This window comes from Achromobacter sp., assembly GCF_050285585.1.
Lineage (GTDB): Bacteria > Pseudomonadota > Gammaproteobacteria > Burkholderiales > Burkholderiaceae_B > Achromobacter.
Map to the genome: position 1 here is coordinate 554993 of NZ_JBLZXF010000001.1, position 56816 is coordinate 611808.

The following is a 56816-nucleotide window of genomic DNA, read 5'->3' on the forward strand; positions in this document are numbered from 1 at the left end:
CCCCCGTCAGGGCTTGCCAGAACGCGCGCAGCGGGACCTCGGCGGACGGCGCGTGCAGCAGCGCGCCGGCCTGGTCCATGAAGTCGTAGCCGGTCGTGCCGTCCATCGGCCAGCGCGGGTCCGGCGCCTCGCCCGGCGCCAGGATCTTTTCCACCACCAGGTAGGCGCGGTCCTGTGCGCAGGCCGCGGGCCGGGCCGGGCCCGCCCTGGCGAGGCCCTGGCGCAGGCGGCGCAGATACGCGCCCGGCGAGGCCAGCCCATCGACGTGGTCGATCCGCAGGCCGTCCAGGATGCCCTGCGCATACAGCCGCAAGACCAGCGCATGGACAGCGTCGAAGACGGCTTCGTCCTCGACCCGCACGCCTACCAGTTCGCTGATTTCGAAGAAGCGCCGCCAATTGATCTGATCCGGCGCGGTGCGCCACCATGCCAGCCGGTAATGCTGGCGCTCCAGCATGCCGTGCAGGCGTTCGCGTCCGTCGCGCCCGCGCGGGTCGTGCAGCCGCAGCAGCGCCTGGCCGCCGAATCCGCGGGGTATCGACGAGGCGGCAACGGGGTAGCGCCCGCCGGGCGTTTCGATTTCGAACAAGCCTTCAGCGGGCCCCTGGCGCAGGCGGATATCGCCGCGCGCCAGCGCATCGCCATAGGGATCCGCCAGGACGGGCAGCAGGATCCTGCCGCGCAATGCGGGGTCGGGCGCATGCCAATCGATGTCGAAATGCCGGGAATAGGCGCTGGCCTGTCCCAGGGCCAGCACGTCGCGCCACCAGGCGTTGGCCGGATCGGCGGCCATGTGATTGGGCACAATGTCCGCGATCAGTCCCAGCCCGCGCCGGCGGGCCGCCTGCGCAAGGCGTTCCAGGGCCGGCTCGCCGCCCAGCTCGGGATTGACGGCGGCGTGGTCGATTACGTCGTACCCATGCGTGGATCCGGCGCGGGCGCGGGTAATGGGCGACAGATACAGATGGCTGATTCCCATATCCGCGTAGTAGCCCACGCGGGCGCGGGCGTCGTCCAGCGTGAACCCGGCATGCAGTTGCAGCCGTGCCGTGGCGCGCGGCGCATTCATGGCCGGCCCCTGCCGGCCCGCGCGGCGTCCAGCCGCAGGCGCGGCGCGGGGTCGGCGAAGCAGGCGCGGTTGTCCAGCGGCAGGCGCTGGCGCCAGTTCGGGTGCGTGTCTATCGTGCCGGGCAGGTTCGGCTGGTCCAGCGCGCCCGTCAGGTCCTCCATGGGTACCAGCAGCAGCGGGCAGGGGGTGGAAGACACAAAGCGCAGCATGTCCGCCAGCGGCGCTTCGGAATCGCGCGCGCCGGTTCCGCTGCCGATCGCTTGCGACAGCAGCTTGCGGTCGGCGGCGCGATCGCGCCGCAGCGCGTCCTCGCTGTCTTCCGGTCCCAGCAGGCCGAGCTTGACGCGCCATTCGATGTCGCGCTCCGTCCACCAGCCGCGCGCGGTGGGCAGATCGTGGGTGGTGGTCATCGCGGCCGAATCGGCGGGCCATGCGGCTGCGGCGGCGAAGGGCGCGGGGGCCTCGGGCGGCGCGTCCGCGGTCTCGCCGGGCGCCATGTTCCGCGCCTGGCGCATGAACCACAGCACATTCATGCCCAGGACGCCGTGCCCGGAGAGCGCCTGGTTGAATCCTTCGGGCACCGTGCCCAGGTTTTCGCCGATGACGAGCGCCCGATGACGCCAGGCTTCCAGGACCGTCAGCGCGAGCAGCGTTTCCATCGGATAGCGCAGATAGGCGCCGCCGCTGGGAGGCGCGCCATCGGGCACCAGCCACAGGCGCGCCATCCCCAGGATGTGATCGATGCGCACGCCGCCCGCGTTCGCCAGGGTGGCGCGCAGCATGTCGATGAAGGCCGCGTAACCGGAGGCCGCGAGCGCCCGGGGCGAAAACGCGGTCAGGCCCCAGTTCTGGCCCAGCGGATTGTGGAGGTCGGGCGGAGCCCCGATAGACATGCGCGGCATCAGATCGGCCTGCCGGCTCCATGCGTGGCTGCCGTCCGGGCTGTCGCCGACGGCCAGGTCGGCGATCAGGCCCAGGCGCATCCCGGCCTCCCGGCCCGCGGCATGCGCGATGGCGAGGCTTTCAGCGGCAAGCCACTGGGCGAACTGATGGAAATCCACTTCGAAGGCGTGCATCCGGGCGAAGCGCCGCACCGCAGCCGACGCCGGATTCCGCCATTGCACCGGCCACTGCGTCCAGGGCGACGCATCGCCGCCGCGCACCGCATGCAGCGATTCGAACACGGCGTGATCCCGCAAGGCCTGGCCCTGTTCATTGCAGAAGCGCGCATAGCGTTCCCGCAAGTCCGCGGCGGCCACCGTCCGGAACTGGCGGTGCAGGACCCGCAGCAGGCGTTGGCGGCGCAGGCCGGCGCGCGGCCAGTCGATCCAGGCGGAGGCGTCCGGTCCGCCCGGTTCCTCGACCTGGGCGCGCCGTAGCGCCGCGACGCCGAGGACGGCGGCCGGGTTGGCATATAGCGTATTCAGGAACAGCCGGCTCGACGGGGCGTAAGGGCTGCAGCGGCCGGGCTGGGCGGCGTACATGGCATGCACGGGGCTGATGGCCAGGGCGTCCGCGCCTTGCCCGGCCGCCAGGACGGCCAGTTCGCGCAGCGCGCCGAAATCCCCGAAAGCGTCTTCCGGGCCCAGGGTTCCGGCAGCGGGCGAGCGCCTCAGGCTGTAGACCTGCGCGCACAAGCCCCAGCATCTGGCCCCGTCCTGTCCCGTCAGTTCGGCCAGGCTGGGCGCCTGCCGGGGCGCGACCGCCAGCACCGAAGTCTGGCCTGACGAGAGGGAGAGCGCGTGGTAGCCGGGTTCCTCGGGCACGGCCAGCAGCGGACTGCCGCCCGCAGCCGCGGGCGCGATGGCGCCCTCGATGAGCCGGCCGGACTCGCAACTGATTTGATACGCGCCTTGCGCATCGGCCGGCAGCGCCAGCATGGCGCCGCCGCGCGCGGCCAGCAGCGGCGGAAGCCGGGCGGCGTCCTCGGACAGGCGCCGGGCGCTTTCGCGTATGTCGCGCTCGCTGCTTGCGGGCAGCCCCAAGCCGCCCAGCAGCGCCCGCAGGGTGTCGGCGGACACGCGCTGCGGACGCAGCCGGGCATCCGTCCAGCGTTCCGCAATGCCCGCGCGGGCCGCCAGCTCGGACAGACCGGGACTCTGCTGGCCGGCCGCGCTCATGCCGCTTCCTCCAGCAACCACACCGTGGTGTCGCCGCCGAGCCCGCCGCGGGCCAGGGCATCGCAGCCGCCGGGCCGCGATTCGAACAGCAGGGCGGCGCGCGGGTCCGCGCCCGGCAGCAAGGGGGCAGGCACAGGCTGGCGCCGCGGCCCCAGGTTCGCATAGACGGACAACCGCGCGCCGTCGGCCAGTTCCCAGCGGGCAAACACCGCATGCCCGCCCATTGCGCAGGCGCCCAGGCTGGCCGCGCCCGCGAGCCTGGGCGCGATCAGGCGGGCGCGCAGCCGCAGCAGCGCGGCGTAATCGCGCATCCAGGCCTGGGCGTCCTCGCCCGGGCTCGGCCGGCTTGCGTCATAGGTCGCGGGATCATTGGGATCCGGCAGGCGGGAAGCCGCGTCCGAGAATGCGGCGAAACGCGAGAACTCGCGCTGCCGGCCCTCGCGCACCGCCTGGGCCAGGGCAGGGTCGGCGTGGCTGGTGAAGTAGAGAAAAGGGGTGCGCGATCCGCGCTCTTCGCCCATGAATATCAGCGGAATCTGCGGCGCGAGCAGTTGGAGCGCGACCGCCGCCCGCAGGCGATCGGGGCCGTCCACCAGGCCGGCGAGACGTTCCCCCAGCGCCCGGTTGCCGGTCTGGTCGTGGTTCTGCAGGAAAAGCACGAATGCGGTGGGCGGCAGCCCTGCGCTGGGCTCGCCGCGCGGCTGCCCGCCGCGGTAGCGCGAAACCTGGCCTTGGTACAGCCAACCTTCCGCGAGGCAACGCGCCAGCGCCTGCGCGGGCCGATCGGCGTAATCGGCGTAATAGCCCTGGGTTTCGCCGGTCAGCAGGCGATGCAGCACGTGATGGGCATCGTCGTTCCATTGCGCGTCATAATCGCCCCGCAGCAGGCTCGCGCGATTGTCGTCGTTCTCCACGACGAGGTGCGCACGGCGCGCGGCGGGGACGCGCCGGCGCACGTCGGCGGCCAGTTCAAGCAGCCATTCGGGCCCGGCGATCGCATGGACGGCGTCCAGCCGAAGCCCGTCGAAACGGTACTCGGTCAGCCAGTACACCGCGTTGTCCTTGAAGAACTGGCTCACGGCCGGCTGGCGGAAATCGATGGCGTCGCCCCACGGCGTGCGGATGTCCCGCCTGAAGAAGGGCGCGGCATAGCTCGACAGGTAGTTGCCATCCGGGCCGAAATGGTTGTAGACCACGTCCAGCATCACCCCCATGCCCAGCCCGTGCGCGGCGTCGATCAGGCGCTTCAGTTCATCGGGCGTGCCGTAGGCCGTGTCCGGCGCATAGGGCAGCACGCCGTCATAGCCCCAGTTGCGCGGCCCGGGAAAATCGGCGATGGGCATCAGTTCGAGCAGCGTGATCCCCAGCGCCGCGAGTTCGGGCAGCCGCGCCTCCAATCCCGCAAAGCCGCCTTCCAGGCCGACATGCGTTTCGTAGAGCACGCTTTCTTCCCACGGACGGCCGGCCCAGTCCGGATGGCGCCACGGATAGGCGTCCGGCGCGACGACGATGCTGTCGCCATGCACGTCGCCATCCTGGAGCCGGGAAGCCGGATCCGGCACGGCGATTCCGGTATCGAGCCGGTAACGGTAGCGGGCGCCCGGCGGGCAATCGACGTCCGCCTGGACATAGCCGTCGGCATCGGGACGCAGCCGGATGGGCGGGTGGCCTTCGACCTCCAGCGCCAGACCCGCGAGCGCGGACGGCGCCCACAGGCGGAACCGCGTGACGCCGCTCGCCAGGGGCAGGGCACCGACCGGGCAAGGCTGGTGGGTCATGGCGCCTCCCCGTTCACTTGCGCCGCGGCCAGCAGCACCACGCTGTGCGCGGCCACGGTCACGGCGTCCCCGGACAGGGGAATCGCCGGCGCCAGGGTCGCGGAATCCAGTTCGCGGATCCAGGCCAGGGCAGGCCCCGGCAGATGGAACGCCACCGCTTCCTGCCCGGGATTCAGCATCAACAGGGTGATATCGACGCTGCCGTCCTCCCTCGGCGCGGCCCGGCGCAGCGCCAGCACGCGTTCCTGTTCGGAGGCCCACGCCGCTTCGTCGAGCGCGGCGCCGTCGGCGTCGAACCAGGCAATGGCCGCGATGCCAGGACTCGGTTCGCGGCTTGCGTCGCCATAGCGGGCGGCGCGCACGCTGGGGTGCGCGCGGCGCAGCGCAAGCAGTCGAGCCGCGTAACGGCTCAGTTCGCGGCCGGCATCGCCCTGGGCCTGCGTCCAGTCCAGCCAGGACACCTCATTGTCCTGGCAATAGGCATTGTTGTTGCCCGACTGGCTGTTGCCGAATTCATCTCCCGCCAGCAGCATGGGCGTGCCGTCCGACAGCAACACGCAGGCGAGCAGGGCGCGCTGCACCAGCGTCCGCGTCTCCTGGATGGACGGATCCTGCGTGGGGCCTTCCTCGCCCCAGTTGCGGCTGTAGTTTTCGGCGTGGCCGTCGTTGCCGTCCTCGCCGTTGGGCTCGTTGTGGCTGCGGTCGTAGCTGACGAGGTCGGCCAGCGTGAAGCCATCGTGCGACGCGACGTAGTTGACCGTCGCCCAGGGGCGCCGGTGGCGGCGGTCGAACAGGTCCCGCGAACCGCAAAGGCGGGCCGCCATGTCGCCCCGCGTGCCGTCGTCGCCGCGCCAGTAGCGGCGCACGGTGTCGCGGAACTTGTCGTTCCATTCCGCGAAGCCGGGCGGATGATTGCTCAGCTGGTAGCCGTCCGGGCCGACGTCCCAGGGTTCGGAAATCAGCTTCAGGCGCGACAGGACCGGGTCCTGCAGGATGGCGTCGAAGAAGCCCGAGCCGGGATCGTAGCCAGTGCCTTCGCGGCCCAGGGTCACGCCCAGGTCGAAGCGGAAGCCGTCCACGCCGTAGGAGGCCGCCCAGTACCGCAGCGAGTCCGTGACCATCTGCAGCACGCGCGGATGCGAGAGGTTGACCGTGTTGCCGCAGCCGGTGTCGTTGATGTAGTGGCGCTCGTCGCCGGGCACCAGCCGGTAGTAGCTGGCGTTATCGAACCCGCGCCAGGACAGTGTCGGCCCCAGTTCATTGCCTTCGCAGGTATGGTTGTAGACGACGTCGAGGATCACCTCGATGCCGGCGGCATGCAGCCGGCGGATCGCCTGGCGCAGCTCGTTGGGATGGTGCTGCAGGTAGGAGGGCTCTGGCGCGAAGTAGGACAGCGTGCTGTAGCCCCAGTAGTTGCGCAGTCCGCGTTCGGTGAGGAAGCGGTCTTGCAGGAAGGCATGGACGGGCAGCAGTTCCACGGCGGTGACGCCAAGGCGCTGGAGGTGTTCGATGAAGCGCGGGTCGGCCAGGGCCGAGCAGGTGCCGCGCAGCGGCGGCCGCAGGTCCTCCCGCAGCATCGAGGCGCCGCGCACGTGGACCTCGTAGACGGTGGTGTCGCTCCAGTGCGTGGCCGGCGGGCGGCTGTTGCCCCAGATGAATGGCGCTTCCTCGGCCACGATCGCCTTGGGCATGGCCGGCGCGCTGTCGCGCCGGTCGAAGGTGAGATCGGCGCGCGCATTGTTCATGCGATAGCCGAAGAGCGCGTCGCTCCAGCGCAACGGCCCCGTCAGCTGGCGCGCGTAGGGATCCAGGAGCAGCTTGTGGGGATTGAAGCGGTGGCCATTGCGCGGGTCGTAGGGGCCGTGGACGCGGTAGCCGTAGACCAGCCCCGGATGCGCGTCCGGCAGGTAGCCGTGCCAGATTTCGTCGGTGCATTCCGGCAGGTCGAAGCGGCGCAACTCCTTGCGGGCCCTGGTATCGAACAGGCAGAGCTCGATGCGGGTGGCGTTCGCGGAGAAGACGGCGAAATTCACGCCCAGCCCGTCGCTGACCGCGCCCAGGGGATAGGGCAGGCCGCTATGGATGCGCGTCAATTGAGTGGGGTCCATGCGTTCAACCCTCGTGCAATAGGAAAAGGGTGGCCAGGGGCGGCAGGGTCAGGGACAAGGCCTGGGGCTGCCCATGCGCGGACACCTCGGCCGTGCGGGCGCGTCCGCCGTTGCCCTGGCCGCTGCCGCCGTAGTCCGCGGCGTCGGTATTCAGTTTCTCGGCCCAGGAGCCCGCGCGCGGAACGCCGATGCAATAGTCGTGGCGGGCGACGGGCGTGAAATTCGAGACCGCCAGCAGGTGGCTCTGCCCGTCGCTGCGGACGAATGCGACGACGCTGTTGTCGCGGTCGTCGAGAATCGACCAGGCGAATCCCGCCGGATCGGCGTCCAGCGCGTGCAGGGCGGGCAGGGCGCGATACAGGCCGTTCAGGTCGGCGACCAGGCGTTGCATGCCGCGATGGCCCGGGTGGTCGAGCAGGTTCCAGTCCAGGGCGGCGTCGTGGTTCCATTCCGTCGGCTGGGCCAGCTCCCCGCCCATGAAGAGCAGCTTCTTGCCGGGATGCGCCCACATGAACGCGAGATAGGCGCGCAGGTTGGCCTGCCGGGCAGCCGTGTATCCAGGCATCTTGCCCAGCAACGAACCCTTGCCGTGCACCACTTCGTCGTGCGAGAGCGGCAGGATGAAGCGCTCGCTGTACGCGTACACCATGCCGAACGTGACGTCGTGATGATGGTGCTTGCGGTGCACAGGATCGTGCGCCAGGTAGCGCAGCGTGTCGTGCATCCAGCCCATGTTCCATTTGTAGTGGAACCCCAGGCCGCCATCGGCCACGGGCGCCGTCACCCCGGGCCAGGCCGTGGACTCCTCGGCCACCATGATCGCGTCGGGGACCGCCTCGCGCACGGCGCTGTTCAGGTCCTGCAGGAAGCGCACGGCCTCCAGGTTCTCGCGCCCGCCGTAGCGGTTGGGGATCCATTGGCCGGGCTGCCGGCTGTAATCGCGGTACAGCATCGAGGCCACGGCATCCACGCGCAAGCCGTCGACGTGGAAGTGTCTCAGCCAGTGCAGCGCGCTGGCGATCATGAAGGCCTTTACTTCGGTCCGGCCCAGGTTGTAGACCAGGGTGTGCCAGTCGGGGTGGTAGCCTTCGCGCGGATCTTCGTACTCGTACAACGCGGTGCCGTCGAAGCGGGCCAGTCCGTGCGCGTCATCGGGGAAGTGCGCGGGCACCCAGTCCAGGATGACGCCGATACCGGCGCCGTGGCAACGGTCGACGAAGCGGGCGAAGGCGGCGGGCGGCCCATATCGGGCGGTCGGCGCGAACATGCCCAAAGGCTGGTAGCCCCAGGATCCGCCGAACGGGTGTTCCATGATCGGCATGAGTTCCACATGGCTGAATCCCATGGCGCGCGCGTAGGCGGGCAGCTTGTCGGCCAACTGGTCCCAGAGGCAGGCGCCGTCGCCGGGCGCGGCCCAGGAGCCGGCGTGCACTTCGTAGATCGAGATCGGGGCGGAGGGAGCGTGGCGTTCGAGTCGTTCTTGCATCCATGCCTTGTCCTTCCAGGAATAGGGGGTGGGGTCGTCCACGACGGATGCCGTGGCCGGAGGCGCTTCACTGCGGCGGGCCATGGGATCGGCCTTCAGCTGCTGGCGGCCGGCCCCATCGGTGATCGCGAATTTGTAGCGTTCGCCCGGCTGGATGCCGGGGATGAAGATTTCCCAGACTCCCGCGCGGTGCCGCAGGCGCATACCGTGGCGACGGGCGTCCCAGCCATTGAAGTCCCCCACGACCGCGACGCGCTTGGCGTTGGGCGCCCACACCGCGCAACGCAGGCCCGATACGCCGTCCACGTCCGCCAGGCGCGCGCCCAGCGCCTCGGCGGCGCGGCGCCAGGATCCGTCGGCGAGTTCGCGCAGCGTGTCTTCGTCCAGCAGCGCCCCGAACGCGTAGGGGTCCTCGGTCAGCTGTTGCGCGCCGGGCCAGCGGATGGCGAGCCGGTACGACGCGCCGTCGCCCGGGCGGGCGTAGGGCACCTGGCCGGCATACAGGCCTTGCCCCTGCTCGCGCAGCGGCGTGCGCGCGCCTTGCGGATCCAGCGCGTCGACACCCAGCGCGCCCGGCGCATACACACGCAACCACCCGTGATGCGGTCCCAGCACCGCAAAGGGATCCGGGTGCAGGCCGGCCGCCAGCGCGGCCAGCTCGGCCGCATCGACCAAGCCCATCGCATCGCCCGAATCGGTCCGCGCATCCTGGCTCATGACGATTTTCCTTCCGCTTCGATCGCGGCCGACAGCAAGAGATGGCGGGCCAGCTCCGTCAGCGCGCACAAGGGAATCGAGATCCAGTCCGGCCGGTGAGCCGCTTCGTAGCTCACCTCGTAGGCGGCCTTTTCCAGCTGGGCCAAGGCGAGCAGCGAGGCCTCCTGGTCCTCGGACGGGATCAGGATCGAAGGGCGGGCGTCGCGGTAACCCTGCAGAAAGGCTTCGGCCGCGCGCAGCCGGAAGCGCGCCAGCAGCGCATCGCGCCGTTCCGCCGTGGCCGCCGCGGCGGGCGCGCCCGGCGTCTCGGCCGCCCCGGCATTGGCGTCCGCCGGGCCGCCGCCGATGGCATCGGCGCGGGCCATGGAAGCCGCCGCATAGTCGAAGGACCGCAACATGCCCGCGACGTCCCGGTAGGCCGACGCCAGGGCGCGGCGCGCGCGCAGGCCGCTGGCGGGTTCTCCTTCGAAATCGATGATATAGGCATCGGCCTGGGCCACCAGCACCTGTCCCAGGTGGAAGTCGCCGTGCGTGCGCAGGCACAGGACGCCCGTTTCGGCCTGCGCCATGGCGGCCACGCGGGCCGCCAGCCGGGCATGGTGCTCGAAATACCATTCCGCGCAGGCGCGCGAGGGCGCTTCCAGTTGATCGAAGCGCGCGCGCAGGTCGCGTTCGGCCCGTTCCAGCAGACGCTGCACGTGCCGGGCTCGCGCGTCGGCGTCCGCCTGGCTTGCCCGGCGCGGGCGGAAGGCCGGATCTTCCGTGGGTTGCGCCAGCGCGGCATGCATCTCCGCCAGGCGCGCGCCGATGGTGGTTGCCATCGCCGCGTAGCCCTGCAGCCCCTGTTCGAATTCCTCGGGATCCTGTCCGACGAGCAGCGCATTGGCCAGCGTGCGCTTCAGGGTGTCCAGCGTCCAGTTCCAGGCGTCGCCTTCGTTGGCGACGTAGCGGTGCGCGATCGCCAGGGTGTGGACGACGCCGTCCGCGTCGACGCGCTGCACTTCGCCCAGCAGCGCCGGAACGTTGGCGTAGCCCGCATGCGTGAGATAGCGGGTCATCTCCGCTTCGGGCGAGCCGCCGGCCCGCACGGCGCGGATCAGTTTCAGGATGACCTGGCCGCCGACGATGACCGAACTGTTCGATTGCTCGGCGGTGAGCCATTGCAGTTCGGCATCGTCGGCAATCTCCAGCGCGGCCAGCCCCTGTTCCGGCAGAAATCGGATGACGCCCGGCTTGTCACCGGGCTTGCCGCCGCTGCGTCCGTCCAGCTCGGTGCCGGCCTGCAGCGCCTTGAGGACGCCGTGGACGAAGCCGGGCTGCAGGAAGGCGTCGGCCAGCATGCCGACCTCGGCGCCGCGGCGGACCCGGGCGATGGCGTACTGGATGGGCGCGCTTTCGTCCCAGACCAGCACGAAGGGCGCCTGGGCGCGCAGGCCGGTGACGCCATCCTGGGGCTCGACCTCGGCCCAGTAGTATTCCCCACTGGCGGTGGTGAATGGCGTGGCGTAGGCCAGGCGCGCGCGCGCCGGCGGTTCGCTTGCCGGGTACCAGCGCTGACGCGCCAGGTACTGCGGCAGGATTTCGCGTTCCAGCGTCTCGCGCGAGGCGTCCGTCAGCGCGGCCCCGCCCCGCGCGCGCAGCACCAGGGTGACCAATTCGGGCATCTGGGCCGGCGCGGTGGCATGCCAGTCGGGCGGGGCGGCGTCCACGCTCAGGTCCATCCAATAGAACGCGTAGGGCGGCAGCGTCAACAGATAGGGCAGTTCGCCGATCGCCGGGAACGGTGTGCCACCCAGCATCTCGACGGGCACGCGGCCTGCGAACTCCTGCAGGGGCAGCTCCACCGGCTGGGCCGCGTTGGAAAGATTCGCCACGCACAGAATGGTCGTGTCCTGCCATTGGCGCAGGTAGGCGAGGATCTTGCGGTTGCCGGCGAAGATGAAGCGCAGCGCGCCCCGCCCGAAGGCCCGGCTCTGGCCGCGCTGGGCCAGCAGGCGGCGGGTCCAGTTAAGCAGGGAGTGGGGGTCGCGCTGCTGCGCCTCGACGTTGACGGCTTCGTAGCCGTACAGCGGCCCCATCAGCACGGGCAGCGGCAGCCGCTCCGGATCCGCGCGCGAAAACCCGCCATTGCGGTCCGGAGACCATTGCATCGGCGTGCGCACGCCGTCGCGGTCGCCCAGATGCACGTTGTCGCCCATGCCCAACTCGTCGCCGTAATAGAGCACCGGCGTGCCGGGCATGGACAGCAACAGGCTGTTCATCAGTTCCACGCGGCGGCGGTCGCGCTCCAGCAATGGGGCCAGCCGCCGGCGGATGCCCAGGTTGATGCGGGCGCGTGGATCGGCCGCATACACGTTCCAGAGATAGTCGCGCTCGCGGCTGGTCACCATTTCCAGCGTCAGTTCGTCGTGGTTGCGCAGGAAGATCGCCCACTGGCACGAAGCGGGAATATCGGGGGTCTGCCGGATGATGTCGGTGATGGGAAAACGGTCTTCCTGGGCGATCGCCATGTACATCCGGGGCATCAGCGGGAAATGGAACGACATATGGCATTCGTCGCCCTCGCCGAAGTACTCCTGCGCGTCCTCGGGCCATTGGTTGGCCTCTGCCAGCAACAGGCAATGCGGGTACTCGGCGTCGATCACGGCCCGTATCTGCCTGAGCACTTCGTGCGTTTCCGGGAGGTTCTCGTTGTTGGTGCCTTCCCGCTCCACCAGGTAGGGCACGGCATCCAGGCGCAATCCGTCCACGCCCATGTCCAGCCAGTACCGCATGACCGACAGCACTTCTTTCAGCACCTGCGGATTGTCGTAGTTCAGGTCCGGCTGGTGGGAATAGAAACGGTGCCAGAAGTACGCGTTCGCGACCGGGTCCCAGGTCCAGTTGGATTTCTCCGTGTCGCAGAAGATGATGCGGGTGTCGGCGTAGGCCTTATCGTTGTCCGACCAGACATAGAAGTTGCGGGCCGCCGAGCCGGGCTTGGCGGCCCGGGCCCGCTGGAACCATGGGTGCTGGTCCGAGGTGTGGTTCACCACCAGCTCGGTAATGACGCGCAGGCCGCGCGCATGCGCCGCCCGGATCAGCTTGCGCACGTCGGCCACAGTGCCATAGTCGGCGTGCACGCCGCGGTAGTCGGCGATGTCGTACCCGTCGTCGCGGCGCGGCGAAGGGTAGAAGGGCAGCAGCCAGATCGTATTGACGCCCAGGTTCGCGATGTAGTCCAGCTTGGAGACGAGGCCGGGCAGGTCGCCGACGCCGTCGCCGTTCGAATCGAAGAAGGACTTGACGTGCAACTGGTAGATGACCGCATCCTTGTACCAGAGGTCGTCGTCCTGGATAGGCTGGGTTTCGCTGATCATGTCAAAGAGTGCAATGTCATCCGTGCAGCGACAGGCGCCACACACGATAGGGTTGATCGGGATGCAGCGTCAGGCTGCGCGTCTTGCCCTGCCAGGACTCGCGGCTTTCCCCCAGCAGGTCCTCGGCGGCGAGCAGGCCCTCGTCGGGCTCGCCGAACAGCCAGAACGGCGCCTCGATGCGCGCCGCCTGCGGCTGGAACGGGTCCAGGCTGATCGCGGCCAACACCACGTTGCCGTGGCCTGGCGTGCTCTTGTAGAACGCCAGCACGCGCTCGTTGCCGCTGTCCGCGAGCGTCAGGCCCCGATGGCTTTGCAGGGCCGGATTCGCGCGGCGGATCTGGTTCAGCCGGGCGATCTCGGCGCGGATGTTCCCCGGGCCGTGCCAGTCGCGCTGGCGCAGTTCGTACTTCTCCGAGTCCAGGTATTCCTCCCGGCCCGGCAACGCGGCCGCCTCGCAGAGCTCGAACCCGCTGTATACGCCCCACAGGCCGGCGCCCAGCGCCGCCAGGGCGGCGCGGATCAGAAAGCCCGGTCGCCCGGACGTCTGCAGGAAGTACGGATTGATGTCGGGCGTGTTGACGAAGAAATGCGGGCGGAAGAAGTCCGCGACGGGCGGCGACGAGACTTCCCGCAGGTACGCCGCGAGCTCGGCCTTGTCGTTGCGCCAGGTGAAGTAGGTATACGACTGGCTGAAGCCGACCTTGGCCAGCCGGTACATCATCTTCGGCCGGGTGAAGGCCTCGGACAGGAAGATCACGTCCGGGTACTCGGCATGGACGTCGGCGATCAGCCATTGCCAGAAGGGCAGCGGCTTGGTGTGGGGATTGTCTACCCTGAAGATGCGCACGCCGTGCCGGGCCCAGAACAGCACCACGTCGCGCAGCGCCCGCCACAGGGCAAGCTTGCGCGCGCGCCGGGGCGGCGGGCCGTAGAACCCGACGTTGACGATGTCCTCGTACTTCTTGGGCGGATTCTCGGCATAGCGCAGCGAGCCGTCCGGGCGCCAGGAGAACCAGTCGGGGTGCTGCGACAGCCAGGGATGGTCGGGCGAGCACTGGATCGCGAAATCCAGCGCGATTTCCATGCCATGCTCCCGGGCCGCGCCCACCAGTCTCAGGAAATCCTCCAGGCTGCCCAACTGCGGCTCGATCGCGTCGTGCCCGCCTTCCGCGGCGCCGATGGCGTAGGGACTGCCGACATCGCCCGGCCCGGCGCGCAGGCTGTTGTTGCGGCCCTTGCGGTTGCGCTGCCCGATGGGATGGATGGGCGGCAGGTAGAGCACATCGAAACCCATCGCGCGCACGTCGGGCAGACGCGCGATGACATCGTCGAACGTCCCGTGGCGGCCCGGCTCGGACGCTTGGGAGCGCGGGAACAATTCGTACCAGCTGGAGAAACAGGCCTGGGCGCGGTCCACCCAGAGCGGATAGGGTTGGGGGCTGACGGTTTCGAACGGCCGGTCGTCCAGGGCGCGCATGGATCGCGCGAGGTCCGCATCCAGCAGGACGGACACCTGTTCCGCGGCCGGGGGCTCGGCCTGGCCGGAAGCAGGAGGGGCCAGCCTGTCCAGCGCATCGCGCACGGGCGCGGTATCGGCCGGCGGCGCGGCGTCCCCCCGGGCCAGGGCGTCGCGCAGCAGCGCCAGGCCCTCCTGTATCTCCAGGCGCAGGTCCAGGCCGGCCCGGTGTTTCAGTTCAAGATCGTGGCGGAAGGTCTGCCAGGCATCGAGCCAGGCGCTGATGACGAACTCGTGGGAGCCGATGCGGCGCGGCCGGAACGCGGCCTCCCAGCGATCGTTCTCGCCGCGCGTGAGCGGCACGGTCCGCCAGCGCATTTCGTCCACCGCGCGCCAACGCAGCTCGGCCGCCAGCTGCTCATGGCCATCCATGTAGATGTCCGCCTGGACCACGATGCGCTCATGGGGAATGCACTTGACGGCGAAAGCGCCGCCGTCCACCGCGGGGCCCGCCTGTTCGACGGCAATGCGCGGATTCGCGCTGCCATCCCCGCGGGCCCGATGGCGGCGCGACGGCTCGCGCACCGGCTGCGTGGGTTCGAGCAGGAACAGGGCGCAATCACCCGGCGCCAGCGTATGGCCGGCCGTCGTTTCGCCGACGGGCGGGGCAAGGGGGACGATGTCCGCGGCCGGCAGCATCGGCGCCAGCGCGTCCCAGTCCAGCTCGGCGGCGGCGCTGGCGGACGGATTCACCGCCAGCGCCGCCGTAGCGCCTTCGGCGGTGCCGCGCAGCAACACCGTGCAGCGGCCGTCTCGCCCGCCCGACATGCGCAGCGGGCCCCTCAGGCCCGCGTCGGCGAACCAGCGGTTGACGGCCTCGACGTCCGGTAGCACGCGTTCGTCGCCATCGTCCAGCATGAGGCCGTCCGCGCAGAGCGCCGCCGCCCAGAGGGCGCGCCTGCCGCGGCCCGCCGTTGCGGGCGATGCCTTGTCCGCTTGGGGAGGCGAGGCGATGACGGGGCCCAGCGCTCTCAGCCGCGCATCTTCCTCGGCCAGCCACTCGGCCTTGAAATTCCACCACGGCAACGATGAGAACAGGCCGTCGAAACTGGCGCCGCGCAGCCCGGCAAGCGCGGCCGGAGCCAGGCCGGGAGCCCAGGCCAACAGCCTCAGGCCGGGATGGTGCCGCCTCAGCCTGGTCGCCAGCGCCGCCCAATCGTCACCCGCCAGGCTTTGCGGCGCGTGGAAGGCAAAACCCGTCACGCCATGGCTGGCCCAGCGTTCCAGGCGGTCGATCCAGGACGCCAGGAATCCCGCCGGCAGCGGGCCCGGGCGCAGGTACCGCACGCGACGGGCCTCGGCGGGCTGCCGAGGATCGCGCGCGGGATCCTCGGGCGGAGACGAGTACCAGTCCGGGCCGCAGGTGCCCGCGACCGCGTTATGCGCACAGCGGTCCAGCAGGACGTCCACGTATAGCGCCAGCCCATGCTCTGCCAGTTGCCCCGCGACGCGGTCGAACCATTGCGTGATCGGAACGGCAACGCCGTCCAGCATGGCGCTGTCGGCGTCCAGGGGCGCCTGCGTGGCGCTGTCCGGAGCCAGCAACCAGGGCGCCGGCAACAGCAGCGCGTTGAACCCGCGCCGCCGCAGGCGCGCGTAGAGGGCGGGACCCAGCGCGGCGGCCGGGTCCGATGGCGGCGGGCCTTGCGCGCCGCCGCGGGCATGGTACAGGCGCAGGGGCGCCTGGACAGGGACGGCGGCGGTCGTGGTCGGCACCGGCTTGCTCCCTACACCGGCGCGGGCATCGCGCTGCCGGAACGTCGCCGCGCGCGGAGCGCCGCGGCGCCCAGGGCGCGATCGGCGCGCGCCGGCGCCGCGCTCCGGAAATCTGCGCCGGCCAGCGAGCGGTACAGGCTGGCGTACAAGCCTATGGCGGAGCGCCAGCCGAAGTCGGCGCTCATTGCATTGCGCTGCATGATCCGCCACAGCATGGCGTGTTCGCGCAAACCCACCGCGCGCGCGATCGCTTCGCCCATGGCGGCCGGGCTGTCGCCGTCGAACAGCAAGCCGTTGGCGGACGCCATGGCGGACAGCGGCGCGCGCGGCCCGGGGTCCTCGATGGTGTCGGCCATGCCGCCGACGCGCGAACCGATGGGCAGCGCGCCGTAGCGCATGGCATACAGCGGCGTGAGGCCGAAGGGTTCGAAGCGGCTCGCGTGCAGCAGGATGTCGGAGCCGGCGTGCAGGCGATGGGCCGCCGGCTCGTCGTAGCCGATGTGGGCGGCGCAACGTCCCGGATAGCGTTGCGCCAGCTCTTGCAGCGCGCCTTCCAGCCGGTGGTCGCCCTGGCCGAGGATGGCGATCTGCAGGTTCGGATGCCGTTCCAGCGCCTCCGGCAGCGCCTGCACGGCCACGTCGGCCATCTTCTGTTCGGTCAGGCGGCTGCCCATGGACATCAGCGTCGCGCCCGCATCCACGGCCAGCCCGTACTCATGCTGCAGCGCGGCCTTGCAGCGCGCCTTGTTGGACAGGTCGCCGACCGAGAAGCGCAGCGCGCCCAGGTGCGGGTCCCTGGCCGGGTTCCACAGGACGTTGTCGATGCCGTTGGGGATGGGCAGCAAGTCGCCGGCACGGCGCCGCAACAGTTCGTCCAGGCCGCAGCCGAATGCGGGCGTCATGATTTCGCGCGCATAGGTATGGCTTACCGTCGTGACCCGGTCCGCGTAGCGGATGCCGGCCTTGAGGAAGTTCAGCTGCCCCCAGGCCGCGGCGCCGTCGCCGCCGCGATAGGCTTCCGGTATGCCCAGGCTTGCCGCGCATTCCATCGGGAAACAGCCCTGGAACGCCAGGTTATGGATGGTCATGACGCTGCGGGTCTCGCGCAGGCCGCAGGCCCGCAGCAGCAAGGGCACCAGCCCCGCATGCCAGTCGTGCGCATGCACGAGTTTCGGCGTGACGATGCCCGGCAGGCCGCCCGCCACGCGCACGGCGGCATGCGCCAGCGCCGCGTACCGCAGGGCGCTGTCGGCGTACTCGCGTCCCGCTTCGTCCAGGTAGATGCCGGGGCGGTCGTACAGCGCGTCGTTCTCGATCAGCAGGAAATCCAGGCCGGATTGGGGACACCGGCCCGCGATCAGCCGCGCGTCGCCGCCGGGAAGATTGTGCAACGGCGCCACGACGCGGGTCTCCTCCAGCCGCGCCTGCACGCCGCGGTAGGCGGGCAGCAGAATGGTCACAGGCATGTCCGCCTGCGCCAGCGCCCGGGCCATTCCCGTGATGGCGTCTCCAAGGCCGCCCGTTTTTGCCAGGGGAAATGCCTCGGCCGCCACTATCAGGGTTCTAGTCGTCGCCATGCCTGCTCCCATTGCGCTGCGAAGCGCCGAGAAAAAAGCGACGCGTCCGCCGAAGCCCTTCCAGGCGCAAGTAGCGTGCCCAAACGCGGCCGGCCTTGTTTTCTTTTGTATCGATGGCCATCGGCAGGCATGGCGTTTGCTGCGTTCATGGCTTTGCGTCATTCACCCCGGGGAGCAGCCTATGAAAACCGTGTCGGACTTCGTTCTGGAGAGACTCTCGCAATGGGGCGTCAGAAGGGTATTCGGGTATCCCGGCGACGGGATCAATGGGCTGATCGGCGCATTCGGACGGACGGAGGAACCGCTGGAATTCGTACAGACCCGCCACGAGGAGAGCGCGGCCTTCATGGCTTGCGCCCACGCGAAATTCACGGGGCAGGTGGGCGTGTGCATGGCGACATCCGGGCCGGGCGCGATCCATCTGCTCAATGGCCTCTATGACGCCAAGCTGGATCACCAGCCCGTGGTCGCGCTGGTCGGCCAGCAAGCGCGCAGCGCCCTGGGCGGCGACTATCAGCAGGAAGTAGACCTGATCAGCCTGTTCAAGGACGTGGCGCACGATTTCGTGCACATGGCCGCGAGCGCCGAGCAGGCGCGCCACATGATCGACCGGGCGCTGCGGATCGCCATCGAGCGGCGCAGCGTCGCCTGCGTCATTTTTCCAAACGACGTGCAGGATTTGCCGGCGGTTGAAACGCCGCCGCGCGAACACGGAACCGTCCGCACCGGCATAGGCCTGACGTCTCACGCCGGCGTGCCCGGCGAAGCCGCCTTGCGCAACGCGGCCGACATCCTGAACCGGGGCGAACGGGTCGCCATACTCGTGGGAGCGGGGGCGCTCGAGGCGGGCGCCGAGGTCCGCCAGGCGGCGGAACGGCTCGGCGCGGGAGTGGCCAAGGCCCTGCTGGGCAAGGCCGTGGTGCCCGATGCACTGCCATACGTGACCGGCTGCATCGGCCTGCTCGGCACGCAGCCCAGCTGGGACCTGATGAACGAATGCGATACGCTGCTCATGGTAGGAACCTCGTTTCCCTACGCGGAATTCCTGCCGCCGGAAGGACAGGCGAGGGCGGTTCAGATCGACCGCGACGGGCGCAAGCTCAGCCTGCGCTACCCCGTCGAGCTGGGCCTGGTGGGCGACAGCCGCCTCACGCTGCAGGCCCTGATCCCGATGCTGGAACAGAAGGCGGCGCGGCGCTGGCGCGAGCGCATCGAAAAGCAGGTCTCCCGGTGGCGCGAGACCGTGCGCGAGCGCGCGCTGGTGCAGGCCCGGCCGCTGAATCCGCAGCGCCCCTTCTTCGAACTGTCCGGGCGGCTTCCGCCCGAGTGCATCCTGACCTGCGATTCCGGTTCGGCCGCGAACTGGTATGCGCGCGACGTGGACTTGCGGGACGGCATGATGGCGTCGCTCTCGGGCGGCCTGGCCACGATGGGCTGCGGCGTGCCTTACGCGCTGGCCGCCAAGCTCGCCTACCCCGAACGGCCCGTGATCGCGCTGGTGGGCGACGGCGCCATGCAGATGCTGGGCATCAACGAACTGATCACCATCGCGCACCGGTGGAAGGCATGGACCGATCCCAGGCTGGTCGTCATGGTGCTGAACAATGGCGACCTGAATCTGGTGACCTGGGAGCAGCGCGTCATGGGCGGCGCCCCCCGCTTCGCGGATTCGCAATGGCTGCCCGAGTTCTCCTATGCGGACTATGGACGCCTGCTGGGCCTGGAAGGCATCCGGGTGGACAGCCCCGAGGAGGTGGGGCCCGCCTGGGACCGCGCCCTGGCGGCCGCGAAACCCGTGGTGCTGGAGATGGTGACCGACCCCGAAATGCCTCCCTTGCCGCCGCACATACCCGCCAAGCAGGTGGGCGCCTACGTGCGCGCGCTGCGCAAGGAAGAAGCGGCGGCGGGCGGCGCGGCGCTGCGCGCCACGATCAAGCAATGGTGGGCGGGCTGAATCCGCGTCCGCCGCCGTGCCCAAGCTTTGCGTACTGTTCAGGAGCCCATCATGGCAAAGCCCACAACGCCACAATCGCCCGATTCCGGACGGGGAGGCCGGCCCGCGCCGGACCAGAGTCCGGCCGAGCATCCGGCGCCCGACCCGTCCGGCCGCAAGCCCGACAAGCATGGGCATTGGCCGCCCGACAGTCTGCCCAACCCCATGCCCGGACTGGACCCGCAGCAGACGCCCGGCATCGACCGGCTGTCGGGCACGCCGCTTGCGGATCCCGCCCGCATCCGCGCCGGACAGGCCTGGAGGCGGACTTTTTCAAGGAGACCCTATGAGCAAGCATGAAAGATTGCGCGACATGTTCCATCCGGCGGACGGTTCCGCGCGGACGATCCGGGAGTTGATCTCCGGGACGGAGGCGCTACTGCGCAGCACGGCCAGCTATGGCGGATCCGAGATCGAATCCGCCCGCGACCGGCTCAAGCAGCAGTTGGAGGCCGCGCGCGAACAGGCCAAAGGCTGGGAGCGCATCGCCTGGGACCGCGCCAGGAACGCCTCGCACGCCGCCGACGACTATGTGCATGAGAATGCCTGGAAGAGCGTGGCCGGCGCGGTCCTGATCGGCGTGCTGGCCGGCGCCTGCCTGATGTCGGACCATAGGCGCCGCTGAAGCATCTCATCCTTTTTGCCCATTGATGATCCGCGCAGGATCCAGGACGATGCACAGGTTGCGCCCGGCGCAAGGCTACGCGGGGGCGGGGCCGGGAAGGCCGGTCCCCCCTTTCAATTCGGGAGCCCACGATGAGCATGAACGCAGTCGCGCCGCGCGGCCGCTCGCCCTGGGGCAATGCCCTGGCGGTGGTCGTCCTGCTCGCGGCGGTGGCTGGCGTCCTGGCCTTCGCCGCCGTCCGCATTGCGGAGCAGCGCATCGCCAACATGCTGGGGCCTCGCAGCCAGGTGGCCGACGTCCGGGTAGGGTTCACCGAGGTAGTGCTGACGGACGTGGTCGTCAGCGGCGGGCAGGGGCAGGCCGGCGCGCGGGCGCGCCGCATCGTCCTGCGGCCCGAATGGTCGGCGCTGCTGCAACATGAGGCCGTGTTCACCAGCGTGCTGGTCGAAGGCTTCGACTTCGCGGTCGTGCGCGAGGCGGATGGCGACATGGCCATCGCCCCGGCCCTGCAGGCCGCCCTGCGCACGAGCGAGCGCGGGGAAGGGCGGGCGCGCCGGGGCCCGGCCATACGCATCGCGAACCTGGTGCTGCGCGACGGCCGGCTGGCGTTCGAGGACAAGGTCGTGTCCAAGCCAGCGCACCGGATTCCCTTCACCCACGTCCAGGCCAGACTGAGCCCGGTGTCCGTGCCGGGCGACGGCACGCGCAGCAATATGGAATTCAGCGCCAATATCGACGACCCGCGAGGCGGGACGGTGCGCGCCCAAGGCTCGCTGGTCGTGGGCGGCACGGACGCGGACATCAAAGTCACCGTGCGCGGCATGGGCATCCGCCACGCGGCGCCGTACCTCGCCGAGAATGGCGCAGGATCGCTGGCCGCGGGCACGATGGACCTGGACATGGACACCGCCATCGCCAACCGCGAACTGCGGGCATCGGGCGCCGTGGCCTTGAGCGGCCTGAAGTTCGGCGGCGACGGCTCTCTGTTCTCACTGCCACGCAAGGCGGTGCTGGCCGCGCTGAAGGACAACACTGGCGTCCTGCGCTTCGATTTCGCGCTGGCGGGCAATCTCGACAACCCCAGGTTCTCCGTCACCCGCGGGTTTTCCGCCCAGGTGGCGCAAGGGTTCGCGCACGCAATCGGCGTCGGCGCGGAGGGCGCGGCCGAGGGCGTGACGGGCGCGGTGAAGGAATTGGGGAACGCCCTGTCCGACCTGCTCAGTCCACAGCCTTGAACGACGAGCCGCCCCGTTCTCGCGGATTGCCCGGCTTGGCCGCCGCGCCGGCTTGCGTCCTGCGGCGCGCGTGACGCAGGCGTAGCTCGATCAGCAGGAAGGCCGCAAGCGCCAGGCATAGCGGAGCGAATGCGTAGAGCGCGCGGTAGACCAGCGCGGCCCCCAGCACTTCGGGGGCGGGGATCTGCGGGGCCAGCGCCGCCACGAAAATCGCTTCGGTGGTGCCCAGGCCGCCCGGCACACGGATGACGACGGCGGCGAAGCTGGTGCACAGCAGGACCCCGAGCACTGCCGGATAGCCCGCCTTCCCCTGCAACAGCACGTAAACGATGGCCCCCATCAAGGCCCAGGACAATGCCGCCACCGCGCTTTGCGCCAGCGCCATGCCGGCGCCGGGCAAGACCGCGTGCTGGCCCATCCACGTCCAGGTCCTGCGGCGCGCCAGCGCGCAGAAGGCCAGATAGGCGGCGGCCAGCGCCAGCAACGCCACGCCGGGCAGGCGCAGCACGTTCGGGCCGCCCCAGCCCTGGGGCACCGGAACCGCGCCCCAGGCGAACAGCGCCCCGGCCAGCCAGCCGTAGCCGATCCAGTTCGACGCGGCCGAAAACAGCGCGACCCGGGTGGCGACCGATTTGCGGCAGCCCAGGCGGGCGTACAGACGCAGCCGCGCCCCCAGCCCGCCGATCAGCACGCCGAGGTTCAGGTTCAGGGCGTAGCTCGTCATGGCCACGCCCAGCACCTTGGGCCAGGGCAGGGTATGGCGCGTGTAGCGCTTGCCCAGCAGGTCCATGGCTCCGTAGGCCAGGTATCCGGCAACGACCAGCCCCGACGCCAGCGCAATGGTGCCGGCCGGAATTTTGCGCATCGAGATCCAGACCTGCGCCCAATCCACCGCGCGGCCGAAGTGGATCAGCAGCCCGGCCACGACCGCCAGCACCAGCACCGGCAAGACGCGCTTGAGCCGGGGCCAGCGGTGCCGCAGGGCGCGCGTCAGCGTGGAACGGAACACTCTCATGCCGTCTCTCTTTCCGTCGTCATGGGCAGCGAACGCAAGCGCGGCTTGTGCGCGGGCAGGCTGCCGGCCCAGGCGGGGAAGCGGCGCAGAAAGTGGAAGACCACGACGCCGATCCACAGGCGCCGCAGGCGTCTCGTGGAGTTCGGCGGCAATTCGATCTGGCGGCAATCCTGTTCGATGAGCCGCTCCAGGCTCCGGCGCAAGGCGGCATTGAGCCCGGCGTCGCGCGCCACGATGTTGGCCTCCAGGTTCAGCGCCAGGCTCAAGGGATCCAGGTTGCTGGAGCCTATCGTCGCCCAGTCGTCGTCCGCGCAGGCGACCTTGCCGTGCAGCGGCCGCTTGCAGTATTCGTATATCTCCACGCCTGCGTCGATGAGGTAGTCATACAGCATGGAGGCCGCCAGCCGGGCGACGAGCACGTCGGGTTCGCCCTGCAGCAGCAGCCGGACCCGCACGCCGCGCCGCGCCGCATTGGCGAGGTCGTGCAGCAATTGATAACCCGGAAAGAAATAGGCATTGGCGATCAGCACGTCGTGGCGGGCCGCCCGGACCCCGGCCCGGTAGTAGCGTTCGATATCGGTCCGGTGCGCGTGGTTGTCGCGCACGACCAGGCGGCCGCCGCCGTCCCCCGCGGGCATGGGATCCCAGCACGCGGGCCTGCGGCCGAGCCGCCGCGGCCGGCCTTCGACCAGCGCGGCGCGGGCATAGTCCGCGATATCCGCGGCCAGCGGCCCCTCGATCCGGACGGCGTAGTCCTGCTTGGCCTCGGGGCCGTAGTCGGGTAGGTGGTCCGCCGAGAAATTGATGCCGCCCACGAAGGCGCAGCGCCGGTCCACGGCAACGATCTTGCGGTGCATGCGCCGAAAAACGTTGGTCCGCACGCCCAGGAAACGAGGGCGCGGATCGAACATGTGGACCCGGATGCCGCTTTCCGTCATGGCGCCCACGAAGGCCTCGCTCAATTCGTCGGAACCATAACCGTCCACCGTCAGGTCCACGCTCACGCCGCGCCGGGCCGCGGCGATCAAGGCACGCTGGATCTCCTGGCCCACGGCATCCTCGAAGAGGATGAAGGTCTCGACCAGCACCTCGCTGCGCGCGTCCGCGATGGCTTCCAGCACGGCCGGGAAGTAGCCTGTGCCGTTTTCCAGCAGCGTATACCGGTTGTTTTCGCGCCAGCGCAGGTTCATAGGGCGATCTCCGCGCAGATCGGCACATGGTCGGACAGGCGCGACCAGACGCGCGAGGCCAGGGGCACCGGCTGCCAGTCGCGCACGCTGCGCACATAGATGCGGTCCAGGCGCAACAGCGGCCAGCGCGCGGGGAAGGTGCGCGCCGGCCGGCCCAGCCGGGAAGTGAACACCTCGCAGGCGCCGCAATCGCGCATCGGCCCATCGGCGCGCAACCGCCAATCGTTGAAATCGCCTGCGATGAGCAGCGGCTCGCCGGCGGGCACCCCCTCGGCCACGAGCTCGCACAATCGGGCCAGCTGCCGGCCGCGGTGCCGCTCCAGCAGCCCCAGGTGCACGCAGATCGCATGCACGGGGGCGCGTATCGAAGGCAGCCGCAACACGCAATGCAGCAGGCCGCGGCGTTCGTGCCCGTCCATGCTGACGTCGTGGTTCTCATAGCGCTCGATGGGGTAGCGCGACAAAACGGCGTTGCCATGATGGCCCGCCGGATAGACGGCATTGCGGCCATAGGCAAAGTCGGTCCATAGCGTGTCCGCCAGGAATTCATACTGGGACAGGGGGGGCCACGATCGGTGCCGCTCGGCATGACCCTGGTGTTCGCCCAGGACTTCCTGCAGAAAGACGATGTCGGGACCCGCCGCGCGCAGGGCGTCCCGCAGTTCGTGCAGCATGAAGCGGCGATTGAAGCTGGTGAAACCCTTGTGGGTGTTGACGGTCAGCACGGTCAGCGTGGTGGCATCGATGTAGTGCGAGACGGGCATGGACGCTCCGGTGGACGCTATCCGGCGAAAGCGGAGCAAGCCGCGTGCCCGGCAGGTAAAAGGACGTAACGCGGGCGGCCCTCGACAGTTCCCCGGGGCCGGCGGCGCGCATGAGCTAATGAGAAATGGACATTTCCCCCGCCGCGCGCGCGGTCCTATCATCCGCAGCTTCCTTCCTGCGGAACGCTCATGGCCGATTTGCTGCGTATCGACAACCTCACCGTGGACCTGCCGCCGGGCGCGGACCGTCCCCACGCCCTCAAGGATCTGTCGCTGTCGGTGCGCGCCGGCGAGATCCTGTGCGTGGTCGGCGAAAGCGGCTCGGGAAAATCGCTGACCGCCGGCGCCATCCTGGGGCTGCTGCCCGAGGGCGTGCGCGCCAGCGCCGGACAGGTGCTCTGGGAAGGGCAGGATCTGCTGCGGCTCGCGCCGGAGGCGCTGCGGCGCCTGCGCGGCAAGCGCATCGGCATGATCTTCCAGGAGCCGATGACGGCGCTCAATCCCTTGCGCACGATCGGCGATCAGATCGGCGAAGTGTTCCGCACCCACACGCGCCTGCCGCGCGCGGAAATCCGGCGACGCTCGCTCGACCTGCTTGAATCGGTGCGCCTGCCGCAGCCCGGACAGGCGCTGGGCGCGTATCCCCACGAGCTTTCCGGAGGACAGCGCCAGCGCGCCATGATCGCCATGGCGCTCGCGCTGGAGCCCGCGCTGCTGATCGCCGACGAGCCGACCACCGCGCTGGACGTCACGACGCAGGCCCAGATCCTGCGCCTGATCCACGACCTCCAGCGCCGCAAGGGCACGGCCGTGCTGTTCATCACGCACGATTTCGGCGTGGTGGCCGAAATCGCCGATCGCGTGGCGGTGATGCAGCGCGGCGCGCTGGTCGAGAGCGGGACGGCGCGGCAAGTGCTGGAACACCCGCGGCATCCGTACACGCGCGCGCTGATCGCGGCCGTGCCGCCGCTTGCCGCCGGCGCGGCCAGGCCGGCCGGCCAGCTCGACGCCCCGGCCATCCTGGCCACGCAGGACCTGGCCAAGGTCTACCGCAAGCGCGGCTGGCTGGGCCGTCCGGGCCGCGAGACCCGCGCGCTGGACGGCGTGACGCTGGCGTTGCGCCAGGGCGCCACGCTGGGCATCGTAGGAGAAAGCGGGTCAGGAAAATCCACGCTTGCGCGCACCTTGCTCGGGCTGACGCCGCCCGACGCGGGCGGCATCACGCTGGCCGGCGCGCCCCTGGAATTCAAGGGAACCGCGGCGCGGCGCGCCCATGCGCGGCGCGTGCAGATGGTGTTCCAGGATCCCTATGGTTCATTGAACCCCCGCCAGCGCGTGGGCGAGATCGTCGCGCGCGGCCCCATGGTGCACGGGGCGACGCGTGCCGAGGCGCTGGCGCGCGCGCGGGAACTGTTCGCCCTCGTCGGCCTGTCGCCCGATGCTGCGCGGCGCTATCCGCACGAATTCTCGGGCGGGCAGCGCCAGCGGATCGGCCTGGCGCGGGCGCTGGCCATGCGACCGCAAGTGCTGATCGCGGATGAACCCGTGTCCGCGCTTGACGTGTCGGTCCAGGCCCAGGTGCTCGCCCTGCTGGCGCGCCTGCGCGAACAGCTCGGCCTGTCGATCCTGTTCATTACCCACGATCTGCGGGTGGCCGCGCAGGTCTGCGATGACGTCGCCGTCATGAAAGACGGCCGGGTGGTGGAGGAGGGGCCGTGCGCCGAGGTGTTCGGCCGGCCCTCCCATCCCTATACCCAGGCTTTGCTGGCCGCCGTGCCGGGCCGCCGCTGGAATCCGGCCGCCGTCGCGTTGCGCGTGGCGGCGTGACGTCAGAAGCGGTAGTTCGCGCTCAGCTCCACCCGGCGACCCTCGCCCAGCAGCCACTGCGTCTGGTTGTAGTACGCCGTTTCCGCATACTGGCGGTCGAACACGTTGAACGCGCGCAGCGCCAGGCTCAGGTCCCGGCGCGGTTCCCATAGGAGCGCCAGATTGGTGGTCGTATAGCCCGCCATCTCCAGCCGGTTGGCCGCGTCCGCGTAGCGCTTGCCCACATAACGCAAGCCCGCGCTGGCCGTCCACTGCGGAGCGAACTTCCAGCTGATCCAGGCATTCGCAACGCGTTGCGGCACGTCCGTGGGCACCTTGCCGTTGCGCGACACATTGACGCCGTTGACCGACTCGCTGAAATCGTCGTAGCGCGCCCGCAGCGCCACCGCGTTCAGGTCCAGCCGCCACGCGGGCGAGAGCTCCACGCCCAGCGTGGCCTCCAGGCCGCGCGAGGATTGCTCGCCCACCTGGACGCGCAGCGACGGGTCGTTCGGATCCCGCGTCACCAGGTTGTTCTTGCGGATATGGTAGGCCGCCAGCGTCCATTGGCCCTTGCCGTCCCAGAAGGTCTGCTTGACGCCGACCTCCACCTGCCTGCCCTGCGACAGATCGAAATCCTTGTTCGCGGGAGAGAGCAGCAGAAGACTCCCGACGGGGTCCGCCGCCTGCGCGTACTGGCCATAGACCGACAGGGTGGGCAGCACGTCGTACACGGTTCCGAGACGCCAGCCCACATTGTTGAAGGTGGTGCGGAACGCGGTCTGGTCCGCGACCAGGTCGCGCCGCTTCAGGTCGATGTGGTCGTAGCGCACGCCGCCCAGCACGGACCAGGCCGGCGTCAGCATCAGCCTGTCCTCCGCGAACAGGGCGTACTGGGTGGCCGTATTGCGATAGCGCGGCGTGGTGCCCGCGACGTTGATGAAGCGTCCATGATCCACGTCGTACGGATCCACCAGCGAGACGCCCGAGTAGGGAGAGTTGTTGGTGTGCTTGAGCGATGCGCGGTTCAGTTCGAAGCCCACGGCGATCTTGTTCGCCAGGCCCAGCAAATGGCCGTCGAAGGTGGCGTCGGTGATGGTTCCGGCCTGTTCCTGGTCATGGGCGATCTCGGTATAGGCCGTGCGCCGGATCATATCGCCCGGCACCCAGGCGTAGTTCTCGACGTCGCGGTAGTCGCGATCGCTGCCGAGGTAGTACACGCGGCTGCGCACCTGGGTCGCCGGATTGGGCGACCACTCCGCCTTCAGCTCGCTGCGGCTGTCGCGGTAGACGATCTTGCTGTCGGCCACGTTGTAGTTCTGTTTGCGCAGCGAGTAGTCCATCGTGCCGTCCATCAGCGGCGTGCCGAAGTAGCGCGTGGGCTCCTGCCAGGCATAGGCCTGGGTCAGGGTGAAATTCAGTTCGGGCGACACGTCCAGCCTCAGCGCGGCGGTAACCGCGGCGTCGCGCGAGTCGCCCAGGCTGATGCCGGAGTCGCTGTGGTTGCCGCTGATGTCCAGCCGGTACGACCACTTTTCGTCCAGCGCGCCGCCGCTCCCGAAGCCGAAGCGCTGGGTATCGTGCGTGCCCACGGTCGTCTGGATCTCGTTTTCGATCGGACCGCGCGTGGGCTTCTTCGGAATGACGTTGACCACGCCGCCGATGGCTCCTTCGCCATACAGCACCGAAGCCGGGCCCCGCAGCACCTCGATACGGTCCACGGCCCAGGGGTCGTAGATGAAGGTCTGCCCGACTCCGCCATATTGGCGCACGCCGTCGTACAGCTGGGCGACCGAGTTGGAGTCGGTGAACCCGCGCGAAGACAGGGACGACCCGCCGTTGCCGGGATGGCGCATGGCGCTGATCCCGGCGGCCTGGGTGATCGCGTCGGTCACGGTTACCGCGCCGCGCTCGCGCAGCTGTTCATTGCTGATGATTTCGATGCTGGCCGGCGTTTCGAAGGGCGTCAGGCCAAGCAGCGTGCCGGTGCCGGCGGGCTCCAGCAGGGTGAGGGGCGGCGCATCGCCGGATACGGAGATGCTGGGCAGGGTGGCCACGGGCGCGTTCTGGGCGTGCGCCGGGGCCAGCGCGGGCAGGAAAGCGAGCGCGGTCCATGCGGCCGCGCGCCGCTTCAGGACGCGTTGCGTCCTGGCGGAAATAGAAGACATGGGTACTCTCGGTAAGCCAAGGACTGCCGCCGCGAGGCGGCGCGGATTCAGCGGGATACCGGGAGGAAAGGCGGGGCGCGGGCCCCCAGGGGCCCGCCGAAGGCGGAAGAGGAGGCCGCGGCGGGCGGCGCCCGGGCGGCCAGGGGGTGCGCCATGACGGCTGAGGCGGCGGCCAGCAGGACGGGCGACGGCGGCAGCGCCACCGCCGCGAGCGCCATGCCCGTGGGGCAGCTGGCGGCTTGCGCCGCGTGGCGTTCGTCCGGCGCGTCGCTGGATTTCTCCGGGCCCGCGACCCAGATCGGCCCCGCCGCCGAACACAGCTGTATCAGCGTGCCGCCTTGCTGCGTGGCGGGCATGAAGCCCTGGGGCACCATCGCCTTCAGCACGAACAACGCCATCACCAGCCACAAGACGGCTGCGTTACGGGCGAGGGGAGGCAATGGGCGGCGCATGGTCGGCGCCTATTATGCCCTCATACCGTGCGCGCCGCCCAGAACGCCGTGCGCACGGCCGGCGACTCGGCGATGCCCGCAACCACGCGGTCCAGGTCCAGTTCGTCCACCGAGGCCTCGCTGAGCGCCGCTTCGATCTCGACTTCATTCTCGCCGAACTGATCGATCTTCAGCTCGGACAACGGCAGCTGCTCGGCTTCCAGCACATCCTCCAGCACGGCCATGGCGTTCTGGCGCTGCTCCACGGGGGCAATGAGATGTATGACCGTCGTGACTTCCGTGGTCTGCGCGTCGACCGGTTGGCGGTTGACGTAGCTGACAACGGGACGCAGCAGGGTGTTGGCCGCGAGCACGAAGGCGGTGGCGGCCACGGCTTCCAGCATCAGCGACGCTCCGGCGCAGGCCCCGATCGCGGCGGACCCCCACAAGGTTGCGGCGGTGTTCAGGCCACGGATGCTGCCGCCTTCGCGCATGATGGCGCCCGCGCCCAGGAAACCCACGCCCGACACCACATAGGAGATCACGCGCGCTCCGCCATCCGCGCCGCCCACCCGGAACGCCATATCCACGAAGATGGCCGCGCCCACCGCGACCAGCACGTTGGTGCGCAACCCGGCCGTGCGCTGCCGGAACTGCCGTTCGAAACCGACGATGGAGCCCAGCACGAAGGCGGTGAGCAGGCTGACCAGCGTATTGGCCAGGGTGAGGAATTGGATGTTCTCGAAGTTCTTCATGGTCTACTCCGTGCCGGGGCGGCATGCGCGCGCCATATTCGGGCATTCATGCGGATTCTTGATGACACCGGCCTCAAGCCGGCAGCACGGCGATGGAGGCGCCGGCCTCGTTCTGCCAGTGCATCCTCCGCACGCCGGGGCTCTGGCCCAGTCTCAGCGCGATCGCGCCGAGCTGCTTGCGCTGGTGGGGCGGGCAATGCAGCGTGACGATGGTGGAAGCCAGCTGGCCGGATTCGGCCCGCGACAGGCGTACCGACAGGACCCGCAGGTCCAGGTCCCGCAGTTCGTAGTACAGCTGCTTGCGCAGCGCATTCAACGTGGCGCCGAGGCTCACGATGGTGAATTGATAAGAAAGGAATTGCTGGGCGCGCATCGTCGTCTCCTGACAGGGGGAGTACGGTGGAAGGTCCACATGCAGGCGCCGCCCGTCCGGCCGGATACGCGCGCGGCGATGCCGGCGTATCGCGTCGGTAAGCGGTAGGGGGAGAGGGCTGGGGGGCCGCGATGCGAACGCACCGGGGCCGGTAGAGCCGGTTCCTGGCTTGGGACAGGACCGGCGCGGAATCAGGTCCGCGGATCCTGCGTCAAGCGGCGCTTGCAGTCGTGTTGCGACTACATCCGTCGTTGTCCACGTTGATCTCTATGAGGTTGAAAGTGCGGCGAGTATAACGTCTTCTAGGGTAAACACCAGTGAAATCGCCGCAATGGATCACGCTCGTCGAACCGGAAGCCCTCGCAATCTACGGTAATATTCAGGTTCCAGTAAGAAAGAGAGCAAGGTGGATGCGCCGCCGCGAGGCCGCCCCGGCAGCCTGGGCCATCCGCCAACTATGAACGAAGACCCGCCTCCTAGGCCGGCGCCGCAACAACGCCGGCGCCCGCTTCCGCATCCCCGCAAAGCCGCGGCCCGCGCCGCGCGCCTGCCCACAGATTCCATGCTGACCGCCGCGGCCACTCCGCGCCTGGGTTGCCGCGCTCCGCCGCGCGCCTGCCCAAGCGCCGCCGCGCGCGCCCGCGGGCGTCCGTCCCGCCTTCCTCCCAATGATCCTGGCGACGCCTTGGCGCGTCCCATCACGCCTTCCGTGGAACTTTGATGATTTTCGATTGGATGACCGACCCCACCGCCTGGCTGGGCCTGGCGACGCTGGTCGTGCTTGAAATTGTGCTGGGCATCGACAACCTCGTGTTCATCGCCATCCTGGCGGACAAGCTGCCGCCCGAACAGCGCAACCGCGCGCGCCTGATCGGCCTGACGCTGGCCATGGTCATGCGCCTGGGCCTGCTGGCGAGCATCGCCTGGGTGGTCACCCTGACCGAGCCCCTGTTCACTTTCCTGGGCGCGGAGATCTCGGGCCGGGACCTGATCCTGATCCTGGGCGGCCTGTTCCTGCTGTTCAAGGGCACGATGGAACTGCATGAACGCGTGGAAGGCAGCGCCGGCCACGACGCCGGCCAGAAGACGCAGCACGCCGTGTTCTGGCAGGTGATCCTGCAGATCGTCGTGCTGGACGCCGTGTTCTCGCTGGATTCCGTGATTACCGCCGTGGGCATGGTGCAGGACCTGAGCATCATGATGATCGCGGTCGTCGTGGCGATGGCGGTCATGATGCTGGCCAGCCGTCCGTTGATGGGCTTCGTCGCCCGCCACCCCACGGTGGTGATCCTGTGCCTGGGGCTGCTGCTGATGATCGGCTTCAGCCTGGTGGCCGAAGGGCTGGGCTTCCACGTGCCCAAGGGCTATCTGTACGCCGCCATCGGATTTTCGATCCTGATCGAACTGTTCAACCAGCTGGCCCGCCGCAATCGCGCCAAGGGCGCGCACGCCCTTGGCCGCAGGCAGCGCACGGCGCAAGCCGTGCTGCGCCTGCTGCGCGCCAAGCCCGCCGGACAGGCGGGCGGGCAGGTGGACGAGGTGGTCGCGCTGGTGGACGGCGCCGACGACGAAGCGGCATTCGCGCCCGAGGAAAGCACCATGATCGAACGCGTGCTGTCCATCGGCTCCCGGGACCTGCGGTCCATCATGGTGCCGCGCGGCGACATCACCTGGCTGGACGTGGCGGACGCGCCCGAGGACATCGTGCGCAAATTCGGCACCGGCCACTCGCGGCTTCCGCTCTGCGCGGGCGATCCCGGCAACGTGCTGGGGGTGCTGCATTTCAAGGACATTCTGCCGCTGCTGCGCAACCCCGGCCCGATCGACCTGGTGGAGGTGGCGCGCGAACCCCGCTACGTGCTGGAAACCATGCCTGTGCTCAAGGTCCTGGACGAACTGCGCGCCTCCCGCGACCACATGCTGATCGTGGTCGACGAGCACGGCGTGTGCGAAGGCCTGGTCACCCCCATGGACGTGCTGACCGCGGTGGCGGGCGACCTGCCCGAGCATCAGGAAGACCGGCCGGAGGCCCTGCGCCTGTCCGACGGATCCTGGCTGCTCGGCGGGCGCCTGGAGGTGGGCGAGGCGGCCCGTTTGCTGGGCGCGCCGGAATTGGCCGACGATTATCCGGACGCCACGCTGGCAGGCTGCCTGTTGCGCGCCTGCGGCAGGATTCCAGAGGCCGGGGATGCCATTTCCTGGCGCGATTGGCGCTTCGAAGTGACCCGCCGCGACGGGCTGCGCATCGACCAGGTGCGCGCCAGCCACACCGCAATCGAGCCTCCCCCCACCGTATGACCCCCTTGGTGAAAGCAACACTCTGTGCGAATATTGCGACGCGTGTCACGGCTTTCATCAGTCTTTTCCACGGCCCGCGCGAGGTCCCGAACGGGTTGTTTGTCTTTGCATTCTGTTATCCACACAGGTAGGTCGCATGGGCAGCACGAAGTCTGAACCGGAAAGAAAGACCCGCCGCGGGCAGGCCGCGGCGCCTTGCGGTACCGGCGCTTTCCGGATGGCGCTTCTGGCGGTCTGCGCGGTCCTTGCCGCGATGTTCGCGCCCGGCGCCGCGCGCGCCACCGAAGGCGCGCTCGGGCGCCAGATCACCGGCACGAACGTGCAGCCCAACGCCGGCATCGTTTCACCCGAGCCCATCTGGGCCGTCAATCTGTCGCAGATCTATCTCGACGGCAGCATCGGCGGCAGCCGCGAGGTGCCCGTCGCGGGCAAGACCTCGCTGGGCCTGGACGCCAAGGTCGCGTTCACGCTCGCCACCGTGCTCAAGACCTGGGACACCGGCCCCGGGCGGTGGAACTTCGCGTCCAGCTTCACGGTTCCCTATGTGTGGACCAAGGTGACGTCCACGCTGACCGGGGCGGGAGGGCGCCGCGCCAGCCAGAGCGACACCGCGTCGAATCTGTTCGACCTGTATTTCTCGCCCATTATCGCGGGCTACCATTTTTCCGAGACCTCGCACATGGCGCTCAGCCTGAACATCTGGGCGCCGACGGGGCAGTACAACGCGAACGACATGGCCAATCCCAGTCTCAACAACTGGACCTTCATTCCCCAGGTGGCCTATACCAGGATATTCCCGGAATCCGGGTTCCAGATCGACACCGTGGCCGGCGTGCAGTTCTATACGCGCAACAGCGCCACGGACTACCGCAATGCGCCGATCTTCAGCATGGACGTGATGGGCCGCAAGATGTTCAGCAACGGCGTCAGCGCCGGGCTGATCCTTGGCACCATCCAGCAGTTGGGCAGCGACAAAGGGCCCACCGCCGATCGGCTCAACGGCTTCAAGGGCAGGGACTGGGCGTTGGGCCCGATCGTGACCTATGACAGGAAATTGGCGGACAAGCGTTCGCTGTCGCTGGGCTTGCGCTGGGTGCCCACGATCAGCAGCACGAACCGCCTGGACAGCAACAGCACGGTCATGGCGACCGCCACGCTGGTGTTCTGAAGGCTGAATGCAATTCTCCGGCCCGCCCGCCCATGGCGGCGCGGCATCCAATCGGTTTTCTGATATCGGGTGAGTGGAATGGCGAAGCAAACACGATATAAGGCGCGCCTGGCGGGAGCCCTCCTGCTGGGCGGGGTCGCATTGGGCGCGGCCGCCAGCACGGCCTATCTGTTCCTGGGCGCCAATGGCGGTCCGGAAGAGGCCAAGGTCGTGCTGGGCGACGGCAAGAGCGGCCCCAGGGGCATGGCCTGGGTCCCCGGGCGCGAATTCCTGATGGGCAGCAGCCATCGGCTCGCCCAGCCGAACGAGATGCCGGCCCACAAGGTCTCCGTGAGCGGATTCTGGATGGACGTGAACGACGTCACGAACGCGGAGTTCCGCCGCTTCGTCGAGGCCACGGGCTACGTCACCACGGCCGAACAGAAGCCCAGATGGGAAGACCTGAAGGTGCAGTTGCCCGCCGGCACGCCCCGCCCGGACGAGCGCCTGCTGGTGCCGGGCGCCATGGTGTTCGTCGGCACGGCGAACGAGGTGTCCCTGCGCGACTATTCGCGCTGGTGGCGCTATGTGCCCGGCGCCAACTGGAAGCATCCGCAGGGTCCCGGCAGTTCCATCGCGGGCAAGGACGACCACCCCGTGGTCCAGGTCTCCTACGAGGACGCGATGGCCTACGCCAAGTGGGCAGGCAAGCGCCTGCCCACCGAATCGGAGTGGGAGATGGCGGCCCGCGGAGGACTGGAGCAGGCCACCTATGCCTGGGGCGAGGAACTGCTGCCCCAGGGCAAGGCCATGGCCAACATCTGGGATACGCAGCAGCAGCAACCGTTTCCGGTCGTCAAGGACGAGAAGGTGCAGGTCGGCACCATGCCGGTGGCCAGTTTTCCGCCCAATGGCTATGGGCTGTACGACATGGCCGGCAATGTCTGGCAATGGACCTCCGACTGGTATCGCGCCGACGCGTTCAAGATCCAGGCCCAGTACCGCCAGCCGCCCACGGATCCGGCAGGGCCCGCGGACAGCTTCGACCCCGACGACGGTATCGTCCCGCCCAACGCCCCCAAGCGGGTGACGCGCGGCGGGTCGTTCCTGTGCAGCGACACCTATTGCATCAGCTATCGCACCAGCGCCAGACGCGGCACGGATCCGATGAACGGCATGTCGCATCTGGGATTCCGCACGGTGATGACGCCGCAGCAATGGAAGGTCGCGCAGGCGCGCGCCACTGGGGTGGCGAGCCGGTAGGTCCGGGCATTCGAAACACAGTGATTCGTTTACGTGAGTGATTTTCCGCCCGCCGGGGCAAGGAGAGAAAGCGATGAACGCAAGAAAGGTGTTGAGAGCGGCGCTCTTTGCCGCGGCGGGCCTCGCCGCCGTGGGCGGCGCACAGGCGCAGACCCAGGCGCCTCAGGCCGCGCAGGGCCAGGAGGCATCGGGCAAAAAACCGAACATCCTGGTGATCTTCGGCGATGACATCGGGCAGACCAATATCAGCGCCTATGGCGAGGGCGTGGTCGGCTACGAGACTCCCAACATCGACCGCATCGCCAAGGAAGGCGTCAAATTCACCGACTACTACGGGGAAAACAGCTGCACGGCCGGGCGCTCATCCTTCATCACCGGCCAGTCGCCGCTGCGCACCGGATTGACCAAGGTCGGCGCGCCGGGCGCCTCGGTGGGCCTGCAGAAGGGCGACATCACCATCGCCGAGGCATTGAAGGCGCAGGGCTATGCCACGGCGCAGTTCGGCAAGAACCACCTCGGAGACAAGGATGAATACCTGCCGACCCAGCACGGTTTCGACGAATTCTTCGGCAACCTGTACCACTTGAATGCCGAAGAAGAACCGGAACGTCCGTACTGGCCCAAGGACTCCAATGATCCGTTCGTGAAGAACTTCTCGCCGCGCGGGGTCGTCAAGGCATCGGCGGACGGCAAGGTCGAGGATACGGGCGCATTGACGAAGAAGCGCATGGAAACCATCGACGACGAAACGGTGGGCGCCGCGATCGACTACATCGACAAGCACGGCAAGGGCGACAAACCGTTCTTCGTGTGGATGAACACCACGCGCATGCACGTCTATACCCACATCCGACCGGAAAACCAGGGCAAGAGCGGCATGCCGGGCAACGATTACGCCGACGGCATGCTCGAGCATGACGCAGACGTCGGCAAGCTGCTGAAGAAGCTGGATGACATGGGCATCGCCGACAACACCATCGTGGTGTATACGACCGACAACGGCCCCAACCAATGGAGTTGGCCGGATGCCGCAACGACGCCGTTCCGCAGCGAAAAGGACTCCAACTGGGAAGGCGCCTTCCGGGTTCCCGCCATGGTCCGGTGGCCCGGCAAGATTCCCGCTGGCCAGGTCAAGCGGGGGATCGTCTCCGGGATGGACTGGTTCCCGACGCTCCTCGCGGCCACGGGAGACACGTCGATCAAGGACCGGCTGCTCAAGGGCTGGACGCCCCCGGGAAATCCCACCAATTTCAAGGTGCACCTGGACGGCTACAACCAGCTCGATTATCTGACCGGAAAATCGGACAAGAGCGCCCGCAACGACTTCTATTACTTCAATGATGATGGCGTCTTGGTCGGCATGCGGTTCGACAACTGGAAGGTCGTGTTCTGCGAACAGCGCGCCCCGGGCAATCTGAATATCTGGCAGGAACCGTTCGTCTGCCTTCGGGTGCCGAAGATTTTCAACCTGCGCATGGATCCGTACGAACGCGCCGATATCACGTCTGACCAGTACAACGATTGGCTGGGCAAGAACGCCTATCTGACCGAGATCGGCACGATGAAGGCCACGGAGTTCATGGAAACCTTCGTGACGTACCCGCCAAGCCAGCGCCCCGCGAGCTTCAGCATCGACCAGGTGCAGGAGCAGGTGCACAAGTCCATCAACGCTCACTTTGAGCAGATGGCGAAGCAGAAAAAGCAATAAGGCGCGCGGCGGCGCATCGCGCGCCGCCCGTTGAAAACTTCCGGGGAAACAGGACGATGGCAATGGGAACGGCGGCAATGCAGAATCCGGACGCGAGGCAGGAGGGCGGCGCCCGGACATTGGCCGCGGCCCGGCCCGCCGCGCTCCTGTTCCTGTCCGGCGCCGCGGCGCTGGTGTTCCAGGTGTTGTGGATCAAGCAGTTGTCGCTGGTCGTAGGGGTGGAGGTCAGCGCCATCGCGGGAGCGGTCAGCGCCTTCTTCCTGGGGCTTGCCCTGGGCGGCTGGGTGCTGGGGCGCCGGGCGGACCGCCTGCGCCGGCCCCTGCGGTTCTATGCCGCGCTGGAGGCGGCGGTGGCCGTTTCCTGCGTGGCGGTTACCTGGGCGCTTGCCCGCAGCGCGGCGCCGTTCGTGGCAGTCGAGACGCAAAGCGGCGTGGCGGCCTGGCTGCTGATCGGCCTGTTGCTCGCCATTCCTTCCTTTCTGATGGGCGGCACGCTGCCGGTGCTGCTGCGCGCCGTCAACCGGCACGACGCGGGCGTCAGCCGGCGCGGCGGAGCCTTGTACGCCGCGAACACCTGCGGGGCGATCCTGGGCGCGTTGCTGCCCGCGTTTCTCCTGATTCCGCGCTTCGGCGTGCAAGGCGCGGCGCTGGCCGCCGCGTCGCTCAACCTGCTCGCCGCCTGCGGCGCCTGGCTCCTGGACCGCAACGCCGCAGATCGCGTGGCGCCCGCCGCCGCCCAGGAGGCCGGCCCGCTGTCGGGCGAGGCCCGCCTGGCCATCGCCCTGTACGCGTTGGCGGGCGGAATCGCCCTGGGCTACGAAGTGCTGTGGTCGCAGATGATCGTGCCCTTCATGAGCACCCGCGCATTCGCGTTCGCCATCGTGCTGGCCACCTATCTCGCGGGCCTGGCCATCGGCGCGGCGCTGTATGCGCGCTGGGGGCACCGGGCGCGCAACCCCTGGACGGTGTTCGGTGGGCTGATCGCCGGCGCCGGCCTCGTGGCCGTCGTCGAAGTGGCGGTGCTGGGCAAGTGGCTGGTCATGGCCCAGACCTATGCGGAGGCAATCATCTACCAATGGACGGGCAGCGGCTTCGCCGGCATGTGCGCGCGCTTCGCCGTCGCGGCGGCGAGCTTCGTGCTGGCGCCGACCCTGTTGCTGGGCGCGGCCTTTCCCGCCGTGCTTCGGATCGCCGCGGGCGACCGGCGCGTGGGCCGCGACGTCGGAGCCGTGCTCGCCTGCAATACCCTGGGCGGAATCGCCGGGACCCTGCTGACCGGCTTCGTGCTGTTGCCGGCGCTCGGCCTGGTGCGCACGCTGGGCGTGCTCGCGGCGCTGGCCGCGCTGGTCGGCGCCGCGGCGGCGTGGCGCGGCCGCGCCGATGGCAGGGCAGCGACCGGCTGGGCGACCGGCCTGATCGGCTGCGCGGCGCTCGCGGTGGCCGTCAGCCTGCCCGCCGACCATTTCGCTCGGCTGCTGCCGGGCGCCAGCGGCGCCGGCCTGGTGTTCTACGAGGAAAGCCACGGCGGCACCGTGGCCGTCGTGGAGCGCGAGGGCAACGGCAACCGGTTCCGCCGGCTGTACATCCAGGGCGTATCCAATTCCGGAGACGCCATGCCGTCGCTGCGCTATATGCGGTTGCAGGCGTTGCTGCCGCTCATCGTGCACAACGGAGAACCGCGTTCGGCCCTCGTCGTCGGCTACGGCACCGGAATCACCGCGGGCGCCTTGTCGCAGTATCCCGGGCTGGACAAGCGCGCGGTCGCGGAACTGCTGCCCGCCGTCCTGCGCGCCGCCCCGCAGTTCAAGGGCACGTTCCAGGCGGCCACCGACCCCGGGCTGGAAAAGCGCCTGCGAGACGGCCGTCGCGAACTCCAGGCCAGCGCGGAACATTGGGACCTGATCACGCTGGAACCGCCGCCGCCGTCCGCCGCGGGCGTGGTCAACCTGTACTCCCGCGATTTCTACCGCCTGGCCGCGAGCCGCCTGGCGCCGCAGGGCATCGTGGCGCAATGGTTGCCGCTGCCCACGCAGAACGCCGAGGATACCCGCGCGCTGGTGGCGAGCTTCATCGAGGTCTTCCCGCACGCCCAGTTGTGGACCAGCGAACTGCATGAAATGCTGCTGGTCGGGTCCATGCAGCCCCTGGTGCTGGATGCCGCCCGCATCCAGGCGCGCTACGCGCAGCCCGATACGGCCGCGGCGCTCACGGCGGTGGGGATTCCTTCAGCCGGCGCCTTGCTGGCCACCTGGGTGACCGACCGCGCCGGCCTGGCCCGCTACGCCGGCGGCGCCCCGGCAGTGACCGACGACCGGCCCGGCATCGAGTACGCCACCTGGGTACGCTCCCGGGAGGTCGTCCGCGTGCTGCCGGAGTTGCTCGCGTTGCGCACCGAACCGCCATTGCGCGGCGCGCCCGACGGCCTGCGCGCGGATATCGAGCTTGAGCGGGCCCGGCTGGACACCTTCTACCGCGCCTCGCTTGCCGCCTACAGGGGCGACCGGGAAACCTGGGGCAGGGAGATGAACAGGGTAGCCCGCGACGACGGCGGCAATGCGTACTACCGGTGGTTCATGCCCGGCGGCGTCCGCTAGGCGTCAACTGCATATGCGGCGCCACGGCGCCACGCCGTCCGGCGGGCAATAGCCCGCGCAGGGCGTGGCGATGGACGTGCCGCTGCGGCAGCGCAGTTCGGGAACCTTGTCGCCATAGGGCACCGTGCCCTGGCAGTCGCAGCGCGCGAGACCGCTGCCGGAGGGCAGCTTGCTGGCGGCCTCCGCCTGTTCCGCCTTGGCGGCCCGTTCGGCCCGCTCCGCCCGTTGGGCGCGCTCCGCCAGCCCGGGGCTCACGGCGGGCGGCGCCTCTTCCACGACATCGCTTTCGATCGCGTCCCGCACCTTGGCGGCAGGGATACCGCAAGCCTTGGCGATGGCTTTCGCCGAGCGGCCGTCCTTGGCCATGGCTTGAATTTTCTTGTCGCTGCATGCCGCATCGGCGCGGGGCGCCGCCAGCATGTACAGCGCCAGGGCGGCGGCAGCGAGAAAGCCCGGTCGATGCAAGGTCATGGCGCGCTCCTGCACGAAAGTCCGAATGGGGGGAATACGCCGCAATCCATAAGGAGGAAAGCGTTCCGCGAAAAGCGTAGTGCCCCCCGTCCGACAGTGTCAATGCGCCTCGCGCACATCCCGCGAACGGCTGGAATCGCTTGAACGACGGCCGTGTCCGGATGGATGAGTCCGGCCTGGTGAACGCGCAATGGCGTATCCGCACTAGGCCGCGAGCACGCGCACGCCGAAGTCGTGCGCGGCGATTTCGGCCTCGGCCTGCGCGCGGGCCGCCGCAAGCGCGACGGGGCCGCGGGCAGTGCCCTGGACCGAAAAGAACGTCACGTCGGGCAGCCCGATGGTGCCCAGCACGTGCTTGAGATAAGGCGTGAGGAAGTCGGGCTGGCGTTGCGCGCCATCGCCGCAGAACTCCCCGCCGGAAGATATCGCGACGTAGACCGGGCGGCCGGCAAGGTTGCCGAGCTTGCCCTCGGACGTGATGCGGAAGGTGTGGCGCACCCGCACGACGTGATCGATCCAGGCCTTCAAGGACGAAGGCACCGTGAAATTATGCATCGGCGTGGCGATGACGACGTGGCTGGCGTCCCGCAGCGACTGGATCAGTTCGGCGGACTGGCGCAAGGCGCCGCGGTCCAGCCTGTCGTCCGGCGGATCCTGCGGCGAGCTCAGGGCCGCCGCGTAGTCCAGGTCGACGTGGAGCAGAGCGTTGGCGTTGAAATCCCTCACGATAGGGCGGGCGCCTTCCGCCGCGTCGACGATCCGGTCCACGATGCGTTGCGACAGACGATAGCTTTCGGAGGCGCGGCCGCGCGGGCTGCAGACAATGCGTAGGATGCTCATGCGGAGGGGGTTCCCAGAATCTTGCTGAATCGGATGGCGCTGGTCAACAGGCCTTGTCGGAAATAAAAGCGCTGGGCCAGGGCGTTGGCCAGCCCGGTATCGAGCACCAGTTTGGCGCAGCCGCTGTCGCGCGCCAGGCCATCCAGGGCTTCCAGCAGCCGCGCGCCCCAGCGTTCGCCGCGGCGCGTGGCCGAGACGACCAGGTCGTCCACGTACAGAAAGCGGCCGTAGATCAGGTTCTCCTGGAAGCGGTAGCCGGCCAGCGCCACGGCGCGGCCGTCCTGCATGGCGGCCAGCAGGCGGTAGCGTTCGTGCCGCATGCGGCCGATGCGTTCGATGAAATCGGTTTCCTCCGTCAGGTGCGGACGCAGTTCGCGCATCAGCGGCAGGCAGGCGCGCAGTTCGTCCGGCGTGACGAGATGGCGCAGGGCGGTGTCGTTGTCGTGTGTCATGGAAGCCATGTTAGGCAGCTCATGACATAATTTGAAGGGCCATAAAATGAATTTCTGACTATGCCATGATCCTTCCCTCCACTCCCGCCCCCGCGGCGCCTCCAAGCGGCGCCGAGCCCTTGTACCGGCAGGTCTACGAACGCTTCCGCGGGGCCATCGTCCAGGGCACGCTCAAGCCGGGCGACCGCATCCCGTCCGCCCGGGCGCTGGCCAAGGAATTGGGCGTGGCGCGGGGCACGGTGGAAGTGGCATATTCGCTGCTGGCTTCCGAAGGCTACATCCAGGCGCGCGGCCAGGCCGGCACGGTGGTGTCGCCCGATCTGCAGCCGCATGCGGCCGCTCCCGCGGCACAGCCGCCCGCCGCGCCGGCGCGCGATGAGCACGCCTGGCCCCGCTCGTCCGGGATCCTTCCTTTCCAGATGGGCCTGCCCGCGCTGGACGCGTTTCCCCGCAAGCTCTGGGCGCGTCTGGGCGCCAGGCAGCTGCGGGGGCTGCAGGCGCCCGAGCTTGCCTATCCGCCCAGCGGCGGCCTGCCGTCCCTGCGCAGCGCCACGGCCGCCTATCTGCAAGTGGCGCGCGGCATCCATTGCCAGCCCTCGCAGGTATTCATCACCTCGGGCTACAACCACACCATGCGGCTGGTCCTGCAGGCCTTGTTCGAACCGGGCGACGAGGTATGGATGGAAGATCCGGGCTATCCGCCCACGCGGTTCCTGCTGGAGCAGGCGCGGCTGCGGCCCGCGCCCGTGCCCGTGGACCATGACGGCCTCATCGTGGGCGCGGGCATCGAACGGGCGCCCCGCGCCCGCGGAGCCGTGGTGACGCCGGCCCATCAAAGCCCGTTGTGCATGTCGCTATCGCTGCCGCGACGGCAGGCGTTGCTGGACTGGGCGGAGCGGAACGGGAGCTGGATCGTCGAGGACGACTATGACGGCGAGTACCGTTACGTCAGCAGGCCCTTGCCCGCGCTGAAGAGCCTCGATACGCAAGGGCGGGTGCTGTACGCGGGCACGTTCAGCAAGGTGCTGTTTCCCGGACTGCGCCTGGCCTATGTGGTGGTGCCCGAAGCGCAGGCCGCGCGATTCGAGCAGATCTGCTGGCTGACCGGCGGCGCGCCCGGCCTGACGCAGGCGATCCTGGGGGCATTCATCGCCGAGGGGCACTTCGGCCGTCACATCCAGCGCATGCGCAAGCTCTACGCGGAGCGCCGCGAGGCCGCCGCGGCCGGTCTGGCCGCCGCGCTCGGCCCGCGCATGCGGATCGATCCGCAGCCCGGAGGCATGCATCTCGTGGCGCGCCTGGCAGGGCGCCAGGCCGACCGGGGCCTGGCCTCGCGCATGCAGCAAGCGGGATTGTTCGCGGAAGCGCTGTCGCGCTGGTATGCGGCGCCGGGCGGGCAGTCCGGGCTGCTGCTCAGCTTTACCAATATCGCCTCCGAGGCGCAGGCCCGGGAACTGGGCATGCGCATCCGGGCGCTGATGTAGCGCCCGGCGCGAGCCTACTCCAGTCCGGCCTTGTCCAGGCCGTAGGCCGCGTCGGCCGACCCTGGCACCGTCCTGAACGCGACGTTCAGGCGGTTCCAGCCGTTGATTCCAACCACCAGCAGGGTGAGATCGGAGAGCTCGGATTCGGAAAAATGCTCGCGCGCCGCGCGGTAGGCGTCGTCCGGCACGCCGTGGGCGGGCAGGGTGGTCACGATTTCGGTCCACGCCAGGGCCGCGCGTTCGCGCGGCGAGAACAAGGGGGACTCGCGCCAGATCGCAACGTGGTGCAGGCGCAACTCCCGCTCGCCCGCGATCCTGGCCTGCTTGACGTGCATGTCCAGGCAAAAGCCGCAGCCGTTGATCTGCGAAGCGCGGATATCGACCAGCTGGCCGACTTCGCGGACGACCGGAGACTTCTTGAGCGCCATGCTGAAGTCCAGGTACTTGCCGGAGATTTCGGCCGAGGTGTCGAAGTAATTCAGTCGTTGAGTCATGTTTCTGCCTATCGGCTGTCTGTGTTGCGGGGAGGATTCGCGTAGCCACAGCATGCCGTGACTTGGCCCAGCACAGAAGTGCCATGAATGGTGTTTCCGCCTGGGCCATGTTGGACGCCCGGCCGGTTGAATCCGCAACGCCGCCCGGCTATAAGCTTTAAGCGGGGGCTGGATTCGCATGCCCCGCCTGTCGATGAAGCCAAGTCCCATGCCGCTGCCTCCTCCCCATGATGAACATGTTGCCAGCCAATCGGCGGCGTCCACCCGCGTCGAGCCCGGCCGGGGCTCCTGTCTGGAAGTGTTCCTGGTTTTCCTGCGCCTGGGCCTGACGTCCTTCGGAGGCCCGGTGGCGCACCTGGCCTACTTCCGCAATGAATTCGTCGACCGCCGCCGCTGGCTCGACGACTACGCCTATTCCGACCTGGTGGCGTTGTGCCAGTTCCTGCCCGGGCCGGCCAGCAGCCAGGTCGGCATGGCCATCGGCCTGAGGCGGGCGGGCTGGGCGGGCATGCTTGCCGCCTGGGTCGCGTTCACGCTGCCCAGCGCAATCGCGCTCGTGCTATTCGCCGTGGGGCTCGCGCAATTCGGCTGGCTGTCCGGATCCGGCGCCATCCACGGGCTGAAGGTCGCAGCGGTCGCCATCATCGCGCAGGCGGTATGGGGCATGGGCCGGACGCTCTGTCCCGACCGGCCCCGCGCCGGCCTGGCGGTGGCCGCCGCTCTCATCACCGTGGCGCTGCCGACCGCGCTGGGGCAGCTGGGCGCCATCCTGCTGGGCGCCGTCGTCGGGGCGGCCGCGCTCCAGGTGCCCGCGCGGCCCGCGCTGGCCCCCGAGCAGCAAGGCGTGTCGCGCCGCGCGGGCTATCTTGCCCTGGCGTTGTTCGCGCTGCTGCTCGCGGCGCTGCCGGCCTGGGCCGCCTTCAGCGGCCAGCCGCTGGCGGCGCAACTGGCCGGCTTCTACCGCGCGGGGGCCCTGGTATTCGGCGGCGGCCACGTCGTGCTGCCTCTGCTGGAATCGGCTTCGGTGGCGGGGGGCATGGTATCCAATGCGGACTTCCTGGCGGGTTACGGCGCCGCGCAGGCCATGCCTGGCCCGCTGTTCTCCTTCGCCGCGTTCCTGGGCGCCATGTCGTCCGGTCCCTTGTCGGGCTGGGCCGGCGCGGTCGCGCTGCTCATCGCGATCTTTCTCCCCGGCGCGCTGCTGGTGGCGGCGGCTCTGCCTTTCTGGGAAAGCCTGCGCCTGCGGCCCGGCGTGCGCAACATGATCGCCGGGGTGAACGCCAGCGTGGTGGGCATCCTGCTGTCCGCGCTGTACGACCCGGTGTGGATCAGCGCCATCCTCGGGCGCGCCGACTTCGCGCTGGCGCTGCTGCTGTTCGCGCTGCTGGTCTACGCAAGATGGTCGCCCGTGTGGGTGGTGCTGGCGGCCGCCGCGGGCGGATGGGCGCTAGGATTGATCTAGAGGCTGCCAGCGGGGCCGGCGTTTCTGCAGGAAGGCGTCGATGCCTTCGCTGGCATCGGCCTCCATCATGTTGCGCGCCATCACGTCTCCCGCGTAGTCGTACGCATCGGCCAGCGCCATCTGCCGCTGCTTGTAGAACATGCGCTTGCCGTAGCGGATCGCGGTGGGGCTCTTCGCCAGGATGTCGTCCGCCAGCGCCTGCACGCGTCCGTCCAGGTCCACGTCCGGCACGGCGTCGTTGATGAGGCCCCAGTCCCTGGCCTGGGCGGCGTCGATGAATCTCGCCGTCACCAGCATTTCGAACGCCCGCTTGGCCGACACATTGCGGCTCAAGGCCACGGCGGGCGTCGAGCAGAACAGCCCCACGTTGATTCCGGATACCGCGAAGGTCGCCGTGTCGGCGGCCACGGCCAGATCGCAACTGGCCACCAGCTGGCAGCCCGCCGCGGTGGCGATTCCGCGCACCTTGGCGATGACGGGCACGGGCAGCGCCTGCAGCCCCTGCATGACGCTGCCGCACTTCCTGAAGAGCTCGCGGTAGTAGTCCAGCGAGGGCTGGCTGCGCATTTCGCGCAGGTCGTGGCCGGCGCAGAACGCCCGGCCCGTGGACTCCAGCACGACGCAGCGCGTTGCGCGGTCGCGGGCCAGGGCGTCGATTTCCGCCTGCAGGGCGGCCAGCATGGCTTCGGAAAGCGCGTTGAATTGACCGGGCCGGTTCAGGCGCAGCGTTACCACGCCGCCCTCTGCCGTGCGCGCCAGGATCGGCTGTTCCGCCGTTTCTTCGATACTCATGTCGCCTCCAGGATGGGGTATCCCTGGATGCTACGGCCTGCGCCGGCAAAAGAAAACCGGCCGGGCCACGTCATCGGCCGGGCCACGTCATCGGCCGGGCCGCGTCAGCCGGCGGCCAGCCGCCGCGACATGCCGACGGACAGGCACAGCAGGGGAGCCACGATGACCGCGCCGATCGATGCCATCGCCGTCTGGGCCGGCAGGCCGCTGTCGAGCAGGACGGTGGCGATGAGCGCCGATCCGCTCATCTGGAACAAGCCGTACACGGCGGCCGCCGTGCCGGCGCGCTCGGCGAAGGGCTCCAGCGCCAGGCTCAGGCCGGAACCCAGGGCCAGCGAAAAGCCCACGGTCAACACGGCGACCGGCAGCATGAAAACCCAGGCCGACAAGGGCATCCACAGCCAGGCCGCGAGATGCATGGCGGCCGCCAGCAGCAGGGCGGCCATGCCCACCCGCACCATCGTGTGGCGGCCGAAGCGCGCAATGAAGCCGGGCGCAAGAAAGAAGGCGCCGATGTTGATGGCCGCGTTGCCGCCGAACCAGGCGGAGAACCCCAGCTCGGAATAGCCCAGCTGCTGCACCAGCACCACCGGCGCGGCGGAGACGAACACGAGAATCATCGCCATGCCCGCCATGCCGAAGGCCGCGAAGTACAGGAAGCGCCCGCTGGCGACGATGGGCGCGTAGCGGCGCAGGCTGTACAGCGCGCCTTGCGGCCGCCCCGACGCCGCCCGGGTTTCCTCGAAGCGGCCGGCCAGCAGGCCCGCCAACGCCAGCGCGAACACCACCATGAAGGCGAAAGTGCTGCGCCAGCCCGCATGCACCGCCAGCGCGCCGCCCACCATCGGCGCCAGCGCGGGCACGGTGCACAGCGCGCCGTTCAGATAGCTGTAGACGCGCGCGCCCACGGCCGGGCTGAAGCAGTCGCGCACCGCGGCGAAGGCGACGAGCGACGCCGAGCAGGCGCCCAGCCCCTGGATCACGCGCGCGGCATAGAACACCTCCAGCGAGCCGGCCGCGGCGCCCAGCGCCGAGCCCAGCAGATAGGCCAGCACGCCGCCCAGCGCCACGGGCCGCCTGCCATAACGGTCGGCCAATGGCCCGATCAGCATCTGGCCCACGCCGACCGCGAAGATGAACAGCGTAATGCTGGCCTGGAGCGCGGTGACGGGCCGGCCGAAATCGTCGGCCATGGCGGGAAGGGAGGGGAGATAGATGTCGATGCCCATCGGCGTGAGCGTAACCAGCCCCATCAGGAGGCCGATCAGCCAGCGTTGGCCACGGGGAGTTAAAGCAGACTTCATGGGCAGGCTCGGGGTTCATGGGGAACCCGGGAAAACCCGATATTATCCACGAAGGGAGGTAGAATCATTCCTATGAACGCGCCCGCCCTCCGACCCCGCATCGTCATCCTCTACTGCACCCAGTGCCAATGGCTGCTGCGCGCGGCCTGGATGGCGCAGGAGTTGCTATCGACATTTTCGACCGACCTCGGCGAAGTGGTGCTGCAGCCGGGCACCGGCGGCGTGTTCCAGATCACCTACAACGGCGATCTGATCTGGGACCGCAAGAGCGACGGCGGCTTCCCCGAAGCCAAGGTGTTGAAGCAGCGCGTGCGCGACCGGCTCGATCCGGGCCGGCCGCTGGGACATATCGACGGCCACACCGCCGGCCCCTTGTTCAATCCCGAAGCCTGATCAGGCGGCCGGTTCCGAACTGAGGCTACCGCGCCCCTTGCGCTGCCGGAACGCCGATACCGCCAGCAGGGCGATGAGCCCCACGCAGGCCGCGATGAACCCCAGGCTGATCGGCCGCGACACGAAGATCGACAGATCGCCCCGCGACAACAGCAGCGCGCGGCGGAAGTTCTCTTCCACCATGGGCCCGAGCACGAAGCCCAGCAGCAGCGGCGCGGGCTCGAACCGCATGCGGATCAGCGCATAGCCGGCCGCGCCGAACACGGTGACCATGGCCACGTCGAACAGGTTGTTGTTCGTGCTGTACACGCCGACGCAGACGAAGAACAGCGCGGCCGGGAACAGGTAGCGAAAGGGCACGGTCAGCAGGCGCACCCACATCCCGATCAGCGGCAGGTTCAAGAGCAGCAACAGCACGTTGCCCACCCAGAAGCTGGCGATCAACCCCCAGAACATGTCGGCGTGTTCCACCATCATCTGCGGCCCCGGCTGGATGCCGTGGATGATCAGCGCGCCCAGCATCAGCGCCATCACCGGATCGCCGGGAATCCCCAGGCTCATGGTAGGGATGAAACTGGTCTGCGTGGACGCGCTGGTGGCGGCCTCCGGACCGGCAATGCCTTCGATCGCGCCGCGGCCGAACCGGCGCGGCTCGCGCGCCACCTTCTTTTCCGTCGCGTACGAAATGAAGGAGGCGATGGTGGGCCCGGTGCCTGGCAGGATGCCGAACGCTGCGCCGATCGCCGTGCCGCGCACCAGCGCTCCGCCCGACTGCTTGATGTCGCCGGCCTCCGGACGCATCGACTTCATGCTGATTTTCGCGGTAGTGACCTTGCCCCCTTCGCCGATGCGGTTGATGTTCTTGAGGAAATCCGCCACGCCGAACAGGCCCATGGCCAGCGCCACGATCTGCAGTCCATCGGACAGTTCGAGTATGCCGAAGTGAAACCGCATGGTGCCCGTGTTGACATCGGTGCCCACCACGCCCAGCAGCAATCCCACCACGACCATCGCGACGCCCTTGATCGCAGAGCCCTTGGCCAGGGTCGCGCCCGCCAGCAGGCCCAGCATCATCATCGAAAAGTATTCGGCCGGGCCGAACTTGAACGCGACGTCCACCAGCAAGGGCGAGAACAGGATCATCGCCAGGATGCCCACCGAAGCGCCGCAGAACGACGAGAACATCAGCATGAACAGCGCGGATCCCGCCTTGCCGTTGCGCGCCAGCGGATTGCCGTCCAGGCAGGCCACCGCGTGCGACGCGGTGCCGGGGAGGTTCAGCATGATGGACGTAATGCCGCCGCCATACTGCGAACCGTAGTAGATGCCGGACAGCATCACCAGCGCCGCCGTGGGCGTCATCGTGTAGGTGAGGGGCAGCAGGATGGAAATCGCGGCCAGCACGCCCATGCCGGGCAACACGCCGATCAGGTTGCCCATGAAGACGCCGAAAACGGCCCACATCAGGTTGTCCAGCGCGAAGGCAATGGAGAACCCGTGCATCAGATTGTCGAATATCTCCATGGATCAACCCCAGCGGAACAGGGGGAACTGCAGTTGCAGCCCCCAGGAGAACACGGCCACGCCCAGTAGCGTGACGCCCGTGGCGAGCAGGGCCGCGCTGCGCAGCGTGTGCTGGCGGTCGCCCAGCGCGGAGATGAATACCAGCGCAAAGGTGGCGGGCACCAGGCCGCCGTACTTGCCGACCAGGATGAAGGTCATCAGGCCGCCGATGATGCAGCCCCAGCCGCGCCATTCCGGCGGCGGCACGTCCTCATCGTCCTCGTCGGCGACGGAAGGCATCCACGCCATCCGCGCGATGGCCAGGCCCAGCATCACCAGCAGCGCCCCCAGGATCGCGGGAAACATCCCCGGCCCCATGCGCGCCAGGGTCCCCAGACTGTATGTGGATGCCTGCGCGATGGCGCCCAGGCCCAGCACGATCATCGTGCCCGCGGCCCACGCCTCGCGCCGAACGGCGCTGCGTTTGGATTGCATTGTCTTTCCTCCCGTTGTTGCGTCTTCGCCTGACTTTCGTCTGAACGAAAACTGACTGCCAGATGAATGCGGGAGTCTAAAAATCCAAACTTCCGTTCCGCTTTCAGACCGCTGGGAAGGAACGGCGAACCGCGATATTTCTGCGGAAAACGGGGGAAATCCCTAGGAATGCGCGGCCCGGGCAAAGGTCCTGGGAACAGGTTCAGGCCTTCGGCGTCCAGGGGTTGCGGTCCGCATGCGCGAGCGCCGCTTCCAGGCGCTGTTTGCTGGCTTCGGGCCAGCAGGCGTCCATGTCGTAGAACCCTTCGGCCGCGGGCACGTCATCGGGCAGGCGCAGCCAGGGATGCTTCGAACGCACGAAGCAGTGCGCGCCGGGCGGGAAGTCGGCGGCGCGATCCAGCGTGCCCGCATACACCAGCGCCACCGACTCCCCATACGCGGGGTGGTGGCTCCACAGCAGGCCGGCGCACGCCGCGCAGCGCACGACAAGCACCGTTTCCCCGTCGTTGGCGGTCTTGCCGGCGGGGTGGCGGGCGAGCTTGCCTTGCAATAGGGTCAGGCGATCGGACTCGATGGGCGCGTTCATGGCGAACGCGGTGCCCGAGTGCCGCTGGCACAGCGTGCAATGGCAGCAATGCACGAACATCGGCGGGCTGGCGAGGCGATAGCGGACCGCTCCGCAGTCGCAACCGCCTTCGATGAGAGGCGAGGTCACGGCGCGTCTCCGGGGAAGGGTGGCGCGACCAGTGTATCGGGGCGCCGGCCCCGGCAGCAGTGGCGATCGCGACACAATGCGGGGCGATTGCGACAGGCGCGCACGCGCGCGCCACGCGCCGCAGTCGAGCGGCGGGCAGAGCGGGGAACGGCGCCAGGCAGCGCCGGGAACATGGACCGCGCGCGCATCCGCTGGCTATTTCAGTCAAAATCATGCTAAAATACAACAATTGGCAGCAAATCAACAATAACAATGCTGTCCGCCGCAGCCAGGCCCACAGGCCCGGCCGCGTCTTTGCTCAGCGTTGCCCGCGCGTATGTCCCCCCGTGTCCTGCCCAGGACCGCATCGAAGGCACGCTTGAATCCTGCGTATCGCGCTTGTGCGGGGGAAGCCATGCGCCCTGAATAGGAGAACGCTCATGTCTCATCAACTGGTCGGCAAGAAGTGGCGCTTCGAGATTCCGCCCCTGGACTGGAAAGCGCCCGAGGCCAAGAAAGACGCTGACATCAACTCCGCTCCGGCCGATGCCGATTCCGCCGACGATACCGAAGCCTTGCGTTCCACCGCGTAAGGCCTGATCGCGCCCTGCGCGGCGCCACCACCACAGGCCTCCGGCCGCGCGCGTCCAGCGCGTCGCCCGAGGCCATCTCGTTTCCCGCACCTTTGCCATTCGCAGCCTCTGTCCGCGCGCCGCGCCGGACGGCGGCATGCGCCTGCGCGCCGGGCCCGCCCGGCACGGACCTTTCTGAGAGCGAGTACCTGGAATGCCTGAAAGCACTTCGAGCCGTCAACCGGTCAGGCCCTTTATCTACGCCACGACGACGTCGCGGTCCCTGATGTTCGCGCACGGTGAGATCCAGAGCCGCATGTGGACCCGGGACCCCAATGCGCTCAACCTGGAATACACCCGCATCATGATGGGATTCCTGCTGCTGAATCCCGAACCCCGCCGGATCGCCATGGTCGGCCTGGGAGGAGGGTCGCTGGCGAAGTTCTGCTACCACTACCTTCCCTCGGCCCGGATCGACGTCTTCGAGATCAATCCGCACGTCATCGCCTTGCGCGATTCGTTCCACGTCCCCGCCGACGACTCCCGCTTCACGGTGCTGCTCGGCGACGGCGCCGAACTCATCCAGCGGCATCGGGACGAATACGACGCCATACTGGTGGACGGCTACGATATCGACGGCATACCCGCGCAGCTCACGTCCGACGCGTTCTACGAGCACTGCTTCAACGCCCTGGCCGCCGACGGGCTGATGGTGGGCAACTTCCATGCGCTGAACTTCAACTACCGGCGTTACCTGGGGCGCATCAAGCGGCGCTTCGCCGGATCGGTGATCGAGGTCAGCGATATTTCGCTGGCGCACCGCATCGTGTTCGCCTGCAAGGGCGGCCTGCTCAAACGCAGGACGGGCTTGCCCACCCGCAAACCCGACGCCATGAGCGCGGACCTGTGGTCGCGCATCGCGCCCGGGCTCTGGCCTCTGCTGGACTGAACGCGGCCACCCGCGGCAAGCCGGCCGCCGCTACGGCGTGTGCGCGGCCACGCGGTTGCGCCCCTGCTGCTTTGCCGCGTAGAGCGCCTCGTCCGCGGCGCGGAACGCCGCGCCCACGTCCGGGCCGGCCGATGGCCATTGCGCCACGCCGGCCGACAGCGTAATGCCCGCCGTGCCGTGCAGGCGATGCATTTCCAGGCTCTTGCGCAGGCGTTCGGCCATGTTCGCCGCTTCTTTCACGCTGGCCGCGGGAAGCAGGATCAGGAACTCCTCGCCGCCGTTGCGGCAGAGCACGTCCGATGGGCGCGAGCATTCGCGCATCAGTTGCGCCACGCCGCGGATCACTTCATCGCCCACCGTATGGCCGTAGGTGTCGTTGATCAGCTTGAAATGATCGATGTCCAGCGCAACCACGGCGAACGGCGCGCCCGCGGCCTGCAACCGTTCCACCGCCGCCTGCAGGCCGCGCCGGTTGTGCAGGCCGGTCAGCGGATCGGTGATGCTGGCCTGGTTCAGCTTGCCGATTTCGTCCTGCAGGTTGGTGAAACTGCGGAGCACCGCGCGCTTCAGACGCTGCGCCTCGAAGTACCACGCCCGCACGGACTGCACCCGCTGCATCGCGACGGCGACCTCCTGGTGCTCGACGTTGGTGGCCAGCTGCGACAGCGGCTGCGATATCTTGCGCGCGCACCACCAGATGGCCAGCAGAAAGACGAGGGCGAAGGGCGCGGCGTACCCGATCAATGCCCAGATCAAGTCGTCCAGCGGCTCCAGCGTCGCCTGGGAGGGCCGCTGCGCGATCACGCCCCAGCCGCTCAAGGGGACGCGGGCATATCCCGCCAGCATATCCACGCCCCGGGTATTGACCAGGCGTTGCGCCCCGGACTGGCCCCGCATGACGGCCGCCACCACCGGGTTGGCCTTGACGTCTTCCCCGATGCGGGCGGTGTCCTGGTGATAGATCAGCCGGCCTTCGTGATCGACCACGTACAGATAGGACCCGTCCTGGTAATGATGCTTGCCCAACAGCATGTGCAAGGCGCCTTCGCTGCGCAGGTAAATCGTGCCCGCGATATAGCCCAGGTAGCGTCCGTTGTCCGCATGGATCGGGTGGGAAAGATTGATCAGCAGGTTGCCCGAAAGCGAGACATAGGGCTTGCTGATCATGGGCTTGCGGGCTTGCAGCGCCGCGCGGCTGCCATCGTTGTCGACGCGGGTGCCCACGAAGCCCCGCAGGCTTTGCGAGGCCGCAAGCACCGTGCCGTCGGCGCGGATGATCGCAACCGAGTTGAAGCTGTCGGTCTGCTCCTGCAAGCGCGCGGCCTCGGCGGCCAGCAGCTCCGGCACGTCGAAGCGGGCGGCCAGGTGGCGGGCGCTGTATTCCAGCTGCCGCTGGGCCGTCTTCAGGAACGCGCCGGCGCTCTCCGCGAGCTTGGCCGCGTAAACCCGATTGGCTTCCAGCGTGTTCGCGATGAGCTGTTCGCGCTGAACGCGATAGCTGGCGTAGAGCGTGTTTGCGGTGGCAACGACGGCGCTGAATATGGTGAGCGCAAGCACGAGCCCGCGCAGGTGGATTCGCATGAAGAGACCGGGTCGGGCAGGTGAAGCAAGGCCAAATTTTAACGTGCGCCGGCATCCGGTTCGTCGAGCAGGCGGGCGGCCGGCGACTGGGCGGCCGCCCCCGCGCGGAAGTAGCCCATGACGGTCGCCACGCTGGCGTGCCCGGTCAGCGCCATGGTGTCGCCCAGCGGCACGTTCTGCCTGCCCGCCTCGGTGACGAAGCCCGACCGCAGGCTGTGCGCCGAGAAGTCGCCTTCCAGGCCGGCCAGCCTGCAGCGCTCCTGCACGATGTCGCGCAACGCGGCGGCGGCCAGCGGTTCGCCCACCACGCCTCCTCGGCGGACACGGCGAAACAGCGGACCCTCCGAGATGCCGCTGGCGCTCAGCCAGGCATCGAGCGCCTCGGCCGCCATGCCGACAATCGGCTTCTGGTCGTTGGCGCGGCTCTCCCCGGCCTGGTTGGTCTTGGAGTGAGCCAGGGAAAACAGAAAACCGTCGGCCGTGCGCCGGGTGTTCTCGACCGTGGCGCGCGCGACCTCCGAGCGCCGGCGGCCGCCGCTGGCCCACGCGAACAGCAGCAGGGCTCGGTCGCGCACGCCTCGCAACGTATCGTCGCAGGTCGCCAGCAGGGCCTGCAACGGCTCGCGCGTGAGCGCCACTTTCTTGGCGGGCGCCACGCCGCGGCGGGCGTAGGCGCGGCGCGTCTTGGCAAGCAGTTCCCGCACCCGTGCGCCGCGGCAGGGATTCGGATGGCCCTGCAGTTCATGCGCCTTGGACAAGACCGACAGACGTTGCAGCAGCGTGTTCAGGCTGGGCGGCCCCAGCTTGCCCTTGGCCTTCAGCCGCACCAGCTCCCGGTCCAGCGCCAGCGGCAGCTCCCATTTCAAGCCTTGCTCGGTCGTACGCTGCGCGTGGTCGACCACGAATTGCACGACCGCGGCTTCCGGGACGGGCAGGGCGAAGGGGCGTCCGTAACGCAGCTCGAACCAGGCCGTCCAGTAGCGGATCGCCGCGCGGTAGCTGGCGGCGGTATTGACCGAGCTGCCTTCGCGCATCAGTCCGCGCACGGCGGCATCCGCCTGCGCGTCCAGCGCCGAGGGATCCAGCAGGGGCAGCGTTGCTTGCAGGGTCAGGGACATGTTTTCGAGGGCTTCAGGTAGCGCAAACGGGGAAAATCCAAATTCACTTCGTGTTATGTATAAACATACATATACTGTATGATATCTAACATAAATAAGAAATTACTCACGATAAGGCTCCATTATCGCGGGTAATTATCCCGTAATTGCGGAAAAATCGACGGAGCATGGCCATGGCCACCGGAATCACCGAAACAGACGTCTGGAGCGCCGCCGACGCCTTGTTGCTGGAAGGCGCGCGCCCGACGATCGAACGGGTGCGCCAGAAGATCGGGCGCGGATCCCCGAATACCGTCAGCCCTTATCTGGAAACCTGGTTCCGCTCGCTGGGCGCGCGCATCAAGGATCCCGGCGCGTTCGCCGCCGCCCCCTCCGCGCCGGACCCGATCGTCCAGGCGGCGGCTCATTTCTGGGAAACGGCCCTCGCCGAGGCCAGGGCGGAGCAGGCCAGCGCCTATCGCGCGCGCTGGGAAGAACTGGCGCAAGAGGGAGAAAGGCTGGCGGCCGACGCAGAACAGCTGCAATTGCGCGAAGCCGGGCTGGCGCAGCGCGAAAGGGATCTGCAGGAAGCGCTCAAGGTGGCCACCTCGCAATTGGCGGCCGCCGAGGAACGCCTGCAAGCGGCGGAACAGCAGCTGCGGCAGCGCGGCATACAACTCGAGCAGCATCAGATGCAGCTCGCGCAGGCCCGCAGCGCGGCGCAGGCCCTGCAGGCCGAGGCCGAAAAATCGCGCGGCCAGCATGCCCAAGCGCTGGAAGCGCTGGAGGCCCGCCACGCGGCCCATGAACGCCGCTGGCTGAACGAGCTGGACGGCGAGCGCGGCGCCGTCAAACGCCTGCAAGCCCGGCTCGACGAGACGCAGGCGGCCAGCCAGCGGCAACTGACCCAGGCGGGCAAGGCCCTGGCCGAGGAACAGGAACGGCGGCGCCGGGCGGAAGAGGGCGCGCAGGCATTGCGCGCCGATGCCCAGGAGAGCCGCATCCGCCTTGAATCCGAATTGGCCGCGATCCGAAGCGCGGCAGGCGCGGCCCAGGAACGCGAACGCGCGCTGGAAGCAAGGCTGGCGGCCGCCGAAGCCCGGGCGGCGGATTTCCTGGCGCAGGTGAAATCGAAGGACGGGCAATTGGCCGAAATGGCCCGCCACCTGATGGCCTTGGCCGCCGGCGCCGCCGCCGAGGGCGCGCAGGGCGCCCGGGCGGCGAGCCAGGAAGAGGCCAAGCCGTGACCGGGGCGTCAATGGCCCGGATAGACGCCCTGGAAGGGTTCGTTGTTGGGCTCGCCGAAGCTCGATGAATGGTAATTGGCCGGATTGGCTCCCATGGAGCTGCTGGAGCGCGGCGAACCGGAGCTGTAGGAATTGGGGCTGGAACAGCCAGCGAGCAGGAAGGCCAGCAATATGCCGGCAGTGGTCAGAGTCCTCATCGCGTACCTCCGTAAGATGATGCCTGCCGGGAATCCGGCAGACCTTCCCGTCGGCAAGTTGCATGCCCGCCGAACGGCCCCGGCCCGGCCGCGGCGCGGCGGGCGGTGCGCGAGCAGCGTCAATCGGCGCCAGCGGGCCCTGGGCGGCCGGTTTTCGGATAAATTCGCAGGAACGCATCGGCGCGTATCACCCGGGCGGGCGCCCGCAGGTCGCCATGCGCCACCATCCAGGGCCGCCGGCCTTGTCAGGAGCAGCGGGTGAATCCACGTCAATCGGTCGATCTTGCCCGCATCCTGCTCGTCATCGTGATTCTTTCCGCGCTGATGGTGGGCAGTCTTTACGTGCTGCGGCCATTCCTGCCGGGCCTGATCTGGGCAACCACCATAGTCGTCGCCACCTGGCCGGTGCTGCTGGCGATCCAACGCCGCTGCGGCGGACGCCGCTGGATCGCCACCGTCGTCATGCTGTTCCTCCTGCTGTTCGTCATCGTGCTGCCCCTGTACCAGGCCATCTCCACGCTGGCGCTGCACGGCGGAGCCATCATGGCGGCGATCAAGAGCCTGCCCGACTATGCGTTGCTGGCGCCCCCCTCCTGGATCCGCAACATCCCCTTGGCCGGCCCCAGGGTCGCCGACGAATGGCAGGCCCTCTCGGACGCCGGCGCCGGGGGGCTGCTGGCCAAGCTCGAACCCTACATCACCACCGCCGCGCGCTGGCTGCTCGGCCACGCCGCCATCGTCGGCGTGTTCGTCATGCACATGCTGATCACCGTCGTGATCGCCGGCATCCTCTACAGCAAGGGAGACGTGGCCGCCGATTTCGTGTTGCGCTTCTTCAACCGCCTGTCCGGGCAGCGGGGAATGTCCGCGGTCAAGCTGGCCGGGCTGGCGATCCGCGCGGTGGCGCTGGGCATCGTGGTCACGGCGGTCGTGCAGTCGGCGCTGGGCGGCATCGGCCTGTGGATCGCGGGCGTGCCGGCGGCGGGCATCCTGACGGCCCTCATGGTGATGCTGTGCCTGGCGCAGCTGGGCCCGTTCCTGCCCATGTTGGGCGGGGTCGCCTGGCTGTTCCAGAACGACATGAAGTTCGCCGCCGCGGTGCTGCTGGTCTGGGCGGTGGTGGTCGCCACGCTGGACAATCTTCTGCGGCCCATGCTGATCAAGCGGGGCGTGAACCTGTCGCTGCTGCTGATCCTGGCCGGCGTGCTGGGCGGGATGTTCGCCTTCGGAATCGTCGGGCTGTTCATCGGCCCGGTGATCCTCGCGGTGACGCAGACGCTGCTCAAGGCCTGGATCGACGAGGCGCCCGCGCCTGCGCCCATCTCCCTGGAGCCCCAGGCGGGAGCGCAGGACCAGCCCTCGGAAGCCGGGGGCGGCGCCGGCTCGCCGCCCCCGGTCTGAAGGCCGGGCGCGCCCAGGGCGCCGGGTGGCGTAACATCTGCCTTTTTGGCATGGCCACCCGGCAACACCTCATGACGATGCTTCCATTCCCGCGCGCCCGCGGCGTTTTTTCCAGCCTGCAAGCCCTTGCGGCACCCACGCGCAAGGCGGCGCGGCGATGAGCGAAAGCGTGCGCCTGGCCAAGCGCGTGGCCGCGGAACAGTCCTGCTCCCGGGGCGACGCCGAGCGGTATATCGAAGGCGGATGGGTCGCCGTTGACGGGGAATGCGTCGAGGAACCCGGCTACCGGGTGGCTCCGGGCCAGGTCGTGAGCCTCCTGCCGGGCGCGCGCCTGGAAGAGGTCCGCCCCGTCACCATTCTGCTGCACAAGCCCGCCGGCCTGTATGCCAATGACGAGCCGGGTTCGGCCCGGGACCTGATCCAGCCCGAGAACCTGATGCCGGGCGACCGCTCCGGCCTGCGCTACCTGAAACGCATGTTCAACGGCCTGCGGCTGGTGACGCCCCTGGAGCGCGCGGCCAGCGGGCTGCTCGTGTACACGCAGGAGTATCCCGTGGCGCGCAAGCTGCTCGAGGAA

The 56816-nt window shown here is 68.9% G+C and carries 45 protein-coding genes (2 of these 45 running past the window's edge); 18 read left to right on the plus strand and 27 right to left on the minus strand.

All coding sequences use genetic code 11. From position 1 onward, the window contains the following. The 8 genes in view from treY to glgA are tightly spaced (at most 16 nt apart) and all read right to left on the minus strand, a layout consistent with a single transcriptional unit that may run on beyond the window. Positions 1-1069, minus strand: partial view of a malto-oligosyltrehalose synthase gene (treY, locus tag ACN6PJ_RS02610; protein ID WP_427994333.1) — the 5' end (the start) only. 1601 nt of this gene lie to the left of the window's left edge; 1069 of the gene's 2670 nt are visible here — the first part of the coding sequence; its start codon is at positions 1067-1069; its stop codon lies beyond the left edge, outside the window. Further along, positions 1066-3189: a 4-alpha-glucanotransferase gene (gene malQ / locus ACN6PJ_RS02615; protein WP_427994334.1), complete on the minus strand. Its 2124-nt coding sequence runs from the start codon at positions 3187-3189 to the stop codon at positions 1066-1068. The genes treY and malQ overlap by 4 nt, the downstream gene beginning before the upstream one ends. Continuing rightward, the gene (gene treZ, locus ACN6PJ_RS02620) at positions 3186-4967 is read right to left on the minus strand and encodes a malto-oligosyltrehalose trehalohydrolase (RefSeq protein ID WP_427994335.1); all 1782 of its coding nucleotides are present in this window, start codon (positions 4965-4967) and stop codon (positions 3186-3188) included. The genes malQ and treZ overlap by 4 nt, the downstream gene beginning before the upstream one ends. Next, positions 4964-7075 (minus strand): glycogen debranching protein GlgX, encoded by a 2112-nt coding sequence (gene glgX, locus ACN6PJ_RS02625; protein WP_427994336.1) that lies wholly within the window; start codon positions 7073-7075, stop codon positions 4964-4966. Before glgX ends, treZ begins: the two co-directional genes overlap by 4 nt. A gap of 4 nt (positions 7076-7079) precedes the next feature. Beyond that, a complete protein-coding gene (gene glgB, locus ACN6PJ_RS02630) occupies positions 7080-9278 on the minus strand; it encodes a 1,4-alpha-glucan branching protein GlgB (protein WP_427994337.1) in 2199 nt (732 codons plus the stop codon). Then, positions 9275-12637 carry a maltose alpha-D-glucosyltransferase gene (gene treS, locus ACN6PJ_RS02635; protein ID WP_427994338.1) on the minus strand — a complete coding sequence of 1121 codons (3363 nt, stop codon included), beginning with the start codon at positions 12635-12637 and terminating at the stop codon, positions 9275-9277. Before treS ends, glgB begins: the two co-directional genes overlap by 4 nt. A 16-nt stretch (positions 12638-12653) precedes the next feature. After that, the gene (locus ACN6PJ_RS02640; RefSeq protein ID WP_427994339.1) at positions 12654-15869 is read right to left on the minus strand and encodes an alpha-1,4-glucan--maltose-1-phosphate maltosyltransferase; all 3216 of its coding nucleotides are present in this window, start codon (positions 15867-15869) and stop codon (positions 12654-12656) included. An 11-nt stretch (positions 15870-15880) separates the two neighbouring features. Then, positions 15881-17446 (minus strand): glycogen synthase GlgA, encoded by a 1566-nt coding sequence (gene glgA / locus ACN6PJ_RS02645; protein WP_427994340.1) that lies wholly within the window; start codon positions 17444-17446, stop codon positions 15881-15883. Positions 17447-17627: 181 nt separating this feature from the next. Between glgA and ACN6PJ_RS02650 the strand changes: the two genes are divergently transcribed. The 4 genes from ACN6PJ_RS02650 to ACN6PJ_RS02665 all read left to right on the plus strand — a co-directional run bounded on the left by ACN6PJ_RS02650 (position 17628) and on the right by ACN6PJ_RS02665 (position 21299). Beyond that, the gene (locus tag ACN6PJ_RS02650; RefSeq protein WP_427994341.1) at positions 17628-19400 is read left to right on the plus strand and encodes a thiamine pyrophosphate-requiring protein; all 1773 of its coding nucleotides are present in this window, start codon (positions 17628-17630) and stop codon (positions 19398-19400) included. Positions 19401-19451: 51 nt separating this feature from the next. Beyond that, positions 19452-19739 carry a hypothetical protein gene (locus tag ACN6PJ_RS02655; RefSeq protein WP_427994342.1) on the plus strand — a complete coding sequence of 96 codons (288 nt, stop codon included), beginning with the start codon at positions 19452-19454 and terminating at the stop codon, positions 19737-19739. Continuing rightward, the gene (locus tag ACN6PJ_RS02660; protein WP_427994343.1) at positions 19726-20064 is read left to right on the plus strand and encodes a DUF883 family protein; all 339 of its coding nucleotides are present in this window, start codon (positions 19726-19728) and stop codon (positions 20062-20064) included. The genes ACN6PJ_RS02655 and ACN6PJ_RS02660 overlap by 14 nt, the downstream gene beginning before the upstream one ends. A 131-nt stretch (positions 20065-20195) precedes the next feature. Next, on the plus strand, positions 20196-21299 hold the full coding sequence (locus ACN6PJ_RS02665; protein WP_427994344.1) for a DUF748 domain-containing protein: 1104 nt from the start codon (positions 20196-20198) through the stop codon (positions 21297-21299). Here the strand turns inward: ACN6PJ_RS02665 and ACN6PJ_RS02670 are convergent. Genes ACN6PJ_RS02670 through ACN6PJ_RS02680 form a run of 3 tightly spaced genes read right to left on the minus strand, consistent with a single transcriptional unit; the run spans position 21283 to position 24268 of the window. After that, positions 21283-22314 carry a lysylphosphatidylglycerol synthase domain-containing protein gene (locus tag ACN6PJ_RS02670; RefSeq protein WP_427994345.1) on the minus strand — a complete coding sequence of 344 codons (1032 nt, stop codon included), beginning with the start codon at positions 22312-22314 and terminating at the stop codon, positions 21283-21285. The genes ACN6PJ_RS02665 and ACN6PJ_RS02670 overlap by 17 nt on opposite strands. Beyond that, positions 22311-23504 carry a cardiolipin synthase ClsB gene (gene clsB, locus ACN6PJ_RS02675; RefSeq protein WP_427994346.1) on the minus strand — a complete coding sequence of 398 codons (1194 nt, stop codon included), beginning with the start codon at positions 23502-23504 and terminating at the stop codon, positions 22311-22313. Before clsB ends, ACN6PJ_RS02670 begins: the two co-directional genes overlap by 4 nt. Then, a complete protein-coding gene (locus tag ACN6PJ_RS02680) occupies positions 23501-24268 on the minus strand; it encodes an endonuclease/exonuclease/phosphatase family protein (RefSeq protein WP_427994347.1) in 768 nt (255 codons plus the stop codon). Before ACN6PJ_RS02680 ends, clsB begins: the two co-directional genes overlap by 4 nt. Positions 24269-24457: 189 nt before the next feature. On the opposite strand from ACN6PJ_RS02680, the gene ACN6PJ_RS02685 reads away from it, so the two are divergent. After that, complete coding sequence (locus ACN6PJ_RS02685; RefSeq protein ID WP_427994348.1) at positions 24458-26095, plus strand: ABC transporter ATP-binding protein; 1638 nt, start codon at positions 24458-24460, stop codon at positions 26093-26095. A 2-nt stretch (positions 26096-26097) separates the two neighbouring features. Here the strand turns inward: ACN6PJ_RS02685 and ACN6PJ_RS02690 are convergent, their stop codons facing one another. The 4 genes from ACN6PJ_RS02690 to ACN6PJ_RS02705 all read right to left on the minus strand — a co-directional run bounded on the left by ACN6PJ_RS02690 (position 26098) and on the right by ACN6PJ_RS02705 (position 29801). Further along, on the minus strand, positions 26098-28242 hold the full coding sequence (locus tag ACN6PJ_RS02690; protein WP_427994349.1) for a TonB-dependent receptor: 2145 nt from the start codon (positions 28240-28242) through the stop codon (positions 26098-26100). 47 nt (positions 28243-28289) lie between these two features. Next, the gene (locus ACN6PJ_RS02695) at positions 28290-28694 is read right to left on the minus strand and encodes a DUF2946 family protein (protein WP_427994350.1); all 405 of its coding nucleotides are present in this window, start codon (positions 28692-28694) and stop codon (positions 28290-28292) included. A 20-nt stretch (positions 28695-28714) separates the two neighbouring features. Further along, positions 28715-29428: an MgtC/SapB family protein gene (locus ACN6PJ_RS02700; RefSeq protein ID WP_427994351.1), complete on the minus strand. Its 714-nt coding sequence runs from the start codon at positions 29426-29428 to the stop codon at positions 28715-28717. Between the two features lie 73 nt (positions 29429-29501). Continuing rightward, a complete protein-coding gene (locus ACN6PJ_RS02705; RefSeq protein WP_427994352.1) occupies positions 29502-29801 on the minus strand; it encodes a hypothetical protein in 300 nt (99 codons plus the stop codon). A 720-nt stretch (positions 29802-30521) separates the two neighbouring features. Between ACN6PJ_RS02705 and ACN6PJ_RS02710 the strand changes: the two genes are divergently transcribed. From ACN6PJ_RS02710 to ACN6PJ_RS02730, 5 genes are all read left to right on the plus strand, one after another. Then, entirely contained in the window at positions 30522-32099 is a 1578-nt protein-coding gene (locus ACN6PJ_RS02710) for a TerC family protein (protein ID WP_427994353.1), read from the plus strand. A 217-nt stretch (positions 32100-32316) separates the two neighbouring features. Further along, positions 32317-33267, plus strand: coding sequence for a SphA family protein (locus ACN6PJ_RS02715; RefSeq protein ID WP_427994354.1), 951 nt, complete (start codon positions 32317-32319; stop codon positions 33265-33267). Between the two features lie 78 nt (positions 33268-33345). Further along, positions 33346-34509, plus strand: coding sequence for a formylglycine-generating enzyme family protein (locus ACN6PJ_RS02720; RefSeq protein ID WP_427994355.1), 1164 nt, complete (start codon positions 33346-33348; stop codon positions 34507-34509). Between the two features lie 73 nt (positions 34510-34582). Next, positions 34583-36217 (plus strand): arylsulfatase, encoded by a 1635-nt coding sequence (locus ACN6PJ_RS02725; RefSeq protein WP_427994356.1) that lies wholly within the window; start codon positions 34583-34585, stop codon positions 36215-36217. 77 nt (positions 36218-36294) lie between these two features. Then, the gene (locus tag ACN6PJ_RS02730) at positions 36295-38811 is read left to right on the plus strand and encodes a fused MFS/spermidine synthase (RefSeq protein ID WP_427994357.1); all 2517 of its coding nucleotides are present in this window, start codon (positions 36295-36297) and stop codon (positions 38809-38811) included. A 3-nt stretch (positions 38812-38814) separates the two neighbouring features. Here ACN6PJ_RS02730 and ACN6PJ_RS02735 read toward each other — a convergent pair whose 3' ends face one another. From ACN6PJ_RS02735 to ACN6PJ_RS02745, 3 genes are all read right to left on the minus strand, one after another. Further along, entirely contained in the window at positions 38815-39282 is a 468-nt protein-coding gene (locus tag ACN6PJ_RS02735) for a hypothetical protein (RefSeq protein ID WP_427994358.1), read from the minus strand. A 204-nt stretch (positions 39283-39486) separates the two neighbouring features. Next, positions 39487-40122: an FMN-dependent NADH-azoreductase gene (locus ACN6PJ_RS02740; protein WP_427994359.1), complete on the minus strand. Its 636-nt coding sequence runs from the start codon at positions 40120-40122 to the stop codon at positions 39487-39489. Beyond that, the gene (locus ACN6PJ_RS02745; RefSeq protein ID WP_427994360.1) at positions 40119-40583 is read right to left on the minus strand and encodes a GNAT family N-acetyltransferase; all 465 of its coding nucleotides are present in this window, start codon (positions 40581-40583) and stop codon (positions 40119-40121) included. Before ACN6PJ_RS02745 ends, ACN6PJ_RS02740 begins: the two co-directional genes overlap by 4 nt. A gap of 56 nt (positions 40584-40639) precedes the next feature. Between ACN6PJ_RS02745 and ACN6PJ_RS02750 the strand changes: the two genes are divergently transcribed. After that, positions 40640-42058, plus strand: a complete 1419-nt coding sequence (locus ACN6PJ_RS02750) for a PLP-dependent aminotransferase family protein (RefSeq protein WP_427994361.1) — start codon at positions 40640-40642, stop codon at positions 42056-42058. Positions 42059-42072: 14 nt separating this feature from the next. Here the strand turns inward: ACN6PJ_RS02750 and ACN6PJ_RS02755 are convergent, their stop codons facing one another. Further along, the gene (locus tag ACN6PJ_RS02755) at positions 42073-42552 is read right to left on the minus strand and encodes a carboxymuconolactone decarboxylase family protein (protein WP_427994362.1); all 480 of its coding nucleotides are present in this window, start codon (positions 42550-42552) and stop codon (positions 42073-42075) included. Between the two features lie 208 nt (positions 42553-42760). Here ACN6PJ_RS02755 and chrA point away from each other — a divergent pair, with 208 nt between their 5' ends. Next, the gene (gene chrA, locus ACN6PJ_RS02760) at positions 42761-44014 is read left to right on the plus strand and encodes a chromate efflux transporter (RefSeq protein WP_427994363.1); all 1254 of its coding nucleotides are present in this window, start codon (positions 42761-42763) and stop codon (positions 44012-44014) included. On the opposite strand, the gene ACN6PJ_RS02765 is transcribed toward chrA, so the two are convergent. Both ACN6PJ_RS02765 and ACN6PJ_RS02770 read right to left on the minus strand, forming a co-directional pair. Then, a complete protein-coding gene (locus ACN6PJ_RS02765) occupies positions 44000-44806 on the minus strand; it encodes an enoyl-CoA hydratase (RefSeq protein WP_427994364.1) in 807 nt (268 codons plus the stop codon). The two genes, chrA and ACN6PJ_RS02765, sit on opposite strands and share 15 nt — an antisense overlap. A 104-nt stretch (positions 44807-44910) precedes the next feature. Then, positions 44911-46110, minus strand: a complete 1200-nt coding sequence (locus ACN6PJ_RS02770; RefSeq protein ID WP_427994365.1) for a multidrug effflux MFS transporter — start codon at positions 46108-46110, stop codon at positions 44911-44913. 72 nt (positions 46111-46182) lie between these two features. On the opposite strand from ACN6PJ_RS02770, the gene ACN6PJ_RS02775 reads away from it, so the two are divergent. Beyond that, entirely contained in the window at positions 46183-46503 is a 321-nt protein-coding gene (locus ACN6PJ_RS02775) for a SelT/SelW/SelH family protein (protein ID WP_427994366.1), read from the plus strand. Here the strand turns inward: ACN6PJ_RS02775 and ACN6PJ_RS02780 are convergent, their stop codons facing one another. From ACN6PJ_RS02780 to ACN6PJ_RS02790, 3 genes are all read right to left on the minus strand, one after another. Continuing rightward, the gene (locus ACN6PJ_RS02780; RefSeq protein ID WP_427994367.1) at positions 46504-48027 is read right to left on the minus strand and encodes a tripartite tricarboxylate transporter permease; all 1524 of its coding nucleotides are present in this window, start codon (positions 48025-48027) and stop codon (positions 46504-46506) included. Between the two features lie 3 nt (positions 48028-48030). Then, positions 48031-48501: a tripartite tricarboxylate transporter TctB family protein gene (locus tag ACN6PJ_RS02785; RefSeq protein WP_427994368.1), complete on the minus strand. Its 471-nt coding sequence runs from the start codon at positions 48499-48501 to the stop codon at positions 48031-48033. Positions 48502-48703: 202 nt separating this feature from the next. After that, positions 48704-49216, minus strand: a complete 513-nt coding sequence (locus tag ACN6PJ_RS02790) for a GFA family protein (RefSeq protein ID WP_427994369.1) — start codon at positions 49214-49216, stop codon at positions 48704-48706. 419 nt (positions 49217-49635) lie between these two features. Here ACN6PJ_RS02790 and ACN6PJ_RS02795 point away from each other — a divergent pair, with 419 nt between their 5' ends. Further along, positions 49636-49788: a hypothetical protein gene (locus ACN6PJ_RS02795; protein WP_427994370.1), complete on the plus strand. Its 153-nt coding sequence runs from the start codon at positions 49636-49638 to the stop codon at positions 49786-49788. A gap of 193 nt (positions 49789-49981) precedes the next feature. Continuing rightward, positions 49982-50716: a transferase gene (locus tag ACN6PJ_RS02800; protein ID WP_427994371.1), complete on the plus strand. Its 735-nt coding sequence runs from the start codon at positions 49982-49984 to the stop codon at positions 50714-50716. Between the two features lie 30 nt (positions 50717-50746). Here the strand turns inward: ACN6PJ_RS02800 and ACN6PJ_RS02805 are convergent, their stop codons facing one another. Both ACN6PJ_RS02805 and ACN6PJ_RS02810 read right to left on the minus strand, forming a co-directional pair. Continuing rightward, positions 50747-52297 carry a diguanylate cyclase gene (locus tag ACN6PJ_RS02805; RefSeq protein WP_427994372.1) on the minus strand — a complete coding sequence of 517 codons (1551 nt, stop codon included), beginning with the start codon at positions 52295-52297 and terminating at the stop codon, positions 50747-50749. A 38-nt stretch (positions 52298-52335) separates the two neighbouring features. Continuing rightward, on the minus strand, positions 52336-53415 hold the full coding sequence (locus ACN6PJ_RS02810) for a tyrosine-type recombinase/integrase (RefSeq protein WP_427994373.1): 1080 nt from the start codon (positions 53413-53415) through the stop codon (positions 52336-52338). Between the two features lie 173 nt (positions 53416-53588). On the opposite strand from ACN6PJ_RS02810, the gene ACN6PJ_RS02815 reads away from it, so the two are divergent. Further along, the gene (locus ACN6PJ_RS02815) at positions 53589-54641 is read left to right on the plus strand and encodes a DNA-binding protein (protein ID WP_427994374.1); all 1053 of its coding nucleotides are present in this window, start codon (positions 53589-53591) and stop codon (positions 54639-54641) included. Positions 54642-54649: 8 nt separating this feature from the next. Here ACN6PJ_RS02815 and ACN6PJ_RS02820 read toward each other — a convergent pair whose 3' ends face one another. Beyond that, positions 54650-54838: a hypothetical protein gene (locus ACN6PJ_RS02820; RefSeq protein WP_427994375.1), complete on the minus strand. Its 189-nt coding sequence runs from the start codon at positions 54836-54838 to the stop codon at positions 54650-54652. A 258-nt stretch (positions 54839-55096) separates the two neighbouring features. On the opposite strand from ACN6PJ_RS02820, the gene ydiK reads away from it, so the two are divergent. Both ydiK and ACN6PJ_RS02830 read left to right on the plus strand, forming a co-directional pair. Further along, positions 55097-56239: an AI-2E family transporter YdiK gene (gene ydiK / locus ACN6PJ_RS02825; RefSeq protein ID WP_427994376.1), complete on the plus strand. Its 1143-nt coding sequence runs from the start codon at positions 55097-55099 to the stop codon at positions 56237-56239. Between the two features lie 157 nt (positions 56240-56396). After that, a protein-coding gene (locus tag ACN6PJ_RS02830; protein ID WP_427994377.1) for an RNA pseudouridine synthase crosses the window boundary here: on the plus strand, positions 56397-56816 show its 5' portion. Its footprint extends 306 nt past the window's final position; only the first 420 of its 726 coding nucleotides appear in the window; it begins with the start codon at positions 56397-56399; the stop codon falls past the right edge of the window.

Bases quoted from the DNA above. Each gene is read 5' to 3' on its own strand.
- malQ (WP_427994334.1), bottom strand. From the start codon at position 3,189: ATGAGCGCGGCCGGCCAGCAGAGTCCCGGTCTGTCCGAGCTGGCGGCC.
- treZ (WP_427994335.1), bottom strand. From the start codon at position 4,967: ATGACCCACCAGCCTTGCCCGGTCGGTGCCCTGCCCCTGGCGAGCGGC.
- glgX (WP_427994336.1), bottom strand. From the start codon at position 7,075: ATGGACCCCACTCAATTGACGCGCATCCATAGCGGCCTGCCCTATCCC.
- glgB (WP_427994337.1), bottom strand. From the start codon at position 9,278: ATGAGCCAGGATGCGCGGACCGATTCGGGCGATGCGATGGGCTTGGTC.
- treS (WP_427994338.1), bottom strand. From the start codon at position 12,637: ATGATCAGCGAAACCCAGCCTATCCAGGACGACGACCTCTGGTACAAG.
- glgA (WP_427994340.1), bottom strand. From the start codon at position 17,446: ATGGCGACGACTAGAACCCTGATAGTGGCGGCCGAGGCATTTCCCCTG.
- ACN6PJ_RS02650 (WP_427994341.1), top strand. From the start codon at position 17,628: ATGAAAACCGTGTCGGACTTCGTTCTGGAGAGACTCTCGCAATGGGGC.
- ACN6PJ_RS02655 (WP_427994342.1), top strand. From the start codon at position 19,452: ATGGCAAAGCCCACAACGCCACAATCGCCCGATTCCGGACGGGGAGGC.
- ACN6PJ_RS02660 (WP_427994343.1), top strand. From the start codon at position 19,726: ATGAGCAAGCATGAAAGATTGCGCGACATGTTCCATCCGGCGGACGGT.
- ACN6PJ_RS02665 (WP_427994344.1), top strand. From the start codon at position 20,196: ATGAGCATGAACGCAGTCGCGCCGCGCGGCCGCTCGCCCTGGGGCAAT.
- ACN6PJ_RS02670 (WP_427994345.1), bottom strand. From the start codon at position 22,314: ATGAGAGTGTTCCGTTCCACGCTGACGCGCGCCCTGCGGCACCGCTGG.
- clsB (WP_427994346.1), bottom strand. From the start codon at position 23,504: ATGAACCTGCGCTGGCGCGAAAACAACCGGTATACGCTGCTGGAAAAC.
- ACN6PJ_RS02680 (WP_427994347.1), bottom strand. From the start codon at position 24,268: ATGCCCGTCTCGCACTACATCGATGCCACCACGCTGACCGTGCTGACC.
- ACN6PJ_RS02685 (WP_427994348.1), top strand. From the start codon at position 24,458: ATGGCCGATTTGCTGCGTATCGACAACCTCACCGTGGACCTGCCGCCG.
- ACN6PJ_RS02690 (WP_427994349.1), bottom strand. From the start codon at position 28,242: ATGTCTTCTATTTCCGCCAGGACGCAACGCGTCCTGAAGCGGCGCGCG.
- ACN6PJ_RS02695 (WP_427994350.1), bottom strand. From the start codon at position 28,694: ATGCGCCGCCCATTGCCTCCCCTCGCCCGTAACGCAGCCGTCTTGTGG.
- ACN6PJ_RS02700 (WP_427994351.1), bottom strand. From the start codon at position 29,428: ATGAAGAACTTCGAGAACATCCAATTCCTCACCCTGGCCAATACGCTG.
- ACN6PJ_RS02705 (WP_427994352.1), bottom strand. From the start codon at position 29,801: ATGCGCGCCCAGCAATTCCTTTCTTATCAATTCACCATCGTGAGCCTC.
- ACN6PJ_RS02710 (WP_427994353.1), top strand. From the start codon at position 30,522: ATGATTTTCGATTGGATGACCGACCCCACCGCCTGGCTGGGCCTGGCG.
- ACN6PJ_RS02715 (WP_427994354.1), top strand. From the start codon at position 32,317: ATGGCGCTTCTGGCGGTCTGCGCGGTCCTTGCCGCGATGTTCGCGCCC.
- ACN6PJ_RS02720 (WP_427994355.1), top strand. From the start codon at position 33,346: ATGGCGAAGCAAACACGATATAAGGCGCGCCTGGCGGGAGCCCTCCTG.
- ACN6PJ_RS02725 (WP_427994356.1), top strand. From the start codon at position 34,583: ATGAACGCAAGAAAGGTGTTGAGAGCGGCGCTCTTTGCCGCGGCGGGC.
- ACN6PJ_RS02730 (WP_427994357.1), top strand. From the start codon at position 36,295: ATGCAGAATCCGGACGCGAGGCAGGAGGGCGGCGCCCGGACATTGGCC.
- ACN6PJ_RS02735 (WP_427994358.1), bottom strand. From the start codon at position 39,282: ATGACCTTGCATCGACCGGGCTTTCTCGCTGCCGCCGCCCTGGCGCTG.
- ACN6PJ_RS02740 (WP_427994359.1), bottom strand. From the start codon at position 40,122: ATGAGCATCCTACGCATTGTCTGCAGCCCGCGCGGCCGCGCCTCCGAA.
- ACN6PJ_RS02745 (WP_427994360.1), bottom strand. From the start codon at position 40,583: ATGGCTTCCATGACACACGACAACGACACCGCCCTGCGCCATCTCGTC.
- ACN6PJ_RS02750 (WP_427994361.1), top strand. From the start codon at position 40,640: ATGATCCTTCCCTCCACTCCCGCCCCCGCGGCGCCTCCAAGCGGCGCC.
- ACN6PJ_RS02755 (WP_427994362.1), bottom strand. From the start codon at position 42,552: ATGACTCAACGACTGAATTACTTCGACACCTCGGCCGAAATCTCCGGC.
- chrA (WP_427994363.1), top strand. From the start codon at position 42,761: ATGCCGCTGCCTCCTCCCCATGATGAACATGTTGCCAGCCAATCGGCG.
- ACN6PJ_RS02765 (WP_427994364.1), bottom strand. From the start codon at position 44,806: ATGAGTATCGAAGAAACGGCGGAACAGCCGATCCTGGCGCGCACGGCA.
- ACN6PJ_RS02770 (WP_427994365.1), bottom strand. From the start codon at position 46,110: ATGAAGTCTGCTTTAACTCCCCGTGGCCAACGCTGGCTGATCGGCCTC.
- ACN6PJ_RS02775 (WP_427994366.1), top strand. From the start codon at position 46,183: ATGAACGCGCCCGCCCTCCGACCCCGCATCGTCATCCTCTACTGCACC.
- ACN6PJ_RS02780 (WP_427994367.1), bottom strand. From the start codon at position 48,027: ATGGAGATATTCGACAATCTGATGCACGGGTTCTCCATTGCCTTCGCG.
- ACN6PJ_RS02785 (WP_427994368.1), bottom strand. From the start codon at position 48,501: ATGCAATCCAAACGCAGCGCCGTTCGGCGCGAGGCGTGGGCCGCGGGC.
- ACN6PJ_RS02795 (WP_427994370.1), top strand. From the start codon at position 49,636: ATGTCTCATCAACTGGTCGGCAAGAAGTGGCGCTTCGAGATTCCGCCC.
- ACN6PJ_RS02800 (WP_427994371.1), top strand. From the start codon at position 49,982: ATGCCTGAAAGCACTTCGAGCCGTCAACCGGTCAGGCCCTTTATCTAC.
- ACN6PJ_RS02805 (WP_427994372.1), bottom strand. From the start codon at position 52,297: ATGCGAATCCACCTGCGCGGGCTCGTGCTTGCGCTCACCATATTCAGC.
- ACN6PJ_RS02810 (WP_427994373.1), bottom strand. From the start codon at position 53,415: ATGTCCCTGACCCTGCAAGCAACGCTGCCCCTGCTGGATCCCTCGGCG.
- ACN6PJ_RS02815 (WP_427994374.1), top strand. From the start codon at position 53,589: ATGGCCACCGGAATCACCGAAACAGACGTCTGGAGCGCCGCCGACGCC.
- ACN6PJ_RS02820 (WP_427994375.1), bottom strand. From the start codon at position 54,838: ATGAGGACTCTGACCACTGCCGGCATATTGCTGGCCTTCCTGCTCGCT.